The 56,395-nt window shown below is 63.7% G+C and carries 55 protein-coding genes and 1 tRNA gene (1 of these 56 running past the window's edge); 36 read left to right on the top strand and 20 right to left on the bottom strand.

Annotation, left to right across the window (positions count from 1 at the left end; genetic code table 11):
• From X750_RS141935 to coaA, 4 genes are all read left to right on the top strand, one after another.
• Positions 1-655, top strand: the 3' portion of a protein-coding gene (locus X750_RS141935) for an arginase family protein (protein WP_023681410.1). The gene continues 182 nt to the left of window position 1, outside the view; the window shows 655 of its 837 coding nt (coding positions 183-837); the start codon falls outside the window, past its left edge; the stop codon is at positions 653-655.
• Positions 652-1,458: an imidazole glycerol phosphate synthase subunit HisF gene (gene hisF, locus X750_RS141940; RefSeq protein ID WP_023748278.1), complete on the top strand. Its 807-nt coding sequence runs from the start codon at positions 652-654 to the stop codon at positions 1,456-1,458. Before X750_RS141935 ends, hisF begins: the two co-directional genes overlap by 4 nt.
• A gap of 8 nt (positions 1,459-1,466) precedes the next feature.
• A complete protein-coding gene (locus X750_RS141945; RefSeq protein ID WP_023681408.1) occupies positions 1,467-1,790 on the top strand; it encodes a phosphoribosyl-ATP diphosphatase in 324 nt (107 codons plus the stop codon).
• 132 nt (positions 1,791-1,922) lie between these two features.
• Positions 1,923-2,882 (top strand): type I pantothenate kinase, encoded by a 960-nt coding sequence (gene coaA, locus X750_RS141950; protein ID WP_023672313.1) that lies wholly within the window; start codon positions 1,923-1,925, stop codon positions 2,880-2,882.
• On the opposite strand, the gene X750_RS141955 is transcribed toward coaA, so the two are convergent.
• The 4 genes from X750_RS141955 to X750_RS141970 form a co-directional block, all read right to left on the bottom strand.
• Complete coding sequence (locus tag X750_RS141955) at positions 2,869-4,005, bottom strand: phosphatase PAP2 family protein (RefSeq protein WP_023681407.1); 1,137 nt, start codon at positions 4,003-4,005, stop codon at positions 2,869-2,871. The two genes, coaA and X750_RS141955, sit on opposite strands and share 14 nt — an antisense overlap.
• Positions 4,006-4,128: 123 nt before the next feature.
• Positions 4,129-4,758 (bottom strand): alpha-ketoglutarate-dependent dioxygenase AlkB, encoded by a 630-nt coding sequence (locus X750_RS141960; RefSeq protein WP_023703765.1) that lies wholly within the window; start codon positions 4,756-4,758, stop codon positions 4,129-4,131.
• A gap of 150 nt (positions 4,759-4,908) precedes the next feature.
• The gene (arfB, locus tag X750_RS141965; RefSeq protein ID WP_023672309.1) at positions 4,909-5,343 is read right to left on the bottom strand and encodes an alternative ribosome rescue aminoacyl-tRNA hydrolase ArfB; all 435 of its coding nucleotides are present in this window, start codon (positions 5,341-5,343) and stop codon (positions 4,909-4,911) included.
• A gap of 86 nt (positions 5,344-5,429) precedes the next feature.
• Positions 5,430-7,040, bottom strand: a complete 1,611-nt coding sequence (locus tag X750_RS141970) for a phosphoenolpyruvate carboxykinase (protein WP_023703766.1) — start codon at positions 7,038-7,040, stop codon at positions 5,430-5,432.
• A 347-nt stretch (positions 7,041-7,387) separates the two neighbouring features.
• On the opposite strand from X750_RS141970, the gene X750_RS141975 reads away from it, so the two are divergent.
• From X750_RS141975 to X750_RS142035, 13 genes are all read left to right on the top strand, one after another.
• Positions 7,388-8,089: a response regulator transcription factor gene (locus X750_RS141975; protein WP_010912942.1), complete on the top strand. Its 702-nt coding sequence runs from the start codon at positions 7,388-7,390 to the stop codon at positions 8,087-8,089.
• A gap of 85 nt (positions 8,090-8,174) precedes the next feature.
• A complete protein-coding gene (locus X750_RS141980; protein ID WP_023672307.1) occupies positions 8,175-9,956 on the top strand; it encodes a sensor histidine kinase in 1,782 nt (593 codons plus the stop codon).
• 12 nt (positions 9,957-9,968) lie between these two features.
• Entirely contained in the window at positions 9,969-10,430 is a 462-nt protein-coding gene (locus tag X750_RS141985; protein WP_023748277.1) for an HPr kinase, read from the top strand.
• 164 nt (positions 10,431-10,594) lie between these two features.
• A complete protein-coding gene (locus X750_RS141990; RefSeq protein ID WP_023672304.1) occupies positions 10,595-10,996 on the top strand; it encodes a PTS sugar transporter subunit IIA in 402 nt (133 codons plus the stop codon).
• A complete protein-coding gene (locus X750_RS141995) occupies positions 10,993-11,283 on the top strand; it encodes an HPr family phosphocarrier protein (protein WP_023672303.1) in 291 nt (96 codons plus the stop codon). The genes X750_RS141990 and X750_RS141995 overlap by 4 nt, the downstream gene beginning before the upstream one ends.
• 206 nt (positions 11,284-11,489) lie before the next feature.
• The gene (gene ahcY, locus X750_RS142000) at positions 11,490-12,890 is read left to right on the top strand and encodes an adenosylhomocysteinase (protein ID WP_023681401.1); all 1,401 of its coding nucleotides are present in this window, start codon (positions 11,490-11,492) and stop codon (positions 12,888-12,890) included.
• Positions 12,891-13,199: 309 nt separating this feature from the next.
• Complete coding sequence (locus X750_RS142005) at positions 13,200-15,764, top strand: PAS domain-containing sensor histidine kinase (RefSeq protein WP_023748275.1); 2,565 nt, start codon at positions 13,200-13,202, stop codon at positions 15,762-15,764.
• 8 nt (positions 15,765-15,772) lie between these two features.
• The gene (gene tsaE, locus X750_RS142010; RefSeq protein WP_023672299.1) at positions 15,773-17,284 is read left to right on the top strand and encodes a tRNA (adenosine(37)-N6)-threonylcarbamoyltransferase complex ATPase subunit type 1 TsaE; all 1,512 of its coding nucleotides are present in this window, start codon (positions 15,773-15,775) and stop codon (positions 17,282-17,284) included.
• Positions 17,285-17,298: 14 nt separating this feature from the next.
• Positions 17,299-18,003, top strand: coding sequence for a nucleotidyltransferase family protein (locus tag X750_RS142015; protein ID WP_031199014.1), 705 nt, complete (start codon positions 17,299-17,301; stop codon positions 18,001-18,003).
• Positions 18,000-21,137 (top strand): double-strand break repair protein AddB, encoded by a 3,138-nt coding sequence (gene addB, locus X750_RS142020; RefSeq protein ID WP_023748274.1) that lies wholly within the window; start codon positions 18,000-18,002, stop codon positions 21,135-21,137. The genes X750_RS142015 and addB overlap by 4 nt, the downstream gene beginning before the upstream one ends.
• Positions 21,134-24,655: a double-strand break repair helicase AddA gene (addA, locus tag X750_RS142025; protein ID WP_023748273.1), complete on the top strand. Its 3,522-nt coding sequence runs from the start codon at positions 21,134-21,136 to the stop codon at positions 24,653-24,655. The genes addB and addA overlap by 4 nt, the downstream gene beginning before the upstream one ends.
• A gap of 73 nt (positions 24,656-24,728) precedes the next feature.
• Positions 24,729-25,052 carry a thioredoxin gene (gene trxA, locus X750_RS142030; RefSeq protein ID WP_023672297.1) on the top strand — a complete coding sequence of 108 codons (324 nt, stop codon included), beginning with the start codon at positions 24,729-24,731 and terminating at the stop codon, positions 25,050-25,052.
• Between the two features lie 130 nt (positions 25,053-25,182).
• On the top strand, positions 25,183-25,464 hold the full coding sequence (locus X750_RS142035) for a cupin domain-containing protein (RefSeq protein ID WP_023681396.1): 282 nt from the start codon (positions 25,183-25,185) through the stop codon (positions 25,462-25,464).
• A 438-nt stretch (positions 25,465-25,902) separates the two neighbouring features.
• Here X750_RS142035 and X750_RS142040 read toward each other — a convergent pair whose 3' ends face one another.
• From X750_RS142040 to X750_RS142065, 6 genes are all read right to left on the bottom strand, one after another.
• Positions 25,903-26,322, bottom strand: coding sequence for a VOC family protein (locus X750_RS142040; protein ID WP_023693068.1), 420 nt, complete (start codon positions 26,320-26,322; stop codon positions 25,903-25,905).
• Positions 26,323-26,349: 27 nt separating this feature from the next.
• Positions 26,350-27,675: a folylpolyglutamate synthase/dihydrofolate synthase family protein gene (locus tag X750_RS142045; protein WP_023728840.1), complete on the bottom strand. Its 1,326-nt coding sequence runs from the start codon at positions 27,673-27,675 to the stop codon at positions 26,350-26,352.
• Between the two features lie 62 nt (positions 27,676-27,737).
• Positions 27,738-28,664: an acetyl-CoA carboxylase, carboxyltransferase subunit beta gene (gene accD, locus X750_RS142050; RefSeq protein ID WP_023748272.1), complete on the bottom strand. Its 927-nt coding sequence runs from the start codon at positions 28,662-28,664 to the stop codon at positions 27,738-27,740.
• A gap of 101 nt (positions 28,665-28,765) precedes the next feature.
• Complete coding sequence (gene trpA, locus X750_RS142055; RefSeq protein WP_023693067.1) at positions 28,766-29,605, bottom strand: tryptophan synthase subunit alpha; 840 nt, start codon at positions 29,603-29,605, stop codon at positions 28,766-28,768.
• 2 nt (positions 29,606-29,607) lie between these two features.
• Complete coding sequence (gene trpB, locus X750_RS142060; protein ID WP_023687439.1) at positions 29,608-30,858, bottom strand: tryptophan synthase subunit beta; 1,251 nt, start codon at positions 30,856-30,858, stop codon at positions 29,608-29,610.
• A 90-nt stretch (positions 30,859-30,948) separates the two neighbouring features.
• Entirely contained in the window at positions 30,949-31,608 is a 660-nt protein-coding gene (locus X750_RS142065) for a phosphoribosylanthranilate isomerase (protein WP_023739761.1), read from the bottom strand.
• A 109-nt stretch (positions 31,609-31,717) separates the two neighbouring features.
• On the opposite strand from X750_RS142065, the gene X750_RS142070 reads away from it, so the two are divergent.
• The gene (locus X750_RS142070; RefSeq protein WP_023672288.1) at positions 31,718-31,936 is read left to right on the top strand and encodes a hypothetical protein; all 219 of its coding nucleotides are present in this window, start codon (positions 31,718-31,720) and stop codon (positions 31,934-31,936) included.
• A gap of 18 nt (positions 31,937-31,954) precedes the next feature.
• On the opposite strand, the gene X750_RS142075 is transcribed toward X750_RS142070, so the two are convergent.
• The 4 genes from X750_RS142075 to X750_RS142090 form a co-directional block, all read right to left on the bottom strand.
• Positions 31,955-32,713, bottom strand: coding sequence for a M48 family metallopeptidase (locus X750_RS142075; RefSeq protein WP_023748271.1), 759 nt, complete (start codon positions 32,711-32,713; stop codon positions 31,955-31,957).
• A 194-nt stretch (positions 32,714-32,907) separates the two neighbouring features.
• A complete protein-coding gene (locus tag X750_RS142080; RefSeq protein ID WP_023672286.1) occupies positions 32,908-33,393 on the bottom strand; it encodes a DUF2852 domain-containing protein in 486 nt (161 codons plus the stop codon).
• A gap of 117 nt (positions 33,394-33,510) precedes the next feature.
• Positions 33,511-34,653 (bottom strand): benzoate/H(+) symporter BenE family transporter, encoded by a 1,143-nt coding sequence (locus X750_RS142085; protein ID WP_023748270.1) that lies wholly within the window; start codon positions 34,651-34,653, stop codon positions 33,511-33,513.
• Between the two features lie 6 nt (positions 34,654-34,659).
• Positions 34,660-35,430: an alpha/beta hydrolase gene (locus tag X750_RS142090; RefSeq protein ID WP_023714492.1), complete on the bottom strand. Its 771-nt coding sequence runs from the start codon at positions 35,428-35,430 to the stop codon at positions 34,660-34,662.
• A 268-nt stretch (positions 35,431-35,698) separates the two neighbouring features.
• On the opposite strand from X750_RS142090, the gene infC reads away from it, so the two are divergent.
• The 8 genes from infC (at position 35,699) to X750_RS142130 (ending at position 42,802) form a co-directional block, all read left to right on the top strand.
• Positions 35,699-36,235 carry a translation initiation factor IF-3 gene (infC, locus tag X750_RS142095; RefSeq protein ID WP_023744911.1) on the top strand — a complete coding sequence of 179 codons (537 nt, stop codon included), beginning with the start codon at positions 35,699-35,701 and terminating at the stop codon, positions 36,233-36,235.
• A gap of 132 nt (positions 36,236-36,367) precedes the next feature.
• On the top strand, positions 36,368-37,006 hold the full coding sequence (locus X750_RS142100) for an isoprenylcysteine carboxylmethyltransferase family protein (RefSeq protein ID WP_023681388.1): 639 nt from the start codon (positions 36,368-36,370) through the stop codon (positions 37,004-37,006).
• A 183-nt stretch (positions 37,007-37,189) separates the two neighbouring features.
• Entirely contained in the window at positions 37,190-37,393 is a 204-nt protein-coding gene (gene rpmI, locus X750_RS142105) for a 50S ribosomal protein L35 (protein WP_006201248.1), read from the top strand.
• Between the two features lie 39 nt (positions 37,394-37,432).
• Positions 37,433-37,834 carry a 50S ribosomal protein L20 gene (rplT, locus tag X750_RS142110; protein WP_023672281.1) on the top strand — a complete coding sequence of 134 codons (402 nt, stop codon included), beginning with the start codon at positions 37,433-37,435 and terminating at the stop codon, positions 37,832-37,834.
• Positions 37,835-38,085: 251 nt separating this feature from the next.
• A complete protein-coding gene (gene pheS, locus X750_RS142115) occupies positions 38,086-39,183 on the top strand; it encodes a phenylalanine--tRNA ligase subunit alpha (RefSeq protein ID WP_023696008.1) in 1,098 nt (365 codons plus the stop codon).
• Positions 39,180-39,626, top strand: a complete 447-nt coding sequence (locus X750_RS142120) for a GFA family protein (RefSeq protein ID WP_023696009.1) — start codon at positions 39,180-39,182, stop codon at positions 39,624-39,626. Before pheS ends, X750_RS142120 begins: the two co-directional genes overlap by 4 nt.
• Positions 39,627-39,628: 2 nt before the next feature.
• Positions 39,629-42,037, top strand: a complete 2,409-nt coding sequence (gene pheT, locus X750_RS142125; protein WP_023681386.1) for a phenylalanine--tRNA ligase subunit beta — start codon at positions 39,629-39,631, stop codon at positions 42,035-42,037.
• Between the two features lie 162 nt (positions 42,038-42,199).
• Entirely contained in the window at positions 42,200-42,802 is a 603-nt protein-coding gene (locus X750_RS142130; RefSeq protein ID WP_023681385.1) for a nucleotidyltransferase family protein, read from the top strand.
• A 219-nt stretch (positions 42,803-43,021) separates the two neighbouring features.
• On the opposite strand, the gene X750_RS142135 is transcribed toward X750_RS142130, so the two are convergent.
• Positions 43,022-44,017, bottom strand: coding sequence for an aldo/keto reductase (locus X750_RS142135; RefSeq protein WP_023681384.1), 996 nt, complete (start codon positions 44,015-44,017; stop codon positions 43,022-43,024).
• Between the two features lie 96 nt (positions 44,018-44,113).
• Here X750_RS142135 and X750_RS142140 point away from each other — a divergent pair, with 96 nt between their 5' ends.
• The 4 genes from X750_RS142140 (at position 44,114) to X750_RS142155 (ending at position 47,351) form a co-directional block, all read left to right on the top strand.
• The gene (locus X750_RS142140) at positions 44,114-45,004 is read left to right on the top strand and encodes a LysR family transcriptional regulator (protein WP_023681383.1); all 891 of its coding nucleotides are present in this window, start codon (positions 44,114-44,116) and stop codon (positions 45,002-45,004) included.
• Positions 45,005-45,062: 58 nt separating this feature from the next.
• Positions 45,063-45,641 carry a cytochrome b gene (locus tag X750_RS142145; protein WP_023681382.1) on the top strand — a complete coding sequence of 193 codons (579 nt, stop codon included), beginning with the start codon at positions 45,063-45,065 and terminating at the stop codon, positions 45,639-45,641.
• A 69-nt stretch (positions 45,642-45,710) separates the two neighbouring features.
• Positions 45,711-46,286 carry a YceI family protein gene (locus tag X750_RS142150; RefSeq protein ID WP_023681381.1) on the top strand — a complete coding sequence of 192 codons (576 nt, stop codon included), beginning with the start codon at positions 45,711-45,713 and terminating at the stop codon, positions 46,284-46,286.
• 78 nt (positions 46,287-46,364) lie between these two features.
• Positions 46,365-47,351, top strand: a complete 987-nt coding sequence (locus tag X750_RS142155) for a Gfo/Idh/MocA family oxidoreductase (RefSeq protein ID WP_023681380.1) — start codon at positions 46,365-46,367, stop codon at positions 47,349-47,351.
• A gap of 85 nt (positions 47,352-47,436) precedes the next feature.
• Here X750_RS142155 and X750_RS142160 read toward each other — a convergent pair whose 3' ends face one another.
• Positions 47,437-48,285, bottom strand: coding sequence for an alpha/beta hydrolase (locus X750_RS142160; protein WP_245261692.1), 849 nt, complete (start codon positions 48,283-48,285; stop codon positions 47,437-47,439).
• Between the two features lie 53 nt (positions 48,286-48,338).
• Positions 48,339-48,704 (bottom strand): VOC family protein, encoded by a 366-nt coding sequence (locus X750_RS142165; protein ID WP_023672270.1) that lies wholly within the window; start codon positions 48,702-48,704, stop codon positions 48,339-48,341.
• A gap of 147 nt (positions 48,705-48,851) precedes the next feature.
• Here X750_RS142165 and X750_RS07965 point away from each other — a divergent pair, with 147 nt between their 5' ends.
• Both X750_RS07965 and X750_RS142170 read left to right on the top strand, forming a co-directional pair.
• On the top strand, positions 48,852-49,160 hold the full coding sequence (locus X750_RS07965; protein WP_023681378.1) for a hypothetical protein: 309 nt from the start codon (positions 48,852-48,854) through the stop codon (positions 49,158-49,160).
• Between the two features lie 32 nt (positions 49,161-49,192).
• Positions 49,193-50,083 (top strand): sigma-70 family RNA polymerase sigma factor, encoded by an 891-nt coding sequence (locus X750_RS142170; protein ID WP_023748269.1) that lies wholly within the window; start codon positions 49,193-49,195, stop codon positions 50,081-50,083.
• 33 nt (positions 50,084-50,116) lie between these two features.
• Here the strand turns inward: X750_RS142170 and X750_RS142175 are convergent, their stop codons facing one another.
• Positions 50,117-50,845 (bottom strand): GntR family transcriptional regulator, encoded by a 729-nt coding sequence (locus tag X750_RS142175; protein ID WP_031243299.1) that lies wholly within the window; start codon positions 50,843-50,845, stop codon positions 50,117-50,119.
• A 159-nt stretch (positions 50,846-51,004) separates the two neighbouring features.
• Between X750_RS142175 and X750_RS142180 the strand changes: the two genes are divergently transcribed.
• Entirely contained in the window at positions 51,005-51,547 is a 543-nt protein-coding gene (locus X750_RS142180) for an autotransporter (RefSeq protein WP_023748267.1), read from the top strand.
• Positions 51,548-51,801: 254 nt separating this feature from the next.
• On the opposite strand, the gene X750_RS142185 is transcribed toward X750_RS142180, so the two are convergent.
• Together X750_RS142185 and X750_RS142190 are read right to left on the bottom strand one after the other, a co-directional pair.
• A tRNA-Arg gene (locus X750_RS142185) sits at positions 51,802-51,878 on the bottom strand.
• A gap of 195 nt (positions 51,879-52,073) precedes the next feature.
• Positions 52,074-53,606, bottom strand: coding sequence for a HAMP domain-containing sensor histidine kinase (locus X750_RS142190; protein WP_023672265.1), 1,533 nt, complete (start codon positions 53,604-53,606; stop codon positions 52,074-52,076).
• A gap of 344 nt (positions 53,607-53,950) precedes the next feature.
• Here X750_RS142190 and rpmH point away from each other — a divergent pair, with 344 nt between their 5' ends.
• From rpmH to yidC, 3 genes are read left to right on the top strand one after another with little or no spacing between them, the layout of a single operon-like run.
• Positions 53,951-54,085 carry a 50S ribosomal protein L34 gene (gene rpmH, locus X750_RS0133475; protein WP_008833937.1) on the top strand — a complete coding sequence of 45 codons (135 nt, stop codon included), beginning with the start codon at positions 53,951-53,953 and terminating at the stop codon, positions 54,083-54,085.
• 16 nt (positions 54,086-54,101) lie between these two features.
• Entirely contained in the window at positions 54,102-54,455 is a 354-nt protein-coding gene (gene rnpA, locus X750_RS142195) for a ribonuclease P protein component (protein WP_023693018.1), read from the top strand.
• A 14-nt stretch (positions 54,456-54,469) separates the two neighbouring features.
• On the top strand, positions 54,470-56,284 hold the full coding sequence (gene yidC, locus X750_RS142200; RefSeq protein WP_023748266.1) for a membrane protein insertase YidC: 1,815 nt from the start codon (positions 54,470-54,472) through the stop codon (positions 56,282-56,284).
• Positions 56,285-56,395 lie beyond the last annotated feature (111 nt).

The raw sequence follows: 56,395 nt of genomic DNA, 5'->3' as shown, positions 1-56,395 counted from the left end.
CTTTGCCGTGTGCGGTGCCGTCTCCGGCGAGGTCCGCATCGCCATAGACCGCGGCCGGTTTCCCATCGTGCTGGCCGGCAATTGCCTGACATCGGCCGGTGCGGTTGCCGGCGAGGATGCCGATGCGATCATCTGGGCCGACCAGCATGGCGATCTCAACACGCCGGAGACGTCCATCTTCGGCTTTCTCGACGGCATGGCGCTGGCCACGGTTCTCGGCCTGTGCTGGAAGCCGATGGCCTCGGCCATCCCCGGCTTCAGGCCGATCGATCCGGCGCGCTGCGTGCTGGTCAACGCGCGCGATCTCGATCCGGCCGAAACGGAGCTGTTGAAGACGTTGCCGGTCATCCGCACCGAATGCCCGGACTGGGCGACGGCGAGCGGCAGGCTGAAGGCGCCGGATGCGAAGCGGGTGCACCTGCATCTCGATCTCGACGTGCACGACCCCGGTGCGCTGCAGGCCAACCGCTACACCACGCCCGGCGGCCCGGAGCCGAAACAGCTGCGCCAGGCTGTCTGCGGCATGGCCGGCCTGCTGCCGATTTCCGGCATCACCATTTCCGCCTACGATCCGGCGTTCGATGCGCAGGCCGAGGTTCCGCCGCTGGTCGGCGAACTGCTAAGCGAGTTGCTGGCGACGATGGAGAAGGGCTGATGCTGAAGGCCCGAATCATCCCTTGCCTCGACGTCAAGAACGGCCGTGTCGTCAAGGGCGTCAATTTCGTCGACCTCATCGATGCCGGTGATCCGGTCGAGGCGGCCAAAGCCTATGACGCGGCCGGCGCAGACGAGCTTTGCTTTCTCGATATCACCGCGTCGTCCGACAACCGTGAAACCATCTTCGACGTCGTCGCCCGCACCGCCGAACAATGCTTCATGCCGCTGACCGTCGGCGGCGGCGTGCGCCAGGTCGCCGATATCCGTAAACTGTTGCTGGCCGGCGCCGACAAGGTGTCGATCAACACTGCGGCGGTGAAGAACCCCGATTTCGTCGCCGAAGCCGCCGACAAGTTCGGCAACCAGTGTATTGTCGTGGCCATCGACGCTAAGAAGGTGTCGGCGCCGAAAGAGCCCGGCCGCTGGGAGATCTTCACCCACGGTGGCCGCGAAAAGACCGGCATCGATGCGGTCGAGTTCGTGCGAAAAATGGTCGATCGCGGCGCTGGCGAGATCCTGCTGACCTCAATGGACCGCGACGGCACCAAGGCCGGTTACGACATTGCGCTGACCCGCGCGATAGCGGATGCGGTGCGCGCGCCGGTGATCGCGTCGGGCGGCGTCGGCACGCTCGATCATCTGGTCGAGGGCATTCGCGACGGCCATGCCGGCGCCGTGCTCGCCGCCTCGATCTTCCATTTCGGCACTTACACGATTGCGGAAGCCAAGGCGCATATGGCCGCGGCCGGGCTACCGATGCGGCTGGACTACCCGGTTCAATCCACTCCACAAAGGCAGTAGGCTGCGCCATGGCTGAATTTTCGCTGTCCGATCTGGAAACAATCATTGGCGAACGCGCCCGTTCCGGCGACCCGGACTCGTGGACGGCAAAACTGTTCGCCAAAGGCATCGACAAGGCGGCGCAGAAGCTTGGTGAAGAGGCAGTCGAGACCGTCATTGCCGCCGTCAAGGGCGACGAGAAAGCCCTCGTTTCCGAAAGTGCCGATCTCATATATCATTGGCTCGTCGTGCTTGGCATGGCCGGCGTTTCGCTGGGCGAGGTGCTGAAGGAGCTTGAGGGCCGCACCGGCCGTTCGGGCGTCACTGAAAAGGCATCCCGGCCTAAAGGCTGACCGCTAGAGCCGGATGATTTCGGGCCGAGGCCTTAAATCTGAATCCGTCTCTCAATTGATAGAGGGAGCATGATGTCGCCCGAAAACCGCTTCACACTTTTCGGCCTCATGCTCTAGAGGGCAGGAAACTCGATGGACCAGCTCGCTCCGACCGAGAAATATTCCCCCTATCGTTTCTTCTCGGCCGAGCAATGGTCGAACTTCCGCGCCGACACGCCGATGACGCTGGGCGAAGACGAGATCAACCGTCTGCGCTCGTTGAACGATCCGGTCGACCTGGAAGAAGTCAAGCGCATCTATCTGTCGCTCTCGCGGCTGCTTTCGGCGCATGTCGAGGCCAGCCAGCTGCTGTTTCGCCAGCGCCAGGCCTTCTTCAACGCGCTGGATGTGGTCAAGACACCGTTCATCATCGGCATTGCCGGTTCGGTTGCGGTCGGCAAATCGACCACGGCGCGCGTGCTGAAGGAGCTTCTGGCGCGCTGGCCGTCGAGCCCCAAGGTCGATCTCATCACTACCGACGGGTTCCTGCTGCCCAACAAGGTGTTGCGACGCGACAATCTGATGGAGCGCAAGGGCTTTCCCGACAGCTACGATGTCGGTGCGCTGCTGCGTTTCCTCTCGGGCATCAAGTCGGCCCAGCGCAATGTCCGCGCGCCCGTCTATTCGCATTTGACCTATGACGTCATCCCCGGCGAGTTCGTCACCATCGACCGGCCCGACATTCTGATCTTCGAAGGCATCAACGTTCTGCAACCCGGCAAATTGCCGAAGGACGGCAAGATAGTGCCGTTCCTGTCGGATTTCTTCGATTTCGCCATTTATATCGACGCCGACGAAAAGCTGATCCACCAATGGTACATCGCCCGCTTCATGCGCCTGCGCGAGACGGCCTTCCGCAATCCGGACTCCTTCTTCCACCGCTATTCGCAGCTTTCGGAAGACGCCGCGCGTGCCATTGCGGAAGGCTTGTGGGCCAACATCAACCTGAAAAACCTGCGCGAGAACATCGTGCCGACACGAGCGCGCGCCGACCTCATCCTGCGCAAGGGCGCCAATCATCTGGTCGAGGAAGTGGCGCTCAGGAAACTGTGACGGCCGCCTCCGGGCGGCTGCCGCCAGCCGCCGATTGCCGGGCCGGGCCTGGCATCAGGATTTCGCCGTCGGGTACCAGCTTGCGGACGGCCGCACATAGGGCGATCGTGAGCGCGACCGCCGCATAACCATCGATCGCATAGTGCCAACCAAGATAGACCGAACTCGCGACTATGAAGGCGACATACAGAAATGCGATGGCGCCCAACCGCTGGTCGTACTCCCAGGTATACACCGCATTCAGGGTGATCAAGGCGACATGAACGCTTGGAAATGCCGATATTCCCGACGCGAGTCCAGTCACACCCTCGGTCTGGAGCGTCCACAGATACTGCTGGTACACGGCGGCGGAACTCGCCGACGGGCTTTGCGCAAGAAACGAAAGCTGTTCACCGAAGCGTGGCACATCGCCGGTGACATAGCCGTAGAACGCCGGTCCGGCCGACATGAACAGCCCGGCCAGGATGTTTCCGACGACTACCCACACCACCATGAAGGACAGCACATAGCGTCTCTTCAGATGCGTGGTGCGTGGTGACGTGACCATGAAAAACAGCATGCTGTAGCAAATGATGAACCACAGCATGTCGTAGTTCCATCCGACGGATTCCCGTACCCAGTCATGCTTGCCGATAACGTAGAGCCATCGCCACGGATCAGTGCCGAAATGCAGATAGGCATCGATATCTGCCAAGGCGCGATCATAGGGGAAACCTTTCCACAGGACGGACATGCCGTTCTTGACCGAGGTGAAGGTGCTTTGGAAAATCATGATGCCCATCAACAGACATATGCCGGAAAAGAGAACCGCCATCCGCTCGGCTGAGAACATCTTGCCCGCAGCAAATTTCCGCCGACGCTCAAATCGATGCAAAAGCCAGCCGGTTTCCAGGAGAAGCGATACCGCCGGCAGCACGAAACCGAAAACCATAAGCCATATCGGCACGTAGGTCTGGTATGCGGTGCGATGGAGCGCGCCGACCCAAGCCAGAAACCCCAGCCCCGTTGCAGTGTAGATGCCAATGAACAGGTAGAGCGATGCATCCGAGCGGGCGATCGAAACCGTGCGCCATGCGGCATTTCGAATGTAGCGCCAAATCACTTCGGATTCGATTTCGAGCATGGTATCCACACCGGGAATGATGACGTTTTGGCGCAGACTAGCGGCCGAAACCTTAAATTCCGTTAGGGACTTTTATTCGCAAGGTCAGTGGTTCAGTAAGTGCAAGAATGCACTCTCACCTCTTCAAGGCAAGGTCACCCGCCGCAGCGTCAGATTGATCCGGCCGCCTTTTTTCAGCAGCGCCGAGGTCGACGGATAGATGCGGTCGACGCCGTGGAAGCAGAGCCGGCCTTCGCCGCCGAGCACGACGACGTCGCCGCTTTTCAGGCGGAACGATTTGGTACCGCCGTCGCGTGTGGCCCCCCTGCCCGTCACTTGGCCGACCCGGAACAGGCAATCGTCGCCAAGTGACACCGAGACCACTGGGGCCGAGAAATCGGCTTCGTCGCGATCCTGGTGCAGACCCATTTTGGCGTCCTGCGTATAGAAATTGACCAGGCAGGCCTCCGGCGGATTCGGATAGGCGGCGACCTCCCGCCACAATTGCAGCAGCGCGTCCGGGATCGGCGGCCATGGCTCTCCGGTGAGTGGGTGCGTTGGCTGGTAGCGATAGCCCAGCTCCTTGTCGGTGACCCAGCCGAGCGTGCCGCAATTGGTCATGCGCACGCTCATCTCCTTGCCGGTCCGCGGCATCGCCGGCACGTACAGCGGCGCCCGCTGTACAATTGTCCTCACCTCTTCGACCAGCGCTTCCTGCGCCGCGCGGGACAGATAACCAGGCAAGTGGCGGACGCCTTTGGGCAGAACGAGCATGACTTCGCCTCCGGTTGATACTGAAACCATGCCACCGCCAATCAGAACGGCGACCCGAAAGCCACCGTTGTCGGCCTCCCTTTCTGTGGCAATGGCGAAACCTTGCGGCTGCGGCAGGGGAGGCCGCTTTATGCGCAGTCGGCGCGGTCCTTAGTCGTTCTCTACCCGGCCGCGCAGCTTTTTGATCGTGCCGCGCCCTGCCTTGCTTTGCAGCCGCCGCTCCACCGAGCCTTTCGACGGCCTGGTCTTCTTGCGCGGCGGCGGCGGCGGTTCCGCGGCCTTGGCGACCAGCGCCGTCAGCCTTGCCCGGGCATCGGCCCGGTTCTGCTCCTGGGTGCGGAAGCGGCCGGCCTCGATGACGATGACGCCGTCCTTGGTGGCGCGCTGGCCGGCGAGCTTGATCGTGCGCGCGCGCACGCGTTCGGACAGGCCAGCTGCATTGGCGGCGTCGAAGCGCAATTGGACGGCGGTCGCCACCTTGTTGACGTTCTGGCCGCCGGGACCCGACGAGCGGATGAAATCCTCGTGCAGGTCGCCCGGATGGATTACGGCTTCGTCTGATATGATGATGTCGTCGATAGGCATGCCGCAGTCATGGCGCGGCGGACCAAAAAAGAAAAGGCCCGATCGAGACCGCGCCTTTCAAGGATGCTTCGGTGAAGATGCCTGGACTATTCCGCAGCTTCCTGCAGGCGGGGTGCTGCGCCGAGCACGACGGCATCGACATGGCTCTCGAATTTCTCGAAGTTGACGGCGAACATGCCGACCAATCGCGCTGCCTGCCGGTCATAGGCTGCCTTGTCGGCCCAGGTCGAACGCGGGTCGAGAATGGCGCTCTCGACGCCAGGCACAGCAACCGGCACCTCGAAGCCGAAATTGGCGTCAGTGCGGAAACCGGACGCCTTCAGCGAACCGTCAAGCGCTGCGGCCAGCAAGGCGCGCGTCGCCTTGATCGGCATGCGCTTGCCGGTGCCGTAGGCGCCGCCGGTCCAGCCGGTGTTGACCAGCCAGCAATCGGCGCCGTGGCGGGCGATCAGCTCGCGCAGCAGATTGCCGTATTCCTTGGGGTGGCGCGGCATGAACGGGGCGCCGAAGCAGGTCGAGAACGTCGCTTCCGGCTCGGTAACGCCCTTCTCGGTGCCGGCCACCTTGGCGGTGTAGCCGGAGAGGAAGTGGTACATCGCCTGCGCCGGGGTCAGCCGTGCGATCGGCGGCATGATGCCGAAGGCATCGGCGGTCAGCATGATGATGTTTTTCGGGTGGCTGGCCCGTCCGCTCTTCGAGGCATTGGGGATGAAATCCAGCGGATAGGCGCAGCGCGTGTTTTCGGTGAGCCGGCCGTCGTTGAAGTCCGGCACGCGGTCGGCGTCGAGCACGACATTTTCCAGCACCGTGCCGAAACGCTGCGTGGTGGCGAAAATCTCCGGCTCGGCCTCGGCCGACAGCCGGATCGTCTTGGCGTAGCAGCCGCCTTCGAAGTTGAAGATGCCGTGCGGTCCCCAGCCGTGCTCGTCGTCGCCGATGAGCGTACGTGACGGATCGGCCGACAGCGTCGTCTTGCCCGTCCCGGAAAGCCCGAAGAAGATCGCTGCGTCGCCGCCCGGACCCTCATTGGCCGAGCAGTGCATCGGCATGACGCCCTTTTCCGGCAGCAGATAGTTGAGCATGGTGAACACCGATTTCTTCATCTCGCCGGCATAGGAAGTGCCGCCGATGAGCACGATCTTGCGGGTGAGATCGACCGCAATCACCGTTTCGGTGCGGCTGCCGTGGCGGGCCGGATCGGCGCGGAAGGACGGCAGGTCGATGATCGTCATCTCCGGCACGAAATCCTCGAGCTCGGCGGCCTGCGGGCGGATCAAAAGATTGCGGATGAACAGCGAGTGCCAGGCGAATTCGGTGATGACCCGCGTCGGCAGCTTCAGCTCGGCATCGGCGCCGCCGACGAGGTCCTGCACATAGAGATCGCTATTCGCGGCGTGGACAAGGAAATCGGCGAGCAGCATTTCGAACTGGCCCGCCGAAATCGCCTTGTTGTTGTCCCACCAGACATGGGGCTCGGTGGCGCCATCGCGGACGACAAACTTGTCCTTGGGCGAGCGGCCAGTGTGCTGGCCGGTCTCGGCAAGCAGCGCGCCGCCGGCGGTCAACCGGGCCTCGCCACGACGGATCGCTGCCTCATAAAGGGCGGCCGCACCAAAATTATAATGCACCGTGCCGGTGGTTTTCAGGCCGATACGATCGATCGCGCAAGCAGAATTGCGTTTGCCGACTTCCGACATCAAGGGTCCCTTCTTCTGGATTCGCCGCACTTTGCCGGCGCGTTTCCGGCGAGCCCGCGTTAGGGGCTGAGACGGTGAGAACCAGAAAACTCGAATGATATCAAATCATTAATCGATTTAAAAATTTTGAAAGTTGTTTAAATCGTTTATATGTGCAAAAAATCACGGTGGTTGCCCAAAGGATTGGCACACAGTGTTCGTCCAACCCCGTGTAGAGGTTCCGATGGGGCCGCCGGCAAGCCGTCCGCGACAGCGGGTGGAGCCTGTGCCACATTTTGTACCTAATTTGTCCTGCAAAAGCCCCTTCTCTAAGACAGAAGGGACAGCTCATGAGGGAGCCGCTTGAAATGGCAACAATCGCGCTTGTCGATGACGACCGCAACATTCTGACATCGGTGTCGATCGCCCTCGAGTCCGAGGGGTATCGCGTCGAGACCTACACGGATGGTGCGTCGGCGCTGGAAGGCCTGGCGGCGCGGCCGCCGAATCTCGCCATCCTCGACATCAAGATGCCGCGCATGGACGGCATGGAGCTGTTGCGCCGGATGCGGCAGAAGTCCGACCTGCCGGTGATCTTCCTGACCTCGAAGGACGATGAGATCGATGAGCTTTTCGGCCTCAAGATGGGCGCCGACGATTTCATCCGCAAACCGTTCTCGCAGCGCCTGCTGGTCGAGCGGGTGCGCGCCGTGCTGCGCCGCGCCAGCGCCCGCGAAGCTGCGGCAAAGGCGCCCAGCCAGCAGGCCCGTTCGCTGGAACGCGGCCAGCTCGTCATGGACCAGGAACGCCATACCTGCACCTGGAAGGGCGAGCCGGTGACGCTGACGGTCACCGAATTTCTCATCCTGCACTCGTTGGCGCAGCGCCCCGGCGTGGTAAAAAGCCGTGATGCGCTGATGGATTCCGCCTATGATGAGCAGGTCTATGTCGACGACCGCACCATCGATAGCCACATCAAGCGGCTGCGCAAGAAGTTCAAGGCCGTCGATGACGACTTCGAAATGATCGAAACCCTTTACGGAGTCGGATACCGGTTCCGCGAAGCTTGAGTTGATGCATGTCGCCCAAAAGTGGTCGCGGTTTTTGGGACGACGACATGCATAAAACCAAAGACTAGGCGGGAGCTGCTATTCGATGGCAGTGGATGTACAGCGGAGCAGACGAACGAGCGCTGTCAGGCGGTCGCGGATTCTGCCCGCATTCCTGTCGAGGTTGACGGTGCCGATGCGCCGCTTCCTCGGCCACCACATCTTTTCCAGCCTGACCCGGCGCATCCTGTTCCTCAACCTGGCCGGCCTCGCCGTGCTGGTCACCGGCATCCTCTATCTCAACACCTTCCGCGACGGGCTGATCGACGCCCGCGTCGAAAGCCTGATGACGCAGGGCGAGATCATCGCCGGCGCCATTGCCGCGTCGGCGACGGTCGAGACCGATTCGATCAGCATCGATCCAGAAAAACTGCTCGAACTGCAGGCCGGTGAAAGCCTGGGGCCGGGCTCCGACCAGCTCGACAATCTGGATTTCCCGATCAATCCCGAGCGCGTCGCGCCGGTGCTGCGGCGGCTGATTTCGCCGACGCGCACCCGGGCCCGCATCTATGACCGCGACGCCAATCTGCTGCTCGATTCGCGCCATCTCTATTCGCGCGGCCAAATCCTGCGCTACGACCTGCCGCCGGTCGAGGACGAGCAGCCGGATATGCTGGAGCGCGTGCAGAAATTCGTCTTCGACTTCTTCCGCAACAAGGACCTGCCCGTCTACCATGAGCAGCCGGGCGGCAACGGTGCGGCCTTCCCGGAAGTGGTCAAGGCGCTGACCGGCAGTCCATCGACGATCGTGCGGGTGAGCGAACAGGGCGAGCAGATCGTTTCGGTGGCGGTGCCGATCCAGCGCTTCCGTGCCGTTCTCGGCGTGCTGATGCTGTCGACGGAAGGCGGCGACATCGACAAGATCGTCGCCGCCGAACGCAAGGCTATTTTGCGCGTGTTCGGCATCGCCGCCCTGGTCACCGCCATCCTGTCGATGCTGCTCGCATCCACCATCGCCAATCCGCTGCGCCGGCTATCGGCGGCGGCAGTGCGGGTGCGGCGCGGCGTCAAGAGCCGCGAGGAGATCCCCGACTTTTCCGACCGCCAGGACGAGATCGGCAATTTGTCGGTCGCGGTGCGCGATATGACCAATGCGCTCTATGCCCGCATCGAGGCGATCGAAAGCTTCGCCGCCGATGTCTCGCACGAACTGAAGAACCCGCTGACGTCGCTGCGCAGCGCGGTGGAGACCTTGCCGCTGGCCAAGAACGACAATTCACGCGGCAGGCTGATGGAGATCATCCAGCACGATGTCCGGCGTCTCGACCGGCTGATCACCGACATTTCCGATGCCTCGCGCCTAGACGCCGAACTGGCGCGTGAGGATGCCGCCACGGTCGATTTGAAGAAATTCATCACCGATCTCGTCGCCGTGTCGCGCGAAGCGACGCGCAACAAAAAGGCTGTCGAGATCGAATTCAAGGCCGCCAAGCTGCCGCAAGGCGTCAAAGGCTATTTCGTCACCGGCCATGATCTGAGGATCGGCCAGGTCATCACCAATCTGATCGAGAATGCCCGCTCCTTCGTGCCGGAGGACCACGGCCATATCGCCATTTCCCTGGCACGCTCGGGCAAGGTCAACATCGTCACCGTCGACGACAACGGCCCCGGAATCCGCGCCGACGCCATCGACCGCATCTTCGAGCGCTTCTACACCGACCGCCCGGCCGGCGAGGCGTTCGGCCAGAATTCGGGGCTTGGCCTGTCGATATCCAGGCAGATCGTCGAAGCCCATGGCGGCACGCTGACCGCCGAGAACATCCCCGGCACCAAGCCCGGCGACATCAAGGGCGCGCGCTTCGTCGTTACGCTGCCGGCCGAAGGCTGATCGCGGCTGCGCATGCCCGATCCCACCGCGAAACCCGAGAACATCCATGCCACCGCAATCCTGATTGGCGAGCGGGGCGTCCTGATCACCGGGCCGTCCGGCTCGGGCAAGACAACGCTGGCGCTGGCGCTCATCGACCATTTCAGCCGGCTCGGGCTGTTTGCGCGGCTGATCGGCGACGACCAGCTGTTTGTCGCGGCGCGTTTCGGGCGGCTGGTCTGCCATGCGCCCGCCAGCATTGCCGGCCTCGCAGAGGTGCCCGGGCTTGGTCCGAAGCCGCTTTTGTTCCAACCTGTGGGGGTCATCGACCTGGCAATCCGGATGGTTTCCGCAGACGCGATCGCGCGTTTCCAGGAAGAGTCGACCGCGACCATTGCCGGCTGTGTGGTGCCGCGCATCGACCTCGTTCAGCGCAACGTCACTGCGGCTTTGCCGGCGGTAATGGCGCGGCTGGCGATTGCGCCTTTCGTATGATCCGCCGCCGGTTTTTTGCTGCAATGCGTCAAATTGGCTATGGCCGACGCAATTTTGGGCTTGTCAACGCGCCGCGCGTCGACAAGATAGCGCTCCCGCCGCCTGGGATGGCCGGCGAGCATAAAAAGCGCCTGTGAAGCGGCGATGACGGGAGCCACCATAGAATGATCGGACTCGTGCTTGTAACGCACGGTCAACTGGCCGCCGAGTTCCGCCATGCCGTGGAACATGTCGTGGGGCCACAAGACAATTTCGAAACCGTGGCAATCGGCGCCGATGACGATATGGAGCAGCGTAGGCGCGATATCGTCGACGCCGTCGGCCGCGTCGACACCGGGACCGGGGTCATCGTTCTGACCGATATGTTCGGCGGCACGCCTTCCAACCTCGCCATTTCGGTGATGGAATCCGGTCGCACCGAGGTCATCGCCGGCATGAACCTGCCGATGCTGATCAAGCTGTCATCGATCCGCAAGGGCGACAACATGGCGACCGCGCTCGACGAGGCGCAGGCCGCGGGGCGCAAATACATCAACGTCGCAAGTCAGCTGCTGAGCAGCAAATGAACGCGCTGTCGCCCGGTGAGATCGTGCGCGAGTTCCCGATCGTCAACCAGCGCGGCCTGCATGCGCGCGCCTCAGCGAAGTTCGTCCAGGTCGCCAGCGGCTTCGACGCCACCGTCCATGTCGAGAAGGATGGTCTCAAGGTCGGCGGCACCTCGATCATGGGGCTGATGATGCTGGCGGCGAGCCCCGGTTATTCGATCCGCGTCACCGCCAGCGGCGCTGAAGCCGCAGCGGCGATGGACGCGCTGGAGCAGCTGGTCGCCTCGCGCTTCGGCGAAGAGTGCTGAAGTTTTTGGTTTGCACGCCGTTGTCCCAAAGCCGCCGGATACTTTTGGGCGGCATGCATCCCCGTAAACACATACGCGCATAAAGATTTCTTTATATCCCATTGTCGTCTTGGCGGCGATCTGCTAGTCAGGCCGGCATTCCGCGCCCTTCGACGCGCCGTGTGGCGCAGGCGCATTCTGAAGACAAATCACACCGGAGCACTGCCATGACAGGTAGCAAGGACTATGTGGTCGCCGACATCTCGCTTGCCGGCTGGGGCCGCAAGGAACTCGATATCGCCGAAACCGAAATGCCGGGCCTGATGGCCTGCCGCGAGGAATTCGGCGACAAGAAGCCGTTGAAAGGTGCGCGCATCACCGGATCGCTGCACATGACCATCCAGACCGCGGTGCTGATCGAGACGCTGAAGGCGCTTGGCGCCGATATCCGTTGGGCATCGTGCAACATCTTCTCGACCCAGGACCATGCGGCCGCAGCCATCGCTGAGGCCGGCATCCCGGTGTTCGCCGTCAAGGGCGAGTCGCTCGAGGAGTACTGGGACTACACCGACAGAATCTTCCAGTGGGCCGATGGCGGCCTCTCCAACATGATCCTCGATGATGGCGGCGACGCCACGATGTACATACTGATCGGCGCCCGCGCCGAAGCCGGCGAGGACGTGCTGTCCAACCCGCAGAGCGAGGAAGAGGAATACTTCTACGCCCAGGTCAAGAAGCGGCTGAAGGCTTCGCCCGGGTTCTTCACCAAGCAGAAGGAAGCCATCCGCGGCGTCACCGAAGAGACGACGACGGGCGTCAACCGGCTCTACCAGCTGCAGAAGAAGGGCCTGCTGCCCTTCCCGGCGATCAACGTCAACGACTCGGTCACCAAGTCGAAGTTCGACAACAAATATGGCTGCAAGGAATCGCTGGTCGACGGCATCCGCCGCGGCACCGACACCATGATGGCCGGCAAGGTTGCGGTCGTCTGCGGCTATGGCGACGTCGGCAAGGGCTCGTCGGCTTCGCTCAAGGGCGCCGGCGCCCGCGTCAAGGTCACGGAAGTCGATCCGATCTGCGCGCTGCAGGCGGCGATGGACGGCTTTGAAGTCGTCACGCTGGAAGATGCCGCACCAACCGCCGACATCGTCATCACCACCACCGGCAACAAGGATGTCGTCACCCTCGACCACATGCGCTCGATGAAGGACATGGTGATCGTCGGCAATATCGGCCACTTCGACAATGAGATCCAGGTCGCGTCGCTGCGCAACCTGCAATGGACCAACGTCAAGCCGCAGGTCGACATGATAACCTTCCCGGACGGCAAGCGGATGATCCTGCTGTCCGAGGGGCGCCTGCTCAACCTCGGCAACGCGACCGGTCATCCGAGCTTCGTGATGTCGGCCTCGTTCACCAATCAGGTGCTGGCGCAGATCGAACTCTACACCAAGCCCGGCCAGTACCAGAACCAGGTCTATGTGCTGCCCAAGCACCTCGACGAGAAGGTGGCGCGTCTGCATCTCGACAAGCTCGGAGCCCGCTTGACCGAACTGTCCGGCGAACAGGCCGCCTATATCGGCGTGACCCCGCAGGGTCCGTTCAAGCCGGAACACTACCGCTATTAACAGATGCGGCGTTTATCACTAGATATTGAAGCCGGGCGATTGACTTTTCGCCCGGCTTCTTTTTTGCGCGGATGATTCTTCACGCCGATTCCAGCACGCGCTATTGTGCTGATTCGTGGGCCGGGGACGAGGGCCGGCGTACGCATCGAGAGCATGATTCGAACCGAAGGACCGCGTCAGCGAAAAGTGGGAAGCGGTTTTCGGAAAAGATCATGCTCTTCAAGAGAGAGTTAGGTCAGAAGGGCGTTTCTACCAAACGTGATCCTGATCTGGGCGGTCTTGCATTCAGGCGGCGAAGAGGACCAAGACATGCCGGGGGAAAACCCGCCTCGCGCGGGATCGGCCGTTTCCGGCGGCCATGACGATTCCGATAGCACTGGCTCCGTCACGACAGGCGGTGGCCTGAAGAGGCGCGTCGGCGCCCGCACCGCCGGCTTTCTTGCCACCTCAGCTCTTGCCGGCCCGCTCACCTCGTTTGCCGCCCATGCCGAGCCGGCCATTGCGCAGAAGGCCGGACTGTCGGTCAGCGCGGTCGAAGTCATCCAGCTCGCCATGTTCGTCGGCGTCATGGGCGCGGCACTGGTCTCGGCCATCTTCCTGATCCGCGAAAGAGCCCGCACCTCGGCGCAGAATGTCGAACTCAGAGCCCGCATTGCCGACATCAATGCGGCGCTGCAGCGCTCCGAGGCGCTGCTCAATCTGCGTGACCAGCGCGTCATCGTCTGGGCGTCGGAGAACAAGAAGCCGGAGCTCATCGGCACACTGCCGCTGGAAAGCGGTGCGCCGGACGACCGTGCAGCCTTCCTCGCCTTCGGCCGCTGGCTGATGCCGCGCTCGGCGGCGGCGCTCGAAAATGCCGTCGCTGGTCTGCGCGAGAAAGCGAAACCCTTTGATCTCGTGATCGAATCGCAGGCCGGGGCGCCGCTTGAAGTGCATGGCCGCAAGAGCGCCGCGCATGTGCTGGTGCGCTTCGTCTCGCTGTCGGAGACGCAGCGAAGCCAGGCCAGGCTGAAGATCGAGAACCAGCGGCTGGCCGCCGACTACGAGACCATGATCGGCCTGCTCGACGCCTTGCCGATGCCGGCCTGGCTGCGCGCCACCGACGGGCGGCTGAAATGGGTCAACCGTGCCTATGCCGGAGCGGTCGAGGCACCGAACGCCGAGACCGCGGTGCGCGAAGCCAAGGAATTCCTCGGCGCCCAGGCGCGCGAACAGATCGCCGCGCAGCACAAATCGCGCCCGATCTTCGAACAGACGCTGTCGACAGTGATCGAGGGCGACCGCCGCGTGTTCGCCGTCACCGACTTCGCCGGTGCCGACGGCTCGGCCGGCCTTGCCTGCGACACCAGCGCCACCGAAACCATTCGCGGCGAATATGAGCGCACGGTGCGCAGCCATGCCGACACGCTCGACCAGCTCAACACGGCGGTGGCGATCTTCGATGCCAACGAGAAGTTGCGCTTCTTCAACCAGGCGTTCCAGAAACTGTGGGGGCTGGACCCGGGCTTCCTGAACAGCGCGCCCGACAATGCGCTGCTGCTCGACCGGCTGCGCAGCGAAGGCAAGATCGCCGAGCAGCCGGAATGGCGGCGTTGGAAAGAAGGCCTGCTTGGCGCCTACCGCGCGGTGGAATCGCAAGAGCATTGGTGGCATTTGCCCGACGGCAAGACCATCCGCGTGGTCGCCAACCCCCAGCCGAAGGGCGGCGTGACCTGGGTGTTTGAGAACCTGACCGAGAAGATGGACCTCGAAAGCCGCTACCAGACGGCGGTGCGGGTCCAGGGCGAAACGCTCGACAATCTGGCCGAAGGCGTCGCCGTGTTCGGTCCCGACGGGCGGCTGCGCCTGTCGAACCCGGCCTTTGTCGCGCTGTGGGGACTGAGCCAGGATGTGATCAAGCCCAACGTCCATGTCTCGGCGATCCGCGATCTCAGCGACCAGCGCGCCGTCGACAGCCCGTGGGGCGGGTTCGTCGCCGCCATCACCGGTTTCGACGACGAGCGCCGCGACCGCCATGGCCAGACCGAACTGAAGAACGGCACAGTGCTCAGCTACGCCGTCATCCCGCTGCCCAACGGCCAGGTGATGATGACCTTTGTGGACGTCACCGACAGCGTCAATGTCGAGCGCGCGCTGAAGGACAAGAACGAAGCGCTGCAGAAATCCGACCAGCTGAAGAACGAGTTCGTGCAGCATGTCTCCTACGAGCTGCGCTCGCCGCTGACCAACATCATCGGCTTCACCGAGCTTCTGTCGCTGCCGGCGACCGGGCCGCTCAGCCCAAAGCAGCGCGAATATGTCGAGCATGTCGGCTCGTCATCCTCGGTGCTGCTCACCATCGTCAACGACATACTCGACCTCGCCACCGTCGACGCCGGCATCATGCAGCTCGACATTTCGGAAGTAAGCGTCGAGCGCACCATCGAGGCCGCGGCCGAACTGGTCGCCGACCGGCTGCAAGAGCATTCGATCAAGCTCCGGATCGACGCCGCTGCGGCGCCGAAGAGTTTTCACGGCGACGAGACCCGGGTTCGCCAGATCCTCTACAATCTGCTCAGCAACGCCGCCAATTACGCGCCGGAGGCGAGCACTATCACGCTTGCCTGCCGGCATTTGGAGCAAGGTGTGGAATTCTCCGTCCATGACAACGGCCCCGGCATGCCGCCGGACCTGCTCGATTCGGTGTTCCGCCGCTTCGAGCCGCGCACCAATGGCGGGCGCCGGCGCGGTGCGGGCTTAGGCCTGTCGATCGTCAAGAGCTTTGTCGAGCTGCACGGCGGCAGCGTGCGCATCGAAACCGGCAAGGACAAGGGCACCACCGTCATCTGCACCTTCCCCGATGCACCGTCGGGCATCCGCGCCGCGGCCGAGTAGCGCGCTCGATGACTGTTGTTGTGCTGGAGCGTTTTCTCGCCGACGAGGCTGCGACCGCAAGGCTCGGCGAGGACCTGGCCATGGCGCTGCGGCCGGGCGACGTGCTGGCGCTCAAGGGCGATCTCGGCGCCGGCAAGTCGACGCTGGCGCGGGCCCTGATCAGGGCGCTGGCCGATGATGCCGGCCTCGATGTGCCGAGCCCTACCTTCACCTTGGTGCAAAGCTACGACACGCGCATCCCCGTGCACCATTTCGATCTCTATCGCCTGTCCTCGGCCGGCGAGATGGACGAGCTGGGTTTCGACGAGGCGCTGCTGCAGGGCGCTGCCCTTGTCGAGTGGCCGGAACGGGCGGAGGCCGCTCTTCCGAGAACGTCGATCTGGATCGAACTCGTCCATCAGGACGAAGGACGATTGGCGAAACTATCGGGCCAAGGCGTTGCCTTCGAACGCGTGGCGCGATCGCTGGCGATGCGCGATTTCCTCAAAACGGCCGGTTGGGGCGACGCCGCGCGGCGCCATTTCGTCGGCGACGCCTCGGCGCGCTCTTACGAGATTGTTTCGCTCGCCGGCCTTGCGCCGCGCGTGCTGATGAATTCGCCAAGGCTGGTGCTGGGGCCGCCGGTGCGCGACGGCAAGCCCTATGCCGTGATCGCCCACACGGCGCAGTCGGTCACCGCTTTCGTCGCCATCGACAAGGCGCTGCTGGCGCAAGGTGTCAGTGTCCCAAAAATCCATGCCGAGGATCTCGAACGGGGCTTTCTGCTGCTGGAGCATCTGGGCTCGGAAGGTTTTCTCGACGGCAATGATGAGCCGGTGGCCGAGCGCTACGCGGCAGCGGCCGAATTGCTGGCGATGATGCATGGGAAGACCTGGCCGCAGCGCATGGAGGCCGTGCCGGGCGTCTTCCACGAGGTGCCGCCCTTCGATCGCGCCGCCATGCTGATCGAAGCCGATCTCTTGGTCGATTGGTATGTGCCGATGGTGACCGGCAGCCCGGCAAGCGAGGCTTTACGCGCCGGCTATCACAGGGAATGGAACGCGGTTCTCGATCGGCTGGACACACAGGAATACACGCTGATGCTGCGCGACTTCCATTCGCCCAACATCATCTGGCGCGGTGACCGCAAAGGCCACGACCGGCTGGGCATCGTCGATGTCCAGGACGCGCTGATGGGTCCGGCGGCCTATGACGTTGCGTCGCTGGCCATGGATGCCCGCGTCACCGTTTCGCCCGATATCGAGCAGCGGACCGTGGACGCCTATGTCGCTGCGCGCCACGCCGCCGGCGGCTTCGATGAGGACGCCTTCCGCGCGGCCTATGCGATCATGGCGGCGCAGCGCAATTCGAAGATCCTCGGCATTTTCGTGCGGCTCGAAAAGCGCGACGGCAAGCCCTATTATCTCCGACACCTGCCGCGCATCCGCGATTATCTCAGGCGGGCGCTGGCGCACCCGGCGCTGGCTCAGTTGAAGGAGTTTTACATGGCACATGGCCTGCTGGAGGAACGGCTCCCGTGACCTTGACCACAGCGATGGTGCTGGCGGCTGGTCTTGGCAAGCGCATGCGGCCGATCACCGACACCATGCCGAAGCCGCTGGTGCGGATCGCCGGCAGGACCTTGCTCGACTGGGGGCTGGACAGTCTCGAAGCGGCCGGCGTCGAGAAAGCCATCGTCAACGTGCACTATCTGCCGGACCAGATCGTCGCCCATATCGCCCACAGGCGGGCGCCAAAGATCGTCATTTCCGACGAGCGCGACGCGCTGCTGAATTCGGCGGGTGGCATCGTCAAGGCATTGCCGCTGCTGGGTGCCGAACCCTTCTACATCATCAACGCCGATACGTTCTGGATCGACAGCGGCCAGCCCAGCCTCGAGCGCCTTGCCCTTGCATGGGACGGCGCGAAAATGGATATTCTGCTGATGCTTACCGATCTCGACTCGGCCACCGGACACGGTGTCGGCACGGATTTCCTGATGGCGCCGGATGGCGGCCTGCGGCGCTCGAAAGGCGATCCGGCCGGGTTGATCTATGCCGGAGCGGCAATCGTCAATCCCGCCATCTTCAGGGATGCGCCGGCCGGGGCGCATTCGCTCAACACCTATTTCGACAAGGCAATCGCCTCTGGCCGTCTGTTCGGCATGCAGATGCGCGGAAGCTGGATCACCGTCGGCACTCCCGACGCCATTCCGCAGGCGGAAGCGGCGGTCGCCGACGCTCTCGCGAAGGTGGTATGAGCGGCGCGCGCCGCGTTCTTTCGATCCCGCCCGGAGCGCCATTCCTGCCGACTCTGGCCGAGGCCTTGCTGGCCGGACGGCTGGTGCCCGGCTTCCGGTTCGACGGCGATCCGCTGGCGCTGGCTGATGTCACCATCCATGTGCCGACACGGCGCGCGGCCCGTGCGCTGCGCGGCGCTTTTGTCGACGCGCTTTCGGGACCGGGAGGGAGCCGCCGTTCGGCGATCCTGCCGGTCATCCGCCCGCTCGGAGAGTTCGACGAGGACGAAGCCGCCTTTGACGCCGGCACGCCGACCGAGCTTGAAATGGCGCCGCCGATCGCAGCCATCGAACGCCTGCTGCTGCTGGCGCCGCTGGTGCGGGCCTGGAAGCGCACCTTGCCGGCGCATGTCCTTGATATGTTCAACGAAGAGATCGTCGTGCCGGCCTCCGCCGCCGATGCGATCTGGCTAGCGCGTGACCTCGCCCGGCTGATGGACGAGATCGAAACCGAAGGCACGGACTGGACCAGGCTTGCCGATCTGGTCACCGGCAATCTTGCCGGATGGTGGCTTGTGACGCTCGATTTCCTCCGTATCGTCACCGAGGCCTGGCCGAAATTGCTGGAGGAGCGCGACCGCTCCAACCCGGCCGCGCACCGCAATGCGCTGATCCGGCGCGAGGCGAAGCGGCTGGAACGCAACCCGCCCAAAGGCCCGGTGATCGCCGCCGGCTCGACGGGCTCTATTCCCGCCACGGCCGAACTGCTTGCCACGGTCGCCAGCCTGCCCAACGGCGCCGTGGTGCTGCCCGGGCTCGATGGGATGCTGGACGAACCGTCTTTTGCCGCGATTGGGGCGCCCGGTGCGCGGCCGGCACTGCTTGGGCACCCGCAATACGGCATGGCCAAGCTGATCGGCAAGATTGGCGTGCTGCGTGGCGATGTCGAGGAAGTGGTCTCCGCCGAGCCCGCACTGGCGCTCCGCGCGGCCCTTGTCGGCGAGGCGCTGCGGCCGGCCGAGACCACGGAATTATGGGCCGAGACCCGCATATGCTTCAACGCCGTAGACATCGCCGAGGCCTTCGCCGACGTGACGCTGATCGAAGCCGCCAGCGAACGCGACGAGGCGGCGGCGATCGCCATCGCGCTGAAAACCGCCGTGGAACAGCCGGGACTAAGGGCAGCGCTCGTTACCGGCGACCGGGGGCTGGCGCGGCGCGTCTCGGCCGAGCTGTTGCGCTTCGGCGTGATCGCCGACGATTCCGGCGGCACGCCGCTCGCCAACACGCCTGCAGCCAGCCTGCTGCGGCTCACACTTCAAGCGGTATTCCGGCCCGGCGATCCCGTCGGCCTTTTGTCGCTGCTCAAGCATCCGCTGCTCGGGCTCGGACTTGAGCGCACCGGCGTGCGCCATGCCGCCGAGCTCATCGAACTCGTGGCGCTGCGCGGCGGCACCGGGCGCCCCGACATCGCTTCTTTGCCAGCACTGTTCGAGGAGCGTCTCACCGGGTTGCGCGGGGACAAGCGCCAGCCCTTCTGGTTCTCGCGCCTGAGCGTGCGCGGCATCGACAATGCCCGCGATATGCTGAGCCGACTTGTGACGGCACTGGCGCCGCTGACTGCCTTTCGCGGTGAAGAGAATGCCGATCTCGTCGCGTTGACCAGAGCGAGCGTCGCCGCGCTGGAAAATCTCGGCCGCACGGCGGAGGGCAGCCTGGCTGAATTTTATGCCGGCGACGCCGGCGAGAAACTCGCCGAGCTGCTGCGCGGTGTGGTCGCCGCGTCTGCATCGTTCGACTTCCCGGCCGACGAATGGCCTGATGTGATGGACGCGCTGGTAGCACCGGAAACGGTCAAGCCCGGGCAAGGCACCGACCGCAACATCGCCATTTGGGGGGCGCTGGAAGCGCGGCTGCAGAATGTCGACACGCTGGTCATTGGCGGGCTGAACGAGGGCGTGTGGCCACGCAAGCCGGAAAGCGATCGCTTCATGTCGCGGTTGATGAAGACCGGCATCGATCTCGAGCCGCCGGAGCGCCGTATCGGCCTTGCCGCCCACGACTTCCAGATGGCGATGGGGGCGAAAAAGGTGGTGCTGACGCGCTCCGCCCGAGCCGGCGACGCACCGGCGGTGCCGTCGCGCTGGCTGCAGCGCATCCTCACCTTCATCGGCAAGGATCCGGCGGCCGCATTGCGCGGGCGCGGCGACGAATTGCTTGCCTGGGCGCGCGCGCTCGATGCCGGCGAGCGGCAGCATTTCGCGCCGCGACCGCAGCCGAAACCGCCGCTGAGCATGCGGCCCACCCACTTCTCGGTGACCGAGATCGAGACGCTGCGCCGCGACCCCTATGCGGTCTATGCCAAGCGTATTCTGAGCCTTCTGCCGCTCGAGCCGGTGATCCGCGATCCCGGTGCGGCCGAGCGCGGCACGCTGTTTCATGACATCCTGCATCTGTTCTCGACAGAGGTGGCGGATCCCCGCGCGCCCGAAGCTCTGGAACGCCTCATCGCTGCCGGCCGGACCTGCTTCGCCGACATTGCCCTACCCGCCGATGTCGAGGCGGTGTGGTGGCCGCGCTTCGAAAAGCTCGCCGCCAACATCATCGAATGGGAGCGCGGCCGCGCCCCTGCCGTCGCCCGGCGGCATGCCGAGGAGCGCGCCGAAAAGACCGCTGTCGGCCGCACCGGCGTGACGCTGTCCGGCTATGCCGACCGCGTCGACCTTTTGGCCGGCGGCATGGCCGACATTCTCGATTACAAGACCGGCTCCTCGCCGTCCAAGGCGCAGGCCCACACGTTGCTGGCGCCACAGCTGGCGCTCGAAGGGGCGCTGCTCCGGCGCGGCGCCTTCAAGGGGCTTGGCGCGCGCGAGCCCTCCCAGCTTGCATTTGTGCGGCTGAAGCCGAATGGCGAAGTGTTCGAGGAATCCATCCTCGACTACAACCGCCAGCCCCGGACCGCCGAAGACCTCGCCGAGGAGGCCTGGGCGCGGCTGGAAAAGCTGCTGGTCCATTATGCAGATCCGACGACCGGCTACCTGTCGCGGGCGCTGCCTTTTCGCGAGGGCGAGAGCGATGGCGATTACGACCATCTGGCGCGCGTGCTCGAATGGTCGGCCGGCGGCGACAGCGATGACGAGGGCGGGGAGGCATGAAAAAAGCCTATCCCGTCCCCAGCGAAACCGCCGCCAGCCAGGCGCGCGCTTCCGACCCGAAGAACTCGGCCTGGGTGTCGGCCAATGCCGGCTCGGGCAAGACGCATGTGCTGGCCCAGCGCGTCATCCGGCTGCTGCTCAACGGCACCGATCCGTCGAAGATCCTGTGCCTGACCTATACGCGGGCGGCCGCCGCCAACATGTCGAACCGCGTGTTCTCGACCCTGTCGGAATGGACAGCGCTCGGCGATGCCGAGCTTGCCACAAAGATTGAGGCGGTGGACGGCCGCCGGCCCGACCGCGACACGATGCGGCGGGCGCGCCGGCTGTTTGCCGAAGCGCTGGAAACGCCGGGCGGGCTGAAGATCCAGACCATCCACGCCTTCTGCGAATCGGTGCTGCACCAGTTCCCGCTGGAGGCCAACATCCCGGCGCATTTCGAAATGCTCGATCCGCAGATGGAGGCCTCGCTGTTTGCCGGCGCCCGCCGCGACATGATTTCGGGCACGTCAGCCGAAGACGCCGGACTGGCCGAGGCCTTTGCCACCGTGCTGGAGCGCGGCGGCGAACACGGGCTCGATGCGCTGCTCGCCGAAATCGTGCGCAAGCGCGACGGCTTACGCGGCTTCATCGATGCGGTCCGGCGCGATGGCGCCGGCTTTCAGGCCCTGTTCGACGAATTCCAATTTCGCCCCGGGCAGAGCGCCGAAGACATAGCGGCATCGGTATGGCCGCTGCCGGGTTTCCTGCCGGACTTCTTTGCAGTGTTCGCCAGTGCCGCCGAGGCCACCGACGCCCGCACCGTGCTCAACAATCTCTTGCCCTATGCCCGCTTGGCCTTTGCCGAGACGGACCCGACCCGCCGGCTGCAGATGCTCGGCAAAGCCTTTCTCAAGGCCGATGGCGACCCCTATGATCCCTCAAAGTTGTTCAAGAAGGCGCTGCTCGGCCGGCTGCCCGACCTTCCCGAGCGCTATCTGGCGGCCGTCAAGTCGATAACAGACGTCTCCGACCGGCTGGCGCTGTTCCGGATGCTGGAAGGCACGGTCGCGGCGTTGACCATAGCCGACTGGCTGATCGTGCGGTACGAGCGCCTGAAGCGCAGCCGCGGCTTTCTCGATTTCAACGACCTCATCACCCGCACCGTCAACCTTCTGGCGCGGCCCGATGCCGGCCCCTGGGTGCAGTACAAGCTCGACCAGGGTATCGACCACATCCTGCTGGACGAGGCGCAGGACACCAGCCCCGACCAATGGGAGGTGGTGAAGCGGCTGGCGGAGGAGTTCTTTGCCGGCCACGGCCAGCGCGGCACGACCAATCGCACGGTGTTCGCCGTCGGCGACGAAAAGCAGTCGATCTATTCCTTTCAGGGTGCCGCGCCGGATTCCTTCGCCGACAGCCGGCTCTTGTTTTCCGGACGCGTGAACGCCGCCAATGCTTCGTTTGCCGACCTGAAACTGACCTGGTCGTTCCGGTCGACCGACGACGTGCTTGCCGCCGTCGACCGCGTCTTTGCCGATCCGGGCGTGCGGCGCGGCATCAGCCATGACCCCGATCCGCTCGACCACAAGGCGATCCGCAACGACGCGCCTGGCTATGTCGAGGTCTGGCCGTCGCTCGGCGCTGACGCCGTCGAGGAGCCCGACGACTGGACGTTGCCGGTCAATCATGCCAGCGCGCCGGCTGTGCGGGTGGCCGAGCACGTGGCTGCGACCATCCAGACCTGGCTCAAGGACCGCGAGATCATCGAGGGCAAGGGACGCAGGCTGAGGGTCGGCGACATTCTTGTGCTGGTGCGCAAGCGCGACCGCTTCGTCCATGCGCTGTCGCGCGCGCTGAAGGACCGCGATATTCCCGTCGCCGGCGCCGACCGGCTGAGCCTGCCCGGCCACATCGCGGTCAAGGACCTGATCGCACTCGGCCATTTCCTCATCCAGCCGCAGGATGACCTGTCGCTCGCCGCCGTGCTGCGCAGCCCGGTTTTCGACGTGTCGGAGGAGACGCTTTTTACGCTTGGCGCCGGACGGCCAGCCGGAACATCGCTGATCGCCTCACTACGCCAGCATGCTGGCGACAATACCGCGCTGACCGATGTCGTTGCCCGGCTCGACGGCTGGGCCAACGAGGCGGCGTTCCGGCCGGTGTTCGAATTCTACGCCGGGGTGCTGGCGCGCGACGGCCTGCGCAAGAAGATGATCGCCCGGCTTGGACCAGAAGCCGGCGACATCCTCGACGAATTCCTGAGTTTCTGCCTGGCCGAGGAACGCACCGGACTGCCGGGGCTGGAGGCCTTCCTGGCGACGCTGGAAAACACCGGCCCGGAGATCAAGCGCGAGATGGACCAGACGCGCGACGAGGTCCGCGTCATGACCGTGCACGCCGCCAAGGGCCTGGAAGCGCCTGTTGTCTTCCTGGTCGATGGCGGGTCGGCGCCGTTCAGCGACCAGCATCTGCCGCGGCTGATGCCGTTCGACGCTTCGGGCCGCAATTTCGACGGCAAGGGCTATCTCTGGCGCTCGGCCGCCGATGTCGCGAACGGCTTCTCCAAGGCGGCCTCGGCCAGGGCGCGGGAGCTTGCCGACGACGAATACCGCCGGCTGCTCTATGTCGGCATGACGCGCGCCGAGGACCGGCTGATCGTCTGCGGCTATCACGGCAAGCGTTCGCCGAGCACCGGCACCTGGCATTCGATTGTCAGCCGCGCGCTGCTTGCCGCGCCGGAAAGCACGGAGCGCCATCATCCCGCCAGCGGCGAGCCGGTGCATCGCTTCGTCATCACCAAGCTGCCGCCGGTGGCGCTGGCAGCCGCCGACGAGGCGCGGCTGCCGCAACCGCTTTTGCCGTTCTTGCCGGCAAACCTGTTTCGCCCTTTGCCGCCTTATGAAGAACTGCCGCGCCCGCTATCGCCCTCTGGCGCTTCGGCGCTGATCGACGAGGGCAAGGAGGCGGTCGTCGATACGCGTTCGCCGGTGCTGGACAGCGAAGCGGAGCCCGGTTTTGCCGTGATGCGCGGGCTGGCGCTGCACAAGCTGCTGCAGATGCTGCCCGGTTTTGCCGAAGACGAACGGCAAGGCGCGGCGGCGCAGTATCTCATTCGAGCCGGCGCCGACTGGCCGGAGGCCGAGCGCAACAAGGCGCTGGCTTCGGTGATGGCGATCCTCAGAGATTCGCGTTTTGCCGGGCTGTTTTCGCCGTCGTCCCGCGCCGAAGTTGCTGTGATGGGCAGCCTTGAGGTCAAGGGCAGACTGCGCTCGATCTCCGGCAAGATCGACCGGCTGGCGGTGACGCCCGAGCGCGTATCGATCGTCGACTACAAGACCAACCGGCCGGCGCCCGCAGGCCTGGCCCAGGTGCCGCCGGCCTATATACTGCAGCTGGCGCTCTACCGCGCGCTGCTCCAGCCGCTTTACCCCGGCCGCGCGGTGACGGCAGCACTGCTGTTCACCGAGGCACCGAGGCTTATCGAACTGCCGGCGCAGGCGATGGATGACGCCCTTGCCCGACTCACGGGAGCGTGACACAAGTTCTGCTTGAAGAAGGGCTGCTCAACCACCACATTTGGTGCGAGATAAATTTCGAAAGGATTTTCGCATGGCCACCGTCAAGGTCGACAAGAGCAATTTCCAGGCGGATGTGCTCAACGCCTCGCAGCCCGTCGTCGTGGATTTCTGGGCCGAATGGTGCGGCCCCTGCAAGATGATCGGTCCGTCGCTGGAAGAGATCGCCAACGAACTCGGCGACAAGATCAAGATCGCCAAGCTGAACATCGACGAGAACCCTGAGCTTGCCGCCCAATTCGGCGTGCGCTCGATCCCGACGCTGATGATCTTCAAGGGCGGCGAAGTCGCCGACATGAAGGTCGGCGCCGCGCCGAAGACCGCGCTGTCGCATTGGATCAATGGCAGCCTCGCCTGATCCTATGGAGTTTCTGAAGTTAAGCCCGGCCCTGGCGCCGGGCTTTTCTTTGGCGTTATCGCCTGACCTCTCTGGCCCTCGCGCCTGAAGGCTCCATGTCTTCTGCTTGAGGCTGGACAGGAGAGACAGAATGACCGGATCCGCCAAGGCCACCGTCTTCATCGACAACGAGCGCGTCATCGTCACCGAGTATCGGTTCCAGCCCGGCGACAACACCGGCTGGCATCGCCACGGCCACGACTATGTCGTGGTGCCGCTGATGGACGGCAAGGTGAAGCTGGTGACCAAGGACGGCGAGAGTTTTGCTGAAATGAAGAAGGGCGCGCCCTACTTCCGCAAGGAAGGCGTCGAGCACGACGTCATCAGCGCCAATGACGGCGAATACGCCTTCATCGAGATCGAGCTGAAATAGGCCTCAGACTGGTGCCGCGGCCGCCGATGTCTATTTAGTTTGAGCCACGGTTTTTTTGGCCTGCCTAGGCTTGCCGGGCTTCCGTCCGGTCGCGGGCTTCAGGACCTGCCCATATCCCTCTATAGCGCCCGTATACACACGATAGAGAAACGTCTCTCGGCTTACGAAATACGCGACACTGGGCTGGCCGGATGTATCATTGGGGCGCGTCGGTCTGTGGGCCACTCGAACAATTGGGTGCGGTGGCTCGATGGCTCCCGGTAACATCACATGATCGCCGACCCGCGGAGCATATTCAAATATCAGCTCCTCCGGCGGGTCGTTGTCGACGGTAACAAGACACTTCACAACCATTCGAGCTTGCCTCCATGCTTCGCCAAGCATATCGGGGCTTCTGCCCGAGGGGCAACCGCCCGATAGATTCCCCGGGCCAAAATACTACCAGTCGGCGATGCGATCCCCGCCGGTGAATTGCGCGCTTTTTGCTGTGTATTCGAACAGCTCGATCTTCACGCCGTTGGGGTCGCGGATCCAGGCCTGAAACGTGTCGTCGCAGGCATGCTTCTTGGCCGTGATATCAATGCCTTTCGACTTGATGTGGGCGATCGCCGCATCGATGTTTTCCACCTCAAGGCAGAAATGGTTGATCTGGTTGAGCTCGCTATGGCTGGTGCCGTCCTTCTGGAACACCTCGACATGGCTGCGATCGCCGCAATTGAGGTAGAAGCCGAAGATCTTGCCGTCGCGCAGGAAGTTGAACTGCGTGTCGAGGCCGAGCACGTCGCGGTAGAAGGCCCGCGTCGCTTCCAGATCATGCGCGAAGATGCAGACATGGGCGAGTTGCTTCACCTTGATCATCACCGGCTCCCTCGCGAAAGTGTGGACTCAGGTCGGTGGCGTGCCGTTTTCGGCCAGCACCGCACCGGCGAGATACAGCGAACCACCGATCAGGATGCGCGGCGCCGGGCCGTCCCAGGTGTCGCGCAACAGCATCAGCGCGCTGGCGACGGAGCTGACCGGCTCGGCGGTGAGGCCGGCCTCGGTCGCCCGGATCGCCAGTTCGTCATTCGGCACACCGGCGTCGCTCATGCTCACCGGCACGGTGTAGACATGGCGGACCAGGCCCTTGAAGGCGTGGAAATAGCCGCTCTGGTCCTTGGTGTTGATCATGCCGGCAATCAAAAACAGCGGCCGCGGGTTCTTTTCCTCCTGCTCGGCCAAGGCTTCCGCCACCACCACGCCGGCGCCCGGATTGTGACCGCCATCGAGCCAGATGTCGGCGCCCTTGGGAGCGAGGTCCGCCAGCCGGCCCTGTGCCAATTTCTGCATGCGGCCCGGCCATGCGACGCTCGCCATCGCCTTCTCAGTGGCGCGATGACTGATTTCGAAACCGGCTGCCTTGACGGCGGCAATCGCTGCCGCCGCATTGGCGAACTGGTGGCGCCCGGGCAGGCGCGGCGGCGGCAGGTCCATCAGCCCGTCCTCATCCTGATAGACCATGCGGCCGTTTTCCTCGAAGGCGAGAAAATCCTGGCCGTAGACGAAGGTCGGGCAATCCAGCCGCTCGGCGGTTTCGATCAGCACTTGCAGCGCCGTCTCGCTCTCCTGCGCGCCGATGACCACCGGGCAGCCGCGCTTCATGATGCCGGCCTTTTCGGCGGCGATCAGTTCGACCCGGTCGCCGAGATAGGCTTCGTGATCCATCGACACCGGCATGATCACCGACACCGCCGGCCGGGCAACGACATTGGTGGCGTCGAAGCGGCCGCCAAGGCCGACCTCGATGATGGCGGCGGCAGCCGGATGTTCGGAAAACAGGATGAAGGTGACGGCGGTTAGGATTTCGAAGACGGTGATCTTCTGGCCTTGATTGGCCCGGGCGACGCGGGCGATGGCCTCGGCGAAGGTCTCGTCGTCGACCAGCCGGCCGCCGCCCTCGGCCGCCAGTCGGTAGCGCTCGGCCCAGTTCACCAGATGCGGCGAAGTGTGGACATGGACAAGGTGGCCGCCGGCTTCGAGCAGCGCGCGCGAAAAGGCCGCGCACGAGCCCTTACCGTTGGTGCCGGCGATATGGATGACCGGCGGCAGCCGCTCCTGCGGATTGCCGAGGCGTTCGAGCAGCCTTGTGATGCGGTCGAGCGAAAGGTCGAAGCCTTTCGGATGCAGCGCCATCAGGGCTTCGATTTCACGATCTGCGGCAAGCGTTGTCATGAGCGAATCCTACGCATGCGCGCAGGTGCACGCAATCGCGGTTTGCGGCCAGAAATGTCGCGTCAGGCCTGCGGGCGGGCTTCCGTCGGGATGACCGACGGCGGCAGGATTTCCGGCTCCAGCGGCTTTTGCTCCTGCGGCAGTTTGAGCAGGATTTTCAACAGCCGTGAAATCGTCTCGCGCAGTTCCAGCCGCGACACCACCATGTCGACCATGCCGTGCTCCATCAGATATTCGGAGCGCTGGAAACCGTCCGGCAGTTTCTCCCGGATAGTCTGCTCGATGACGCGCGGGCCGGCGAAGCCGATCAGCGCGCCGGGCTCGGCGATATGCACGTCGCCCAGCATGGCGTAGGAGGCGGTGACGCCGCCGGTGGTCGGGTTGGTCAAGACGACGATGTATGGGAGGCCGGCTTCCTTCAGCCGATCGACGCCGATCGTGGTGCGCGGCAACTGCATCAGCGACAAGATGCCTTCCTGCATACGCGCGCCGCCGGAGGCGGCAAACAGGATCAGCGGCCGCTTGCGCTGCAAGGCGACCTCGAAACCGTGCACAATGGCGTCACCCGCGGCCATGCCGAGCGAGCCGCCCATGAAGGCGAAATCCTGCACCGTCACTACAACCGGCAGGCCCTCGACCGTGCCCAGCGCATTGATGATGGCGTCTTCCAGGCCGGTCTTGGCCTTGGCGTCCTTCAAGCGGTCGGTGTAGCGCTTCTCGTCGCGGAACTTGAGCGGGTCCTGCACGACCTTGGGGTTCTCAAGCTGCTCGTATTTGCCGTCGTCGAGGAAGAATTTCAGCCGTTCCTTGGCCGAAATCTTCATGTGATGGCCCGATGACGGGATGACGAACTGGTTGGATTCCAGGTCCTTGTGAAACACCATCTCGCCGGTCTCGGGATCCTTGATCCAGAGATTCTCGGGCATGTCGGTGCGCCGGCCGAGCATCGAATTGATCCTCGGGCGAACGTAATTGGTGATCCAGTTCATCGCTTCGGCTCCTGTCCTGACGAAGAGTTGGCTCGTGCATGTCGCCCAAAAGTGGGAACCGGTTTTGGGATAACGACTTGCACAAGGCCTAAGTAGGGAAACTATTCGGCAGCAGCAAGGCGGGCCGAACGCACGCCCTGAGACAGTCCGCTGACCAGGGTGGCGACGGCCTCGGCCGGGTCGGCGGTCTTCTCGCCCTTCGGTCCCAACACATTGGCGACCGCGTTGACGATCGCGGTGCCGACGACGACGCCATCGGCATTGGCGCCGATAATGCGCGCCTGCTCGGCGGTCTTGACGCCGAAGCCGACGCAGACTGGCAAGTTGGTGTGGCCCTTGATGCGCTTGACCGCGGCGGCAACCTTGCCGGTGTCGGCCAAAGCCGAGCCGGTGATGCCGGTCATCGACACGTAATAGACGAAGCCCGACGTATTCTGCAGCACCTTGGGCAGGCGCTTGTCGTCGGTGGTCGGCGTTGCCAAGCGGATGAAGTTGATGCCGGCCTTCAGCGCAGGGATGCAGAGTTCTTCGTCCATCTCCGGTGGCAGGTCGACGACGATCAGCCCGTCAATGCCGCTGGCGATGGCGTCCTTGAGGAAGCGATCGACACCGTAGATGTAGATCGGGTTGTAGTAGCCCATCAGCACGATCGGCGTTTCATTGTCGGTGGCGCGGAAATCAGCCGCCGTCTTCAGCGTCTTGACCAGGGTCTGGCCACCTTTCAGCGCGCGCAGGCCCGCGGCCTGGATCGCCGGGCCGTCGGCCATCGGATCGGAAAACGGCATGCCCATTTCGATGATGTCGGCGCCGGCCTTCGGCAGCGCCTTCATGATCGACAAAGCGGTGTCGTAGTCCGGGTCGCCGCTCATGAAATAGGTAACGAGCGCCGGGCGGCCCTCGGCTTTCAGTTTTGCCATGCGGCGGTCGATGCGGGTCACCATGATCAGATCTCCATGCCCAGCATCGAGGCCACCGTGTGCACGTCCTTGTCGCCGCGTCCCGACAGGTTGACGATGACGATCTGGTCCTTGTCCATATCAGGCACGATCTTCACCGCATGCGCGATGGCGTGGGCGGATTCCAGCGCCGGGATGATGCCTTCGACGCGCGTCGTCAGCTTGAAGGCTTCCAGCGCCTCGTCGTCGAGGATCGGCACATATTCGACGCGGCCGGAATCGCGCAGCCAGGAATGTTCGGGGCCGACGCCCGGATAGTCGAGGCCGGCCGAGATCGAATGGCCGTCCATGATCTGGCCATCGGCGTTCTGCAGGAGATAGGTGCGGTTGCCGTGCAGGACGCCTGGCGCGCCGGCATTCATCGAGGCGCAATGCTCGATGCCGTCGAGGCCGCGGCCGCCGGCTTCGATGCCGATGATGCGGACTTGCCTGTCGTCGAGGAAAGGATGGAACAGGCCGATGGCGTTGGAGCCGCCGCCGACAGCCGCGATGATGGTGTCGGGCAGCCGGCCTTCCTGTTCGAGGATCTGGGCGCGCGCCTCGATGCCGATCACCGACTGGAAGTCGCGCACCAGCTCCGGATAGGGATGCGGGCCGGCGGCAGTGCCGATCAGGTAATAAGTGTCCTCGACATTGGTGACCCAGTCGCGCAACGCCTCGTTCATGGCGTCCTTCAGCGTGCCGTGGCCGGCGGTGACCGGCCGCACTTCGGCGCCGAGCAGCTTCATGCGGAAGACGTTGGGGCTTTGGCGGGCGACGTCGGTGGCGCCCATATAGACCACGCAGGGAAAGCCGAAGCGCGCCGCGACTGTGGCCGCCGCCACGCCGTGCTGGCCGGCGCCCGTCTCGGCGATGATGCGCTTCTTGCCCATGCGCTTGGCGAGCAGAATCTGACCGAGGCAATTGTTGATCTTGTGCGAACCGGTGTGGTTCAGGTCCTCGCGCTTGAAATAGACCTTGGCGCCGCCCCCGAGGCCCTTCGCCGAGGAAACCTCACGAAGATGTTTGGTCAGGCCTTCGGCGAAATACAGCTTTGACGGCCGCCCGGCATAGTGGGTCGAGAGGTTGGTCAACTCAGCCTTGAAGTCCGGATCGTTCTTGACCTCGTTCCAGTGCCGCTCGAGGTCGAGGATCAGCGGCATCAGCGTCTCGGCCACGAAGCGGCCCCCGAAGATGCCGAACATGCCCTGTTCGTCGGGTCCCGTGCGGAAGGAATTGGGTGTCGCCGGCTTGTTCATCGCCGATCTCCTGGTCTTGGTTCTGAGCATGTCTTATCGGAAAACCGGTTCCCACTTCTCCGGAACATGCTCGGGTTCGAAAGAAGTGCCTCAGGCAGCGCGGTCGTCGCGCGCGGCCCTGACGGCCCGGAAGAACTGCTCGATCAGCGCCGGATCCTTGACGCCCGGGCCGCTTTCCACCCCCGACGAAATGTCTATCGCGGGCGGATTGGCTGATATCAGGGCGTCGCCGATATTGGCGGCGTTGAGCCCACCGGAAAGCATGTAATCGAGCCCGGCGTCAAGGCCGGCCAGGATGCGCCAGTCAAAGGCGACGCCATTGCCGCCCGGAAGTTGCGAGCCCTTTGGTGGCTTGGCATCGAACATGAAGCGATCGGCAACGCCGATGAACGGCTTTAGCCGCTCGAGATCGGCAGCCTCACTGACGGAGAACACCTTCATGACAGGCAAGCCGTAGCGGGCTTTCACCTCGGCCACCCGCTCGGGCGTCTCCGTGCCGTGCAGTTGCAGCATGTCGGGTCGCATCTTTTCGACGATCTCGTCCAGGAAGGCGTCATCGGAATCGACCGTCACGGCAACCGCCAGGGCCTTGCCGATTGCCGCCTGGCGCAGGCGGCCGGCTGCCGCAGGCTCGACATAGCGCGGGCTCCTGGCAAAGAAGATGAAGCCGACATGGCTGGCGCCGCCGGCCAATGCCGCGGCCATTGCATCATCGGTCTTCAATCCGCAGATCTTGATATCGAGCGCCATGGCGCGGGGATTGGCACGAAACCGGCCAAGAGTCGAGAAAAAGCATGCTGTTTGCCGGCAACGCCAAAGGCGCTACCTATTGATGGGAGAAGCAAGGCGGAGCAGACGAATGGCCGACCAGAGCATAGCCGAACTCAGGCAGAAGATCGCGCAAGCGCGCGACGTCATCGCGCATCTGATGCAAAAGGCCGCCTTCGACGGGGCAGAAGCGCACCGGGTCCTGGATTATTTCGGCAGCGATGCGTTCGAGCAGAATTTCCTGCCATGGCCGCGCCATGGCGACGAAGGGCTGCGGCCTGAAGAGCTTAATGCGGCCAATGATGATTGAGCGCGGCGCCGGCGCAGGCTAATCGAACACGATCGCCTGCAGCGCGCCGCCATTGCGCTTCAGCCAGTCCTTGCAGCGGTCGGTATCGGGACAGAGCTGATCGCACAATTTCCAGAATTTCGGGCCGTGGTTCATCTCCTTGAGATGCGCCACCTCATGCGCGACCAGGTAGTTTATCACCGGCGTCGGCGCCATCATGATGCGCCATGAGAAGGACAGATTGCCATCGGAAGTGCAGGAACCCCAGCGGCTCGACGTGTCCTTGAAGCGGATCGCCTTGGCGCGCTTGCCGATGGCCTCGGTATGCTTGACCACCAGCTTCTCGATGTCCTTCTTGGCCTCACGCTTGAGGAAATCGGCGATGCGGCGCGGCAAATGTATGCGCTCGCCATGGACGATCAGCAGCGGACCGCGCTCGTCGCGCGACACGGTGACGGTGCCGCGTTTCGACGGTTCGTGGACGATGCGATGCGCGACGCCGCGTATCGGGATCTTGATGCCGGGGCGCACTTGCGGCCGTGTCGGGACCTTGGCCAGACGCTGCTCCAGCCAGTCCTGGTGGCGGTGAAGGAATTTCTCCACCTCGCCGCGGCGCAGGCCCGGCGGCACGGTGATGCGCAGCCCCTGGCCGCCCGAATCGATGCGCAGCGTCAGCCGCCGTGCGCGGGCGCTCTCGACGATCCTGAGCGGCAGTGTGCGGCCGGCAACGACGTGCTCTCGCTCTTCGACAGGCGAGGGTTTTGGTTTGGTCAGGTTGCGGAAAAAGCCGAAGGACATGGCTGAACGATACGCGATTCGAGGAAAACGACCAGAACAAAAAAGAAACGGCGCCGCTCGCGCGACGCCGTCCATCATGCCAAGGCCTGTCCTACAGCGCCGCGCGTCTCTGACGCGCAAAGGACGCTGTAGCACTCTAATTCGGCGCATGACCCCGAAAATCGGTTCCGATTTTCGGGGTCATGCGCGCAGCCTCAGTCGTCAAGCAGGTTCGGGCCCTTGCGCTTGGGGGTCGCGGGCTTGGCCGTTTCGGCCGAGCCTGTTTTCGCAGGCGCCGTCGACTTGTTGCGGTTGGCCATGAAGCGGTCGAACTCGTCCTGGTCCTTGGCGCGGCGCAATTCGCGGGCGTACTCATCGAACTCGCTCAGCATCTCGTCGAGCTTGCGACGCTCTTCGGCGAGGCGTTCGAGTTCCTTCTCGCGCCAGTCGTCGAAAGCGACATTGCCGGTGCGGGCCGAACCGTGGCCCCAGCGCGCGGCCTTGTCGGAACCGCGGCGGCAGCCGGCGAAGATGCCGTCGGTGGCCCGGTTGACGTCGCGCTTGAAGCCGTCAAGCCGGTCGCCCCAGATGATGTAGGCGAGCATGGCGAAGCCAAGCGGCCAGAACACCATGAAGCCGATCACCATCAGCGCGATGGTCGCCGGCGTCCAGGCCGGGCGGATCAATGCGGATGTGTTCATTTTCTCCCATTCCTTCGGTTGGAGACAGCCAAGAGTGGCTGCGTGGATTCGAAATGGGATGAGAAAAACGGCGATTCAAGACAACGTCCGCCAAAACCGGACAAGGGCCTGAAATGATTATCGCTTTTTGAGCGCTTCGAGGGAAAGCACGACCAGGCCAGCGACCAGACCCCAGAAGGCGGCGCCAACGCCGAACAAGGTCAGCCCCGACGCGGTGACAACGAAGGTGACAGTAGCCGCCATGCGCTGGTCCTCGTCCTTGAGCGCGATCGACAGCGCGTTGGCGAGCGATCCCATCAGCGCCAGGCCGGCGACCAGAACGATCAGGCTCTGCGGCAGCACTGCGAAGATCGCCACCAGCGAGGCGCCGAAAACCGCGAAAATCAGATAGGCAAGTGCATAGAAGGGTCCGGTCTTCCAGCGCTCGGCCGGGTCGGGATGGACGTCCGGCCCGGTGCAGATCGCCGCAGAGATCGCGGCCAGATTGGTGGTCGAGCCGCCAAACGGCGCCGACAGCAGCGAGAACAGGCCGGTGACGCCGATCAGCGGGCCGGGTTCGGGGTGATAGCCGGCGGCGCGCAAGACGGCGAGACCCGACAGGTTCTGCGACGCCATGGTGACGAGGTAGAGCGGCAGCGCCAGGCCGATGACAGCTGCGGCGCTGAAATGCGGGGCAATCAGCGTCAGCGTCGACAGTTCCGGCGCCGGCAGTCCGCCGACACGGCCTGTCAGGAATGCGGCGATGCCGCCGCCGATCAGCACCGCCAGCACCGACAGCGCCGGGTTGAACAGGCGAATGACGAAGAAGGCCGCGATCAGCGGCAGGATCAGCCAGGGATCGACCGGAATGGTCTTGACGGCATTGAGCGCGAAGGTGACGACGATGCCCGCCAGCATGCCGGACGCGACTGACGCCGGTATCCTTGATATCAGCTGGGTCAGCGGCTTGAACAGGCCGGTGGCGATCAACATCAAGCTGGTGACGATGAAGGCGCCGACCGCATCAGCCATGGTAAACCCGCTCGATGCCGCCATCAGCGCCAGGCCCGGTGTCGACCAGGCGGTGATGATGGGTATTTTCGTGCGCCAGGACAGCCACAAGCATTCGATCGCCATCGCCACGCACACTGCCGTCACCCAGCTCGCGGTTTCGGCTTGCGTGGCGCCAACCGCCTTGGCGGCGGCAATGACGACGGCCAGCGTGCCGCCGAAGCCGACGATTGCCGCGACAAAGGCGGATATCGGGATGGAAATGCGCATTCTTGCCTACCCCGCCCGCTGAACCATGTCGCCCACCGCCCTCAGCAGCATGTCGAGATCCTGCGGCCGCGACAGCCGGTGGTCGCCGTCGGGAATGAGCGACAAGGTGACGTCGTCGGCCGGCAGCAGCGAGACCAGCTTCAGCGCATGGCTTGCCGGCACATCGGCATCGGCCAGGCCCTGCAGGATGTGGACGGGGCAATGGGTATCGATCGGCCCGGTCATGACCCGGTTCGCCCTGCCGTCCTCGATCAGCGCGCTTGTGTAGATGTAAGGCTCGGCGGAATAGTCCGAAGGTTCTTCGAAAAAGCCTTTCTCCCGAAGTTCGCGCCTCTGTGCCTCCGTCAGAGCCGGCTCGACCAGCTCGGCGGTGAAATCCGGCGCCGGCGCGAGCAGCACCAGGCCAACCACATTGCTGTCGCCCGCCTTGCGCAGCTCCTGCACCATGCGCAGCGCGATCCAGGCGCCCATCGACGAGCCGACCAGGATTTGCTTGCCCTCGGTGAAATGCCGGAAGACGGCGAGGCTCTCGCCAAGCCATTTCGAGATGGTGCCGTCGGCAAAGGCGCCGCCGGATTCGCCATGGCCGGAATAATCGTGGCGGAGATATGCGCGGCCTTCCCTTGCCGCCCAATCCGACAGCGTCTGCGCCTTCGTGCCGAGCATGTCGGATTTGTAGCCGCCGAGCCAGACGACGCCGGGCGTTGCGCCCGCCGCATGGCGCACAGCGATATCAATGCCGTCGACATCCAGCAGGGTTGGGGTGGTCGCGGTCATGGCTGTGGATCAATCCTGGTTCTGGGGGCCTGATTGTGGGAGCCTGATTTTACTCGCCGGTCTTTTGACACAGGCACAGGCGAGGCGGAAAGTGCTCGCGACATCCTTTGTTTGGTGCAGGCCTGCGATCAGGGTGATTTTCTGTCAGCGCTGTGCTATTGACTCCGCCCGCGCGCTCACCACATTGGCGCGTCCTGAACATTTCTAGATTGAAACCCTGAACGTCTAGATTGAAACCCTGAACGAAACGGCCAAGGAGACCACGACCATTCGCAGACCTTTCAAAGCAGCGGCGCCCACCAAGGATGGCCCGCGCTCCAACCGTGATATCCGGGTTCCCCGGGTCCAGCTGATCGACGCCGATGGCCAGAACCGCGGCGATATTTCCATCAACGACGCATTGCTGCTCGCCGAAGAGGCAGGCCTCGATCTGGTCGAGATCTCGCCCAATGCGGTGCCGCCTGTCGTCAAAATTCTCGATCTCGGCAAATTGAAATACGCCAACCAGAAGAAGGCGGCCGAGGCGCGCAAGAACCAGAAGGTCATCGAGATCAAGGAGATCAAGATGCGCCCGAACATCGACAGCCATGACTACGAAACCAAGATGAAGGCCGTGCGGCGCTTCTTCGAGGAAGGTGACAAGGTCAAGCTGACGCTGCGCTTCCGCGGCCGCGAGATGGCGCATATGGAACTCGGCATGCAGCTCCTGAACAAGGTGCGCGAGGAGACGGCTACCATCGCCAAGGTCGAAGCCGAGCCGAAGCTGGAAGGCCGCCAGATGATGATGGTGCTGGCCCCGCGCTAGATCAGTTCGGGCGTTGCGCTCTAAATCCGCCTGAATCCTGTCTCATGGCGTCCCGGCGATCGGCGGGACGCCGATTCTCCTGTCCAGACGCCGCGATCGCCGGCAAAGCTTCTCGACGATCGGATTCCCGACATGGCCAATGAAATCAACCCTGCGCCCATCAAGGAGCTGGGCGGCTACCAGCACATGCGCCGCATGGTGCTTGCGGTGCTGGTGGTGGTGCTGTTTGCGGCACTGCTGTTCGGCCAGTCGACCTTCCCGCCCGATACCCCGGTGCATGAAACGATCGAGATGGTCGGCGTGCTGCTGATCTTCCTTGGCGTCGTCGGCCGCTTGTGGTCGACACTCTATATCGGCGGGCGCAAATCCTCCGAAGTGGTCACCGGCGGCCCCTATTCGATCACCCGCAATCCGCTCTACGTGTTCTCGACCGTTGCCGCCGCCGGCGTCGGGGCGCAGATCGGCTCGTTCTCCGGCATCGTCCTGTTTGCGCTTTTGTGCGCCGGCGCCTTCCACATCGTCATCCTGCGCGAGGAACGGTATCTCAAGGAGGTTCTCGGCGCGCCCTATACAGCCTATCTGGCGCGGGTGCCGCGTTTCTTCCCCCAGCTGTCGCTCTACCAGGAAGGCGACACCGGCAGCTTCAAGCCGCGCCTCTTGCTGACCACCTTGCTCGACGGGCTGGTGTTTCTGGTGGCGTTGCCGGTGTTCGAGACCATCGATGGCGCCCAGCAATCGGGCATTCTGCCGGTGCTGTTTAGGCTGCCCTGATCGCGGAGAGAGCGTCGCAGCCGCTCGGGTGTTGCGCGCCAGCCCGCTTTGACGTATAGGACCGCCGTTCCAAGAAAACCGCCCGGCAGGGCATGCCGTGGCGGTTTCATTTGCTTTTCGGGCTTTGGTCCGCCCGAAGCGAACAAGAAGCGCGATTGTGCGCCACCAATACGGAGTAGCAAAATGCCCAAGATGAAGACCAAATCGGCCGCCAAGAAGCGGTTCAAGATCACAGGTACGGGTAAAGTCCTGTCGGCTGCGGCCGGCAAGCGTCACGGCATGATCAAGCGTTCCAACAAGTTCATTCGAAATGCCCGCGGCACGATGGTTCTGGCTGAACCGGATGGCAAGAAGGTCATCAAGAATTTTCTGCCGAACGGCCTCTGAGCATTCGGTTTCAGGAACAGCGTTTAAGGAGATCATGACATGGCACGCGTAAAAAGAGGCGTCACCTCGCACGCCAAGCACAAGAAGGTCCTGAAAGCCGCGAAAGGCTTCTACGGCCGCCGCAAGAACACCATTCGCATCGCCAAGCAGGCGGTCGAAAAGTCGATGCAGTATGCGTATCGCGACCGCAAGAACCGCAAGCGCTCGTTCCGCGCGCTGTGGATCCAGCGCATCAACGCCGCGACGCACGAGCATGGCCTGACCTATGGCCGCTTCATCGACGGCCTCAACAAGTCCGGTATCGAGATCGATCGCAAGATCCTGTCCGACATGGCCATCCATGAACCGCAGGCGTTCGCCGCACTCGTGGCCAAGGCCAAGGTCGCGCTCGAATATCTGAAGAACACCACCCCGAATGCTTTTGAAAGCGCTGTCGCCTAGAGCATGATGCCAAAAAGTTGCTGACTTTTTGGACAACATCATGCTCAGGGAAATTTAGCGAGGAGCGCGATCTTTCCGAAAAGTCTGCAACTTTTCGGGATCGGGCTCCGAGCCCAGCGCTTCCCAGCATTCGCAATTCTGATTGGGGAACCCGCGCTGGCACGGCTGGCGCGGGTTTTTCTTATGGCTGAACTTTCAACTTGAAAGTGACTTTCACCTCAAAGTTGACTCCCAACACAGCGAGTTTGACCGTGAACGACATAGCTACCGGCTTGGATACTCTCGAAAACTCCCTGCTTGCCGACGTCGCGTCGGCCGCCGATGAGGCTGCTATCGAAGCCGTGCGCGTCGCGGCTCTCGGCAAGAAGGGGTCGATCTCGGAATTGCTGAAGACACTGGGCGCGATGAGCGCCGAGGAGCGCCAGGTCAAGGGCCCCGCGATCAACGGCCTGAAGAACCGCGTCACCGAAGCGCTGACGACACGCAAGGCCGAGCTGAAGGATGTGGCGGTCACGGCGCGCCTTGCCGCCGAGACGGTCGACGTGACGCTGCCGGTGCGGCAATCGCCGGCCGAGCGCGGCCGCATCCATCCGATCAGCCAGGTCATCGACGAGATCGCGGCGATCTTCGGCGATCTCGGCTTTGCCATCGCAGAAGGTCCCGATGTCGAGAGCGACTATTACAATTTCACCGCGCTGAATTTCCCCGAAGGGCATCCGGCGCGCGAGATGCACGATACCTTCTTTTTCCAGCCGGACGAAAAGGGCGAGCGCAAGCTGTTGCGCACGCACACCTCGCCGGTACAGATCCGCACCATGGAGAAGCAGAAGCCGCCGATCCGCATCGTCATTCCCGGCAAGACCTACCGGCAGGATTCCGACGCTACCCACTCGCCGATGTTCCATCAGGTCGAGGGGCTGGTGATCGACAAATCGGCCAATGTCGCCAACATGAAGTGGGTGCTGGAAGAATTCTGCAAGGCTTTCTTCGAGGTGCCGCAGGTCAAGATGCGCTTCCGGCCGTCCTTTTTCCCGTTCACCGAGCCCAGCCTCGAGGTCGACATCCAGTGCGACCGCTCGCGGCCCGGCGAAGTGCGATTCGGCGAAGGCTCCGACTGGATGGAGATCCTCGGCTGCGGCATGGTCCACCCCAATGTGCTGCGCGCCGGCGGGCTCGATCCCGACGAATATCAGGGCTTTGCCTGGGGCATGGGCATCGACCGCATCGCCATGCTGAAATACGGCATGCCGGACCTGCGCGCCTTCTTCGACGCCGATGTGCGCTGGCTGTCGCATTACGGTTTCAGGCCGCTCGACATGCCGACGCTGTTCGGAGGTCTTTCCGCATGACGGCGCCGCACACGGGTGGCTGCCGCTGCGGCGCGGTACGGTTCGAGGCATCAGTCGAACCGCACCATATCAGCTATTGCCATTGCGGCGATTGCCGGCGCGCCAGCGGCGCGCCGGTGTCGGCCTTTGTCGGCTTCCTGACCGAGCAGGTGGCTTTCACCGGCAAGGCGCTGAAGATGTACGAGAACGGGCCGGTGACGCGCTCGTTCTGCGGCATTTGCGGCTCGCCTATCGCCTATGTCGACGAGCGGCTGGAAGACCACATCTATTTCATGCTGGGCGCCATGGACATGCCGGCCTATTTCCGGCCGACGCACCATGCCTATGTGCGCGAGCAGCTGCCCTTCGTGCATATGCCCGACGACTTGCCGCGCCATTTGAAGACAAGCGTACCCAGACCCGATGGACAAGGTCCGGGCGGGTACAGACAAAACGGAACATAGTGATGAAACTCACCCTTTCCTGGCTCAAGGATCATCTCGACACCGACGCCACGCTCGACGAGATCGTCGAGAGGCTGACCTCGATCGGCCTCGAAGTCGAGCATGTCGACGACAAGGCCGGCCTGAAGCCGTTCGTCATCGCCAAGGTGCTGACGGCGGTGCAGCATCCCGACGCCGACCGGCTGCGGGTGCTGACCGTCGACACCGGCAATGGCGCAGCCCCTGTCCAGGTGGTGTGCGGTGCGCCGAATGCCCGCGCCGGCTTGATCGGCGCCTTCGCCGCGCCCGGCGCCTATGTGCCCGGTATCGACGTGACGCTGACCGTCGGCAAGATCCGGGGCGTCGAGAGCCATGGCATGATGTGTTCCGAGCGCGAGCTGGAGCTGTCGGATGAGCACAATGGCATTATCGACCTGCCGGCCGATGCGCCTGTCGGCACCAGCTTCGCGGCTTACGCGCATCTCGACGATCCGGTGATCGAGATCAATCTGACGCCGAACCGGCCGGATGCGACCAGCATTTACGGCGTCGCCCGGGACCTGGCGGCAAGCGGGCTTGGCCGGCTCAAGACCGCGCCGGTCGAAGCGGTCCCTGGCAAAGGTGAAACGCCGGTCAAGGTGACCATCGAGGCGCCGGAGCTCTGCCCCGGTTTCGCGCTGCGCCTGGTGAAAGGCGTGAAGAACGGGCCGTCGCCGAAATGGCTGCAGCAAAGGCTGATCGCCATCGGCTTGCGCCCGATCAGCGCGCTGGTCGACATCACCAACTACGTCACCTTCGACCGTGGCCGGCCGCTGCATGTGTTCGATGCCAAGAAGGTCGCCGGCAATCTCGTCGTGCGCCGCGCACGCGACGACGAGAAGGTGCTGGCGCTTGACGGGCGCGAATACACGCTGACGCCGCAGATGTGCGTGATCGCCGACGACAATGGCGTCGAATCGATCGCCGGTGTCATGGGCGGCGAGCATTCCGGCTGCGACGAGAACACCACGGACGTGCTGATCGAATCCGCTCTTTGGGATCCGATCACCACGGCCCGCACTGGCCGTACGCTCGGCATCATCACCGATGCCCGTTACCGTTTCGAGCGTGGCGTCGACCCAGAATTCATGGTGCCCGGCGTCGAGCTGGCGACAAAGCTTGTGCTGGAGTTCTGCGGCGGCGAGCCGACGGAAACCGAGGTCGTTGGCTATGCCGGCTACAAGCCTAAGATCGTTTCCTTCCCGATCTCGGAAGTAAAGCGGCTGACCGGCACCGAAGTGCCAAAGGCGGAAAGCCTCGACATCCTTTCGCGCCTCGGCTTCGAGCCGCAGGGCTCGGACGACATCGTCGATGTGGCGGTGCCGTCCTGGCGGCCCGATGTCGATGGCAAAGCCGACCTGGTCGAGGAAGTCATGCGCATTCACGGCGTCGACAACATCGCGCCGCAGCCGCTCGGCGCTCATGAAGCGGTCAATTCCAAGATCCTGACGACGCTGCAGGTGCGCACCCGCATTGCTAAGCGCTCGCTCGCCGTGCGGGGCATGCTGGAGGTTCTCACCTGGTCGTTCATCCCGGCCAAACACGCCGAACTGTTCGGCGGCGGCCAGACGGCGCTGAAGCTCGCCAATCCGATTGCAGCCGACATGTCCGATATGCGGCCCTCGCTGTTGCCCGGCCTGATCGTCGCCGCGCAGCGCAATGCCGACAAGGGCATCGGCGATGTCGCGCTGTTCGAGGTCTCCGGTACCTATGAGGGCGACGGCCCCGACCAGCAGCGGCGCGTTGCGGCCGGTGTGCGCCGCGGCACCGCCAAGCTCGACGGCTCCGGCCGCAGTTGGGCCGGCAATTCCGGTCCGGTCGGCGTATTCGACGCCAAGGCCGACGCGATTGCAGCGCTGGAAGCCTGCGGCGCCCCGGTCGACAGGCTGCAGATCGAGCCAGGCGGTCCGGCCTGGTACCATCCCGGCCGCTCCGGCACGATCAAGCTCGGCCCGAAGACCGTGCTCGGCACGTTCGGCGAATTCCACCCCAAGACGCTGGAGGGGTTGGACGTTTCCGGACCGATCTGCGGTTTCGAGGTCTATATCGACGCCGTGCCGGAACCGAAGGCCAAGCCGACGAAAACCAAGCCGAAGCTCGAGCTGTCCGCCTTCCATGCGGTGAAGCGCGACTTTGCTTTCGTCGTCGACAAGGCGGTCGAGGCCGGTACGCTGGTGCGCGCGGCGCTCGCTGCCGACAAGAAGCTGGTCACCGGCGTTTCGGTGTTCGACGTGTTCGAGGGGGCATCTCTCGGGGCCGCCAAGAAGTCGATTGCCATCGAAGTGTCTATCCAGCCGGTTGAAAAGACGCTCACCGACGAGGATTTCGAGGCGCTGGCCAAGCGCATCGTCGACAATGTCGGCAAGCAAACGGGCGGCATGCTGAGAACGTAGAGCGGCTAACGCCCGCCCTACATATTTCGCCTTCACGCAATTCTTAGGGAAAGCGCGTCTTAGGGAAAGCGCGGCGCGCTTTCCCAGGAAAACCGCTACACACTTTTTCCTGGAATTGCTTCTGAGGATTGCCGGCAGTTGCGAATCGCTCTCCAAAGGGCGATGGACCATCTGCGCTATTCCGGTCTGCCGTTCGAAGCCCAGCGCGAAGCGTTTCTCGCAATGGTGTTGGCGGATGCGCTCGTCAGCGACGCGCTGGAGCGGGCCCGCACGCTGGCGTTGCCGGACTGGCTGGTGGTGTCCGGCGCGCTCTACAACAGCATCTGGAACCATCTGACCGGCAAGCCGCCGGGCTACGGCATCAAGGATGTCGATCTCTTCTACTTCGATGACAGCGACCTGTCCTACGAGGCCGAGGACGCGGTCATCCGCCGGGCGGCGCAGCATTTCGAGGGGCTGGCTCTGCCGGCCGAGGTGCGCAACCAGGCACGGGTGCATCTGTGGTATCCGCAGAAATTCGGCCAGCCCTGCCCGCGCTATACGAGCTCCAGCGAGTCGGTGAGCTATTTCGCCTCGAAGACGCATGCGGTCGGGGTGCGATACGATGCCGACGAGCAGCTTGAGATCGTGGCGCCGTTCGGGCTGGATGACCTCTTCGCGTTTCGCATCACGCCCAACCGGCTGATGGATAACAGGCGCACGCATGAGGCGAAGGGGGCGAGGGCGAAGGCGTGCTGGCCGGAGATTACGGTGGTGCCTTGGTGATACGAAATGGCGGCGCGAGGCACCCCCCTCTGGCCTGCCGGCCATCTCCCCCGCAAGGAGGGAGATTGGCAGCTTCATCGTTGGCGCACTTTCTGCAACGTTGGTGATTGGCGAAAACAGCGACGACAGCCGATCTCCCCCCTTGCGGGGGAGATGTCCGGCAGGACAGAGGGGGGTGCCGCGCGCTGACTTCTCAGGGCGCCAAGCTCCCCCGCTTGTTCACCCATTCACCAGCGCCAACAGTTCCTCCGTATAGCGCTTGCCAACCACCTTATCCGGCGACAGCGCGTCGCCAATCGCCGCCACCTCGGCCGCGCTCAGCTCGATCCCGACCGCCGCCGTGTTCTGCTCGAGATGGCGTATCTTTCTTGCGCCGGGGATCGGCACGATGAAGTCGCCCTGGTGCAGCACCCAAGCCAGCGCCAGCTGCGCCGATGTGACGCCTTTTTCCACCGCCAGCTTTTCCAGCGTCGCAACGACCTTGGCGTTTGCCGCCATGGCGTCGGCCTGGAAACGCGGCAAGGTGCGGCGCCAATCGTCGTCGCTGAGGGCCTCGGGCTTGGCGATGGTGCCGGTGAGCAGGCCGCGACCGAGCGGGCTGTAGGGGACGAAGCCGATGCCGAGTTCGCGGCAGACATCGAACACTTCGTCTTCGGGGTCGCGGCTCCAAAGCGAGTACTCACTCTGCACGGCAGCGATCGGATGCACGGCGTGCGCCCGGCGGATGGTGGCGGCACTGACCTCCGACAGGCCCAGCGCCCGCACCTTGCCATCGCGCACCAGCTCGGCCATGGCACCGACCGTGTCCTCTATCGGCACGTCGGGATCGACGCGGTGCTGGTAGTAGAGGTCGATAACATCGGTATCGAGCCGCTTCAGCGAGGCTTCCGCCACCGCCTTGACGTGCTCCGGGCGGCTGTCGACGCCGACCATGCGTTCGAGGCCTGAGCCTTCCTCGGAAATCTTGAAGCCGAATTTGGTGGCGATCGTCACCCTGTCGCGCACCGGCTTCAACGCCTTGCCGAGAAGGATCTCGTTCTCAAAGGGACCATAGACTTCGGCGGTGTCGAAAAACGTCACGCCGATCTCGACAGCGCGGCGCAGCGTGGCGATTGCGTCAACCTCTGCCTGACCGCCATATGCGAAGCTCATGCCCATGCAGCCGAGGCCGACGGGGAAGACTTCGAGCTCAGTACCAAGTTTGCGGGTTTTCATGGCGCATCTCCTTGTTGCGATGAAACAGAGATAGCGCCTGGCTTTACGTTCGATAATTGGCTGTCATTCGCACGGGCTGTTCTATAAAATAGAGCAATGAACCGAGCGCATCTTTCTCAACTCGCTGTACTGGCAACAGTCGCCCAATGCGGTAGTTTTCGCGGCGCGGCGCGCGAACTGGCCATCGCGCCCTCGGCAGTTAGCCATGCCGTGTCCAGCCTGGAGGCGCGGCTCGGCGTGCGGCTTTTGGCGCGCAGCACCCGCAGCGTGGCACCAACGGAGGAGGGCGCGCAGCTGCTCGAACGGCTGCGGCCGGCGCTGTCCGAGATCGATCTGGCGCTGGAAACGGCGATCGAGGCGCGCGACCGGCCGGCCGGGAACCTGCGGCTGACCGTGCCGCGCACCGCGGCCCACCTGGCATTGACGCCCAGGCTCGGCGGCTTTGCCGCGGCCTATCCCGACATCGTGCTGGAAATCGTCATCGAGGATCGCTTCACCGACGTCGTCGAAGGCGGCTTCGATGCCGGCGTGCGGCTCGGTGAGAGCCTGCAGCGCGACATGATCGCGGTGCGCATCGGACCGGACCTTCGCGGCGCCGCGGTCGGCGCGCCATCCTATTTCGCGACCATGCCAAGACCCCGCCATCCGCGCGATCTTGCCGACCACCGCTGCATCCGCTTCCGTTTTTCCAGCGGCATTCTTTACCGCTGGGAATTCGAGAAGGATGGCGAAGAGATCGAGATCGCGGCGCAAGGGCCGCTGATCCTCGACGAAGACCATCTGATCGCCCAGGCAGCGGTCGACGGCGCAGGGCTCGCCTTCGTCTTCGACGATTATGTGCGCGCGCCGCTCGCCGACGGCCGCTTGATCCGCGTGCTGGAAGACTGGTGTCCGCCCTTCGACGGTTTCTTCGTCTACTACCCCAGCCGCCGCCAGATGCGCCCGGCGCTGCGGGCGTTTGTGGATTTCTTCAAGGTCGGTGCTTAGCCACCTCCCCCTTGTGGGGAGGGTGGAAGAAAGCCCAGCTGCCATTCGTTCACCAGCCATGCCGGCATTCATCACCAACAACTCAACCCGCTACGGCTGGGCGGCGATCGTCCTCCACTGGCTGATCGGCATCCTGTTCATCGGCCAGTTCATGCTCGGCTTCATCATGGTGCGGTTGACCAGCCAGCGCACCGCCTTCGAGCTGATCCAGCTGCACAAATCCTTCGGCTTCCTGCTGCTCGGCCTCCTCATCCTGCGCATTGCCTGGCGGCTCGGCAATGCGGCCCCGGCCTTGCCGGCCTCGGTCGGAGGCCTGGAGCGTCGGACGGCGCCGCTGGCGCATCTGGCACTTTATGGCTTCCAGCTCGCGGTGCCGCTGTCCGGCTGGGCACTGGTTTCGGTGTCGATGCTGGAGATCCCCAGCATGCCGTTCAACCTTTTCGTGATGCCGAACCTGCCGCTCGGCGTGTCCGATGCGGCGGAAAACTTCTGGGCGGCAGCACACTGGTATCTCGCCTATGCCGGCATTGCCTTGGTTGCGCTGCATGCGCTGGCGGCGCTGCGGCATCATTTCTGGCTGCGCGACAGCGTGCTCACGCGCATGATCACGCCTTCGTCAGATCAGGACATGGAATAGCGCGCGCCGCGCATTCGTTCATTGGAGTGAGGGCGCAACACTTCGCCTGCCCCAGTAAGGACAAAACCCATGTATGCGCGCATCTTCGGATTGGCGGCTGTTGCCGCTTGCCTTGCCATGCCTGTCTCCGCCGCTGTGGACCTCGGCGACGCCGCCGGCAGCTACACGGTCAACCCGGCCAGCTCCAGCATTCGCTTCTCCATCGGCAAGGTCGGTGGCGGCGGCCTCGACGGCGCCTTTGGCCGCTTCAAGGGCTCCATCCGCATCGACAACAGCGATGTCGGCCGTTCCGCGGTCAACTTCACCATCTATCCCGAAAGCGTCGGCACCGGCCAGGGCCGCATCGACGCCTTCCTGCGCTCCGATGCGGTGTTCGACGTGGCCAACAGCCCCGAAATCCAGTTCCGCTCGACCAGCGTAACCCGAACCAGCGACACCACGGCGCTGGTCAGCGGCCGGCTGACGGCGCGCGGCAAGACGTTTGCGGAAAAGTTCACTGCCGAGCTCGGCGGGCTGAAGGGCGGCGTCATTAAATTCCACGTCACCGGCAAGGTGCTGCGCTCCCGGTACGGCATGGATGTCGGCACGCCGATCTATTCGAATATCGTCAATTTCGACATGACGCTAACGGGCAAGCGAGGCTAGCAGGACCAGCGATCCGCATTGGCTTTTCCTGCAATTTCGGGCAAACCTCCTCGCCTGTAAATCGATAGGAGAAGCCTGATGTTCCGATGGGGTGTTTTGTCGACGGCCAAGATCGGCCGCGAGCAATTGTTGCCGGCAATCGTCGAGGCCGAGAATGGCGTTTTGTCCGCGATCGCCAGCCGCGACCTGTCGAAGGCCGAGGCCCTGGGCGAGCGGTTCGGCGCCAGGCATGCCTTTGGTTCGTATGAGGAGCTGCTCGCTTCGAAAGACGTCGACGGCGTCTACATCCCGCTGCCGACCTCGCAGCATGTCGAGTGGACGGCCAAGGCCATCGAAGCGGGCAAGCATGTGCTGGTGGAAAAGCCGCTGGCGCTCGACGCCAAGAATATCGCACCGCTGATCAAGCTGCGCGACCAGAAGAAGGTGCTGGTCTGCGAGGCCTTCATGGTCATCTACCACCCGCAATGGATCAAGGTGCGCGATCTCATCGCCGATGGCGCCATCGGCCGGCTGCGCCATGTGCAGGGCGCCTTCTCCTATTACAATGTCGATCCCACCAACATGCGCAACCAGCTCGATCTCGGCGGCGGCGCGCTGCCTGATATCGGCGTCTATCCGACGGTGTCGACGCGGTTTTCGAGCGGCAAGGAGCCACTGCGCGTGCAGGCGACGATCGAGCGCGACAAGAAATTCGGCACCGACATCTATTCCTCGATCCGCGCCGATTTCGGCGATTTCGAACTGTCCTTCTATCTGTCGACGCAGATGGCGGCGCGGCAGGTGATGGTGTTCCACGGCGAGAAGGGTTTCATCGAGGTGTTCTCGCCGTTCAATGCCGGGCTCTACGACCATCACCGCATCGAATTGCACAACCAGAACCATACGGAGGCGCAGGTGTTCCGCTTTCCCGGCACGCAGCAATACCGGCGCGAGGTCGAGACGTTTGCCAGGGCGGCACAGGGTGGCAAGGAGCGTGTCTTCACGCTGGAGGAGTCCGTGCTCAACCAGAAGGTCATCGACGCCATCTTCCGCGCCGGCGGCAAGGAAGGCTGGGAGGCCGTCTGATACAGCAATCTTAGCGGGTAATTTCATGGGAGAAGGGCGTCCGCATTGTGCATGCGGACGCTCCTTTCCTGTTGAACTGACGATCTCACGCGCCTCTGAGCGTCAGGTGCAAGGTCTCGGCGAAGCGGTCGGGATAGGGCGCAAAGCCCATGTGGTCGCCGGGGAAGGCGGCGCGCTTGCTGCCGAGCCCGTCGGCCAGCGCCTTGCCCATGCCGTCGATCGGCTGGCCGATGGACTCTTCGCCGATGCCGACCACGACCGGGCGGCCGCGCAGCGCCTCGATATCAGGACGGTAGAGCGACAGCGGCATGACGCCATGCGCCAGCCAGTATTCGAAATTGCCGCTGACCCTGGCAAAGGTCTCGGCCTCCTCGGGCGACGGTTCGAACGAAGGCGGTCCGTCCTGCGGCCCGGCTTCATCCTGACCCGGCCCTTCCGACAGGCTGTTCTCGCTGAAGAATTTCTGCATCGCCGCCTCGACACCCTGGCTGCGATAGGTGTCGTGCAGGTCGCGCATGCCGGCCAGTGACGGCGACGGGTCGTCGAGCAGCATCATGCTGGGCGGCTCATGCGCCACCAGTGCACGAACCCGGCCGGGATGGCGGGCGGCGAGGTTGAGCCCGATCTGGGCGCCGCCGCTGGTGCCGAACACATAGGCCGGTCCGGCGCCAAGCGCCTCGATCAATCGCGCGGCATCGTCGCCATGGACATCGAGGTCCTGCTCTTGCGGCTCTCCGTCGAAGGTGCTGCGCGAATTGCCGCGCGGATCATAGGCGACCACCGTGTAGCGGTCGGCGAGGTGGCCCGCGACATCGGCGAAGACGCCGGCGTCCTGCGGTCCGCCGGGGATTATCAACAGTACGGGGCCGGAACCGCGCATCTCATAATAGAGGCTGGCGCCCGGTACTTTCAGCGTCGACGTTTGGGGGGTCATGTCCATCTCTCCTGTTGTTCTCATGTCAAAGTTCGGCTTTGCGCCGGGTCCGATCATTTGCTGGCGACAACCATGCGGTTGCCCTCGCTGTCGCGGAATTCGGCGACTGTGCGGCCCGGCTGCCAAGGCGCTTCCTGCGGCTCGGTGATGATTTCGACGCCGCGCGCCTTCAGGCCCGCGACCGTTGCCTCGACATCGCCATCAACGAGCACCAGCACGGGCTCAGTGCCCGGCGTGTCATCGGGGCGTTTGACGAAATGCAAATTGGTGACGGCGCCGGGAAATGTCAGCTCGATCCAGCGCCAGCCGCTGTCGCCCATCAGCTGGTCCTCCGCCACTTGGCAAGCAAGATGTCCGGTGTAGAAGGCCTTGGCGCGGTCCTGGTCGAACACCGGCAATTCGGCAAACTGGATGTGCATGATGGGTCTCTCCTGCTCCTGGACGGCTGCCGCGCAGCCGTCGACGGGAAAGACGATCCGGACGATCGAAAAGATTCGCCGGGCGACGAATCTTTTCGAGGCCGCGAAACGTCTTCTCTGTGCAGAGTTGAAAAACAGGAGACGACAATGGGCTACAATCTCATCCGCTACGGCGTGAAGGACGAAAGCATCGCCGAGAACCGTATGCTGGTTGCACAGGTGTTCGAGGCACTCGACGACACGAAGCCGCAATCCGTGCGCTACCTCGTCCTGGAACTGGAGAATGGCGAGTTCATCCATCTTGTCAGCCAGGATGGCGACGGCCTGACGGGGCTCGCAGCCTTCAAGGCCTTCAGCGCCGATCATGCCGGGCGCCGCTCGACGCCGCTTGCCAGATCGCCGGCAAAGATCGTCGGCAATTATCGTATGCTGGCCGGCGAGGTCGTGCCGGCTTGAATGCAAAGACCGGCATTTTGGGAACGGACAGGATGAACACAGCAAAACTCGACCGCGTTGCCCTGGAGGCGATGCTCGGCGCCTTGCGACCGAAGCTGCACCGCTACTGCGCCCGCATGGCCGGCTCGGTGATCGATGGCGAGGACATCGTCCAGGAGACACTGATCAAGGCACTGCAGGCCATCGACGGCGACGCCACCGTTGGGCGTCCGGAGCAATGGCTGTTCCGCATAGCCCACAATGCCGCGCAGGATCATCTGCGCCGGCGCCAGCGGGAGCAGGCGCGCATGAGCGAGACCGACATGACGACGATCGAAGACCCCTCCGCAAGCGCCGATGCGAGGCTCGCCACCGCCGCCAGCCTGCGAAGCTTCATGCAGCTGGCAACAGTGCAGCGCAGCGCCGTGATCCTTGTCGACGTGCTTGGCCTCAGCCTGCACGAAACCTGCGAAGTGTCCGGCGCGACGCTGGCCGCGACCAAGGCAGCGCTGCATCGCGGGCGGTCGCAGCTGCGCCTGCTGGCGTCACAGGACGAGCAGGCGCCTGCCCCAAAGCTCGACGCCGACGACGAGCGGCGCCTGCGCCGCTATGTCGACCTGTTCAACGCGCGCGACTTCGACGCCGTGCGCGCGTTGATCGCCGAGGATATCCAGCTTGAAGTCGTCAACCGCACCCGCATGCGCGGCAAGGCGCAGGTTTCCAACTATTTCGGCAATTACGACCGTGTCCAGGACTGGGCGCTGTCGCTCGGCTTCGTCGACCGCAGGCCGGCCATCCTGATCCGCAACCCGCAAACGGGAGATGACGCCGTGCGCGGCTTCATGCTGGTCGACTGGCAGGATGGAAAGGTCAGCCATATCCGCGATTTCCGCTACGCGCCCTATTGCCTTGCCGACGCGGAGATCCGTTTCATCGACGGGTGAGTGCAAGCGGCCAGAGAGCGCGGGCTTCGCGCCTCAGGCGAAGCTTTGCAAATTGGCGTCCTGCAGCTTGGAGCCGGCGAGCAAGGCCTCGAGCACCTGCTTCTTGAGCGACAGGCACTGCGAACGGGCAAGCTTTGCGATGGCCGAGACCTCGGCCAGCTCGCAGGCAAGCACCAACTCCTTCTGCTGGCCGATGATCGCTTGCGTGAAGTCGCGCGATTTGAAGCCGAGATGGAGGACACGCTCCGACTGGTCGAGCGTTTGGTCGAGCAGGCGAACTAGGCGCAGATTGCCGGAGAGTTCGGCCAGGGCCAGGCGAAAGGCGCGGTCGGCCGCCAGAAAGGCGACATGGCTGCGCAGCGTCTCCGGCTTCAGCACCTTTTGCGCCGCCAGCCTGATGTCGTCGAGCCCGCGTTCGGTGAGGTTGGCCGCGGCCACCCGGAACACTTCCGGCTCGATCAGGCTGCGGACGTCGAAAATCTCGTCGACGTCGCGCAGGCTAAGCGGTGCGATGACATAGCCGCGGCGCGGCTCGCTCTTGATCAGCCCTTCCTGCGTCAGGCGGGCCAAAGCCGAGCGGATCGTCGCCTTTCTGATCTGGTAGCGGTCGCCGATCTGCTTTTCGGTCAGGCTTTCGCCGGGTTGCAGGACGCAGGCGACGATGTCGCTCTTCAGCTGCTCATAAGCTTCCTCGCTGCGCAATATGTCGGCGGTCGACGGCGCCTTGACGGCGGACGGTGACACTGATTTCGGAAGAGCCATATCTGCCTGCCCGTTTGGTCTGCCCGCGTGGTCTGCCCGCGTAGTCTGCCCGCGTAGTCTGCTTGCCCGTTCGACCATCCGGTTGACGGGTCTGCCGGCATTCGCTAGCCTGAGCATCTCAGTTGTATTGTTTGAGCTTCCCAATGGAGATGATGACAAATGTCTCTTGCCGCCAACTCGCCTCTTTACGCCGTAACCGCCGATATCGTCAACGCAGCCAAAGGTGCTCATGTCTTCGAACGGGTAAAGGCGGTGCTGCGCGAACACACCGATCGCTTCCATGCATCAGGCGTGCTCGCGCATGAGGAAGACGACGATGAGGTGCTGCTGCATGCCAGCCCTGACTTGACCATCTACCACATCACGCTGTCGCCCGGCCTGCAGTACCCGCCGCACAACCATCTGATGGATGCGCTGATCGGCATCTACAAGGGTAGCGAGACCAACTTCATCTATCCCGTTGACGGCAGCGAGATCGATGCGCCGGAACGCCACGACATCGCGGCGCCCGCCGTGGTGCACATGACCCCTGATACTGTGCACGCGGTCGCCAACACCGGCAGCGCCCGCTCAGGCGCCCTGCATGTCTATCTCGGCAATCTTACCGAGACCCACCGCCACATGTGGAGCCCGGACAGCAACCAGGCAGAGCCGTTCGAGAATATGCGGTATCTGGCTGGTGCGAGGCCGATTGGGTCCTGATCCGGGATAGGCGGAATAACGGTCGGCGCATACCGGCCCATTTCAAGAACACCGCAGCGCGTTGATGAGCACAGTTAGTGCGGCAGGCTGATGCTGGCGACTGGGGTAATACATGAAGAAGCCTGGAATAGGCGGCGTCCAGTTCTCCAGCACTCGAATGAGGCGGTGCTCGGCAACGTGTTCCGCGACCTGCTCTTCATATGTGAGGCCAAGACCGGCTAGCGGATCGCAGGAAATCACAGTTTCGGCGGAAATGGCGCGCCCGAAGAGATTCGAACTCCTGACCCCCAGATTCGTAGTCTGGTGCTCTATCCAGCTGAGCTACGGGCGCGCAACAGGCCATGCTTTACATAGCCCCGCTAACCGATCCTGACGACCGGCCGCGACAAGACGTGTTCCCTAGCGACTGAATTTCCGAAAAGCAAGCCAATCCGGCAAAAGTTTTGTCGCAGCTGCTTTCGACGGTGCCGATCAAAGGGGTGCTGAGATTCAGCTCAGTCCGGCTTCGGCTGAATATCAATACAGCTCAGGCAGGGCGGCGCAGGCCGTTGCGGGCCTGGTCGAGGCGGACCGGCTGGTCGGGGATGGTGACGGCGAAGGTGGTGCGGCCGCCGATCGATTCGACCAGTTCCACCGTGCCGCCATGGGCGCGGATCAGCTCGTGCGCGATGGCCAGGCCAAGGCCGGTGCCGCCGCTGCGGGCCGAGCCTCGAAACGCCGCGAACAGGTTTTCTCGCGCCTTCGCCGGCAGGCCGGGACCGGTGTCGGTGACAATGATGCGGCTTACGCTGCCTATGCGCTCGGCCGATACGGCGAGCCGGCGCACCAGCGCGCTCTCGGCGTCGGCCGCCATCGCCTGCACCGCGTTTCGGCACAGATTGGTGAGCACGCGAAACAGCTGGTCGGAATCGGCATCGACCTCGAAGGCGAGCTCGACGGCATTGACGAATTCGATGCCGTCCTCGATGTCGAGCAGGCCGTGGACGTCGTCGACCAGCTGGCGCAGCCGCAAGCGGCGGCGTGAGGGCGCCGGCTCCTGTGTGCGGCCATAGTGGAGCACACCTTCGGAATAGGAGACGGCGCGGTCGAGCGCGCGCAACAGCTTTGGCGCGAAGGCCTGCACCGTCGGGTCCTTGACCAGGCGCAGGCGGTCCGACATCAGTTGCGCCGAGGCCAGGATGTTGCGCATGTCATGGTTGATCTTGGAGACGGCGAGGCCAAGATCGGCAAGATGCTTCTGCTCCGACAGCATCTTTTGCAGCCGTTCCTGCATCTGCGACAGTTCGCGCTCGGCAACGCCGATCTCGTCGGCACGGGCGGCCGGGTGGATGATGCGCCCTGGATCGTCGGGCGCCTCGGAGAAGGACAGCATCGAGCGCGTCATGGTGCGGATCGGGCCGATCATGATCAGGTCGATCGCGGCATAGACCAGCATTGCGGTGAACAGCGAGATCAGCAGCGAGACGAAGGCGACGTTGCGCGAATAGCGCAGCATGGCGTTGCGGAGGGAATAGTCGGGCATGATCAGCTCGAATTCCTTGTCGCTGTCGCCGACCGGGCCGAACACCCGCAGCATGCGCTTGCCGCCGAAGAACAGCGTATCCAGCGCCCCGGTCATGCCCTTGATCATGCCGACATTGGCGATGTCGATGTGCTCGTCGACCTGCGGCGGCATCTCGGCCACCACCAGCAGGCGCGATACGCCGCCGTCGCGCACCGCGATCGCCTTGGCGCCGATTGCCATCAGCACGTCGTTCTGGGCGGCGCGGGAGAGCGAATTGGGCTCACCCTGCACCAGCACGATCGACACCGCGGCAGCGGTGCTTAGCCTCTCCTTCAGCCAGGCCAGGCGGTAGCTGGCGATCCAGGGCAGGAAAATGAGGACTTCGGCCAGGAGCACGAAGACAATGGTGAGCAAGAGCAGCTTGGTCGACAGGCCGCGCGCCAAGGGCACTGAACGATTGGGCACCGAACGGCTCGCAACCGGGCGAACGGTCGCCGGGCTGGCATCGGCTGTCGCCGGGCCGCTCCCTTCATCCGCTGATGCAACTTCGCTCATTAAGGCCTGTCTTCACAAACGCTTGATCGGTTGAGATTAGGTGATTGCGGCTTTTTTGCCAATTTCATCCTTCGTTGGACGATGGCGCCAGCAATAAAAATAGCCTCGAACTGAGTGTTCGCGCCGCGACGAACGGGGTGTCGCGTCGTGACGAACTGGCAGTTCGCACTGCGACGAACTGGTATTCGCGCCGGATTGACTCCCAAAACCCTTCTTTCTATAAGCCGCTCACGCTCGGGCCATTCGTCCCGGCGCGGTTTCGATCGCGCCAATGCCGGCCCGGCAAAGCTCCTGTTACACAGTGACAGAATCAAGAAGGGCCGCACCCCGCGGTATTAAAACAAATGAAGCGTACCTACCAACCGTCCAAACTCGTCCGCAAACGCCGGCACGGTTTCCGTGCTCGCATGGCCACCAAGGGTGGTCGCGGCGTCGTCGCAGCTCGCCGCAACCGCGGCCGCAAGCGGCTCAGCGCCTGAACGGAAGACGAGATCGTTGCCCGCAACCGGCAAGCCAGTGGGACCAAACCCCAAGCGGCTTCTGAAACGTGCGGAATTCCTGGCCGTCCGCCGCGGTGAAAAGCGGCGCGGGCGGCTTTTTCTCGTTGAAGTTCTCGACCGCAAAGACGGCCTGCCGCCGCGCGTCGGCTTCACCGTCACCAAGAGGGTCGGCAATGCGGTTGTGCGCAACCGCGTCAGGCGGCGGCTGAAAGAAGCCGTGCGCACCCATGCCGCAAGTGACATGGCGCCCGGCAATGACTATGTCATCGTCGGGCGTGAAGACGTGCTCACCATTCCGTTCGGCCAGTTGAAGGCCGAACTCTCCCGCCGTCTCAGCGGAACACGATAGGCCAAGGGCTTTCGATGGAAAACAACCGGAACTTCTACATCACCATCGTCTTGTCGGTGCTGATCCTCGGGCTATGGCAATATTTCTATGTGCTGCCGCGCAGCGAACAGCAGCGCGAGGCGGCCCGCATCGAAGAGCAGCGGGCGGCGGAGCAGAAGAAGGCGGCCGAGGCCGCCAACCCCGGCGGCACGCCGGCGCCCGCAGCGCCCGGCGCCATTCCAAACGCGCCCGGCACCTATGTCACGACGCCGGAAGGCCGCGCGCAGGAAGTGGCCAAGACGGCCCGCGTCAACATCGACACGCCGAGCCTGTCGGGCTCGATCAACCTCACCGGCGCCCGCCTCGACGACCTAAAGCTCAAGCACTACACCGAAACGGTCGACAAGACATCGCCGCAGATCCAGCTGCTCAATCCGCAGGCGCTGCCCACCGGCTATTATGCCGAGATCGGCTTTGTCGGCAGCGACACGACCGGCACGGTGCCGGGCCCGGAAACGGTCTGGAGCGTCGACGGCAATGCGACGCTGACGCCGGCGACGCCAGTGACGCTGACCTTCACCAACGACAAGGGCCTGACCTTCAAGCGCACGATCTCCGTCGACGGCGACTACATGTTCACCGTTTCCGATGCGGTGCAGAATTCAGGCTCGGCCCCGGTCACGCTGTCCAATTACGGCCGCGTCATCCGTTTCGACAAGCCAGCCATTGCCAGCTCCTATGTGCTGCATGAAGGCCTGATCGGCGTCACCGGCACGGAAGGCCTGCAGGAGCACAAATACGCCGACATCGAGAAGAACAAGCTGTATACGCCGAGCAAATCGACCGATGGCTGGCTTGGCATCACCGACAAATACTGGGCGGTCACCCTGGTGCCGACCGAGAAGCAGCCGTTCCAGCCGCACTATGCCTATTACGACAATGGCCGCCCGCGCTACCAGTCGGACTTCCTCACCGACCCGATCACCATTGCCGCCGGCCAGTCGGCGACGGTGGAGACCGAGATCTTCGCCGGCGCCAAGGAAGTCAACAAGATCAACGCCTACGCCCAGGACCGGCAGATCAGGCTGTTCGACCGGCTGATCGATTGGGGGTGGTTCATCTGGATCACCAAGCCGATGTTCTACCTGATCGACACGCTGTACAAATTCTTCGGCAATTTCGGCTTGGCCATCCTTGCCACCACGGTCGTCGTCAAAACCCTCTTCTTCCCGCTCGCCAACAAATCCTATGCGTCGATGGCGAACATGAAGAAGGTGCAGCCCAAGATGCTCGAGATCCGCGAGAAATACGCGGACGACAAGATGAAGCAGCAACAGGCGATGATGGAGCTGTACAAGACCGAGAAGATCAATCCGCTCGCCGGCTGCTGGCCGGTGGCACTGCAGATCCCGGTGTTCTTCTCGCTCTACAAGGTGCTCTACATCACCATCGAGATGCGGCACGCGCCGTTCTTCGGCTGGATCCAGGATCTGGCGGCGCCCGATCCGACCTCGGTCTTCAACCTGTTCGGCCTGCTGCCCTTCGCGCCGCCGGCATTCCTGCCGCATATGGGTGCCTGGGCGGTGGTCATGGGCATCACCATGTTCCTGCAGATGCGCATGAACCCGACGCCGCCGGATCCGACGCAGGCGCAGATCTTCACCTGGATGCCGGTGATCTTCACCTTCATGATGGGCAGCTTCCCGGCCGGCCTCGTCATCTACTGGGCCTGGAACAACACGCTGTCGATCCTGCAGCAGGGCGTGATCATGAAGCGCCAGGGCGCCAAGATCGAATTGTGGGACAATTTGGCGGCGCTGTTCCGAAAGAAACCATCGCCGGCTGAATAGAAGGCGTGGCAATCAAAGCCCCGGCTCGTCCGGTGTTTTTTGTGGACGAGGCGCGCATCACGTTCCCGTGAGGCGCGAAACTTGCGGCGTGCATCCGGCGTGGCTGCTGCT

The organism is Mesorhizobium sp. LNJC391B00, from assembly GCF_000502535.1.
Classification (GTDB): domain Bacteria; phylum Pseudomonadota; class Alphaproteobacteria; order Rhizobiales; family Rhizobiaceae; genus Mesorhizobium.
The sequence above is the reverse complement of the archived record's forward strand: the minus strand, read 5'-3'. Positions and strand labels throughout refer to the sequence as shown.

Coding starts and splice junctions, on each gene's coding strand:
- ahcY (WP_023681401.1), top strand. CDS start 11,490: ATGACAGGTAGCAAGGACTATGTGGTCGCCGACATCTCGCTTGCCGGC.
- X750_RS142040 (WP_023693068.1), bottom strand. CDS start 26,322: ATGATCAAGGTGAAGCAACTCGCCCATGTCTGCATCTTCGCGCATGAT.
- X750_RS142090 (WP_023714492.1), bottom strand. CDS start 35,430: ATGACCGCGACCACCCCAACCCTGCTGGATGTCGACGGCATTGATATC.
- X750_RS141980 (WP_023672307.1), top strand. CDS start 8,175: ATGGCAGTGGATGTACAGCGGAGCAGACGAACGAGCGCTGTCAGGCGG.
- yidC (WP_023748266.1), top strand. CDS start 54,470: ATGGAAAACAACCGGAACTTCTACATCACCATCGTCTTGTCGGTGCTG.
- rpmH (WP_008833937.1), top strand. CDS start 53,951: ATGAAGCGTACCTACCAACCGTCCAAACTCGTCCGCAAACGCCGGCAC.
- trpB (WP_023687439.1), bottom strand. CDS start 30,858: ATGAACAAGCCGGCGACACCCAATTCCTTCCGCACGGGACCCGACGAA.
- rplT (WP_023672281.1), top strand. CDS start 37,433: ATGGCACGCGTAAAAAGAGGCGTCACCTCGCACGCCAAGCACAAGAAG.
- X750_RS142045 (WP_023728840.1), bottom strand. CDS start 27,675: ATGACAACGCTTGCCGCAGATCGTGAAATCGAAGCCCTGATGGCGCTG.
- X750_RS142145 (WP_023681382.1), top strand. CDS start 45,063: ATGCCGGCATTCATCACCAACAACTCAACCCGCTACGGCTGGGCGGCG.
- rpmI (WP_006201248.1), top strand. CDS start 37,190: ATGCCCAAGATGAAGACCAAATCGGCCGCCAAGAAGCGGTTCAAGATC.
- X750_RS07965 (WP_023681378.1), top strand. CDS start 48,852: ATGGGCTACAATCTCATCCGCTACGGCGTGAAGGACGAAAGCATCGCC.
- trxA (WP_023672297.1), top strand. CDS start 24,729: ATGGCCACCGTCAAGGTCGACAAGAGCAATTTCCAGGCGGATGTGCTC.
- accD (WP_023748272.1), bottom strand. CDS start 28,664: ATGAACTGGATCACCAATTACGTTCGCCCGAGGATCAATTCGATGCTC.
- X750_RS142190 (WP_023672265.1), bottom strand. CDS start 53,606: ATGAGCGAAGTTGCATCAGCGGATGAAGGGAGCGGCCCGGCGACAGCC.
- X750_RS142155 (WP_023681380.1), top strand. CDS start 46,365: ATGTTCCGATGGGGTGTTTTGTCGACGGCCAAGATCGGCCGCGAGCAA.
- X750_RS141970 (WP_023703766.1), bottom strand. CDS start 7,040: ATGTCGGAAGTCGGCAAACGCAATTCTGCTTGCGCGATCGATCGTATC.
- coaA (WP_023672313.1), top strand. CDS start 1,923: ATGGACCAGCTCGCTCCGACCGAGAAATATTCCCCCTATCGTTTCTTC.
- X750_RS142135 (WP_023681384.1), bottom strand. CDS start 44,017: ATGAAAACCCGCAAACTTGGTACTGAGCTCGAAGTCTTCCCCGTCGGC.
- X750_RS142165 (WP_023672270.1), bottom strand. CDS start 48,704: ATGCACATCCAGTTTGCCGAATTGCCGGTGTTCGACCAGGACCGCGCC.
- X750_RS141955 (WP_023681407.1), bottom strand. CDS start 4,005: ATGCTCGAAATCGAATCCGAAGTGATTTGGCGCTACATTCGAAATGCC.
- X750_RS142085 (WP_023748270.1), bottom strand. CDS start 34,653: ATGCGCATTTCCATCCCGATATCCGCCTTTGTCGCGGCAATCGTCGGC.
- X750_RS142015 (WP_031199014.1), top strand. CDS start 17,299: ATGGTGCTGGCGGCTGGTCTTGGCAAGCGCATGCGGCCGATCACCGAC.
- X750_RS142170 (WP_023748269.1), top strand. CDS start 49,193: ATGAACACAGCAAAACTCGACCGCGTTGCCCTGGAGGCGATGCTCGGC.
- X750_RS142160 (WP_245261692.1), bottom strand. CDS start 48,285: ATGACCCCCCAAACGTCGACGCTGAAAGTACCGGGCGCCAGCCTCTAT.
- X750_RS142180 (WP_023748267.1), top strand. CDS start 51,005: ATGTCTCTTGCCGCCAACTCGCCTCTTTACGCCGTAACCGCCGATATC.
- X750_RS142080 (WP_023672286.1), bottom strand. CDS start 33,393: ATGAACACATCCGCATTGATCCGCCCGGCCTGGACGCCGGCGACCATC.
- tsaE (WP_023672299.1), top strand. CDS start 15,773: ATGACTGTTGTTGTGCTGGAGCGTTTTCTCGCCGACGAGGCTGCGACC.
- X750_RS142035 (WP_023681396.1), top strand. CDS start 25,183: ATGACCGGATCCGCCAAGGCCACCGTCTTCATCGACAACGAGCGCGTC.
- X750_RS142075 (WP_023748271.1), bottom strand. CDS start 32,713: ATGTCCTTCGGCTTTTTCCGCAACCTGACCAAACCAAAACCCTCGCCT.
- X750_RS141960 (WP_023703765.1), bottom strand. CDS start 4,758: ATGCTCGTTCTGCCCAAAGGCGTCCGCCACTTGCCTGGTTATCTGTCC.
- addB (WP_023748274.1), top strand. CDS start 18,000: ATGAGCGGCGCGCGCCGCGTTCTTTCGATCCCGCCCGGAGCGCCATTC.
- X750_RS142005 (WP_023748275.1), top strand. CDS start 13,200: ATGCCGGGGGAAAACCCGCCTCGCGCGGGATCGGCCGTTTCCGGCGGC.
- X750_RS142070 (WP_023672288.1), top strand. CDS start 31,718: ATGGCCGACCAGAGCATAGCCGAACTCAGGCAGAAGATCGCGCAAGCG.
- X750_RS141995 (WP_023672303.1), top strand. CDS start 10,993: ATGAACGCGCTGTCGCCCGGTGAGATCGTGCGCGAGTTCCCGATCGTC.
- X750_RS142140 (WP_023681383.1), top strand. CDS start 44,114: ATGAACCGAGCGCATCTTTCTCAACTCGCTGTACTGGCAACAGTCGCC.
- X750_RS142065 (WP_023739761.1), bottom strand. CDS start 31,608: ATGGCGCTCGATATCAAGATCTGCGGATTGAAGACCGATGATGCAATG.
- X750_RS142175 (WP_031243299.1), bottom strand. CDS start 50,845: ATGGCTCTTCCGAAATCAGTGTCACCGTCCGCCGTCAAGGCGCCGTCG.
- X750_RS141945 (WP_023681408.1), top strand. CDS start 1,467: ATGGCTGAATTTTCGCTGTCCGATCTGGAAACAATCATTGGCGAACGC.
- X750_RS141990 (WP_023672304.1), top strand. CDS start 10,595: ATGATCGGACTCGTGCTTGTAACGCACGGTCAACTGGCCGCCGAGTTC.
- pheT (WP_023681386.1), top strand. CDS start 39,629: ATGAAACTCACCCTTTCCTGGCTCAAGGATCATCTCGACACCGACGCC.
- trpA (WP_023693067.1), bottom strand. CDS start 29,605: ATGGTGACCCGCATCGACCGCCGCATGGCAAAACTGAAAGCCGAGGGC.
- X750_RS142130 (WP_023681385.1), top strand. CDS start 42,200: ATGGACCATCTGCGCTATTCCGGTCTGCCGTTCGAAGCCCAGCGCGAA.
- arfB (WP_023672309.1), bottom strand. CDS start 5,343: ATGCCTATCGACGACATCATCATATCAGACGAAGCCGTAATCCATCCG.
- X750_RS142120 (WP_023696009.1), top strand. CDS start 39,180: ATGACGGCGCCGCACACGGGTGGCTGCCGCTGCGGCGCGGTACGGTTC.
- X750_RS141975 (WP_010912942.1), top strand. CDS start 7,388: ATGGCAACAATCGCGCTTGTCGATGACGACCGCAACATTCTGACATCG.
- X750_RS142150 (WP_023681381.1), top strand. CDS start 45,711: ATGTATGCGCGCATCTTCGGATTGGCGGCTGTTGCCGCTTGCCTTGCC.
- X750_RS141985 (WP_023748277.1), top strand. CDS start 9,969: ATGCCCGATCCCACCGCGAAACCCGAGAACATCCATGCCACCGCAATC.
- addA (WP_023748273.1), top strand. CDS start 21,134: ATGAAAAAAGCCTATCCCGTCCCCAGCGAAACCGCCGCCAGCCAGGCG.
- X750_RS142100 (WP_023681388.1), top strand. CDS start 36,368: ATGGCCAATGAAATCAACCCTGCGCCCATCAAGGAGCTGGGCGGCTAC.